Source organism: Acidimicrobiia bacterium, assembly GCA_029210695.1.
Classification (GTDB): Bacteria; Actinomycetota; Acidimicrobiia; order Spongiisociales; family JAHEDJ01; genus JAHEDJ01.
Genome location: JARGFH010000006.1, coordinates 57,408 through 106,668, shown reverse-complemented (window position 1 = coordinate 106,668; position 49,261 = coordinate 57,408). Strand labels below are relative to the sequence as shown.

37 protein-coding genes and 1 tRNA gene (1 of these 38 running past the window's edge) are annotated in these 49,261 nt (G+C 64.0%); 18 read left to right on the top strand and 20 right to left on the bottom strand.

Annotation, left to right across the window (positions count from 1 at the left end):
• Positions 1-23: 23 nt before the first annotated feature.
• Positions 24-89 (bottom strand) — tRNA-Leu (locus P1T08_03495).
• A 606-nt stretch (positions 90-695) separates the two neighbouring features.
• Between P1T08_03495 and P1T08_03490 the strand changes: the two genes are divergently transcribed.
• On the top strand, positions 696-1,757 hold the full coding sequence (locus P1T08_03490; protein MDF1595156.1) for a MazG nucleotide pyrophosphohydrolase domain-containing protein: 1,062 nt from the start codon (positions 696-698) through the stop codon (positions 1,755-1,757).
• 48 nt (positions 1,758-1,805) lie between these two features.
• On the opposite strand, the gene P1T08_03485 is transcribed toward P1T08_03490, so the two are convergent.
• From P1T08_03485 to P1T08_03475, 3 genes are read right to left on the bottom strand one after another with little or no spacing between them, the layout of a single operon-like run.
• Positions 1,806-2,816, bottom strand: coding sequence for a putative DNA base hypermodification protein (locus P1T08_03485; protein MDF1595155.1), 1,011 nt, complete (start codon positions 2,814-2,816; stop codon positions 1,806-1,808).
• 49 nt (positions 2,817-2,865) lie between these two features.
• Positions 2,866-3,717 carry a hypothetical protein gene (locus tag P1T08_03480; protein MDF1595154.1) on the bottom strand — a complete coding sequence of 284 codons (852 nt, stop codon included), beginning with the start codon at positions 3,715-3,717 and terminating at the stop codon, positions 2,866-2,868.
• Positions 3,717-4,937, bottom strand: coding sequence for a toll/interleukin-1 receptor domain-containing protein (locus P1T08_03475; protein MDF1595153.1), 1,221 nt, complete (start codon positions 4,935-4,937; stop codon positions 3,717-3,719). The genes P1T08_03480 and P1T08_03475 overlap by 1 nt, the downstream gene beginning before the upstream one ends.
• A 71-nt stretch (positions 4,938-5,008) precedes the next feature.
• Here P1T08_03475 and P1T08_03470 point away from each other — a divergent pair, with 71 nt between their 5' ends.
• The 3 genes from P1T08_03470 to P1T08_03460 are packed head-to-tail and all read left to right on the top strand — an operon-like array spanning position 5,009 to position 6,681.
• Entirely contained in the window at positions 5,009-5,476 is a 468-nt protein-coding gene (locus P1T08_03470; protein ID MDF1595152.1) for a TIR domain-containing protein, read from the top strand.
• A gap of 3 nt (positions 5,477-5,479) precedes the next feature.
• Positions 5,480-6,088, top strand: coding sequence for a hypothetical protein (locus tag P1T08_03465; GenBank protein ID MDF1595151.1), 609 nt, complete (start codon positions 5,480-5,482; stop codon positions 6,086-6,088).
• A 50-nt stretch (positions 6,089-6,138) separates the two neighbouring features.
• Positions 6,139-6,681: a TIR domain-containing protein gene (locus tag P1T08_03460; protein MDF1595150.1), complete on the top strand. Its 543-nt coding sequence runs from the start codon at positions 6,139-6,141 to the stop codon at positions 6,679-6,681.
• Positions 6,682-6,828: 147 nt separating this feature from the next.
• Here P1T08_03460 and P1T08_03455 read toward each other — a convergent pair whose 3' ends face one another.
• From P1T08_03455 to P1T08_03445, 3 genes are all read right to left on the bottom strand, one after another.
• A complete protein-coding gene (locus P1T08_03455; GenBank protein MDF1595149.1) occupies positions 6,829-7,620 on the bottom strand; it encodes a hypothetical protein in 792 nt (263 codons plus the stop codon).
• Entirely contained in the window at positions 7,617-8,672 is a 1,056-nt protein-coding gene (locus P1T08_03450) for a toll/interleukin-1 receptor domain-containing protein (protein MDF1595148.1), read from the bottom strand. Before P1T08_03450 ends, P1T08_03455 begins: the two co-directional genes overlap by 4 nt.
• A 250-nt stretch (positions 8,673-8,922) precedes the next feature.
• Entirely contained in the window at positions 8,923-9,225 is a 303-nt protein-coding gene (locus P1T08_03445; protein MDF1595147.1) for a hypothetical protein, read from the bottom strand.
• Between the two features lie 466 nt (positions 9,226-9,691).
• On the opposite strand from P1T08_03445, the gene P1T08_03440 reads away from it, so the two are divergent.
• The 11 genes from P1T08_03440 to P1T08_03390 all read left to right on the top strand — a co-directional run bounded on the left by P1T08_03440 (position 9,692) and on the right by P1T08_03390 (position 20,067).
• Positions 9,692-10,351, top strand: a complete 660-nt coding sequence (locus P1T08_03440; GenBank protein ID MDF1595146.1) for a hypothetical protein — start codon at positions 9,692-9,694, stop codon at positions 10,349-10,351.
• A gap of 83 nt (positions 10,352-10,434) precedes the next feature.
• Entirely contained in the window at positions 10,435-10,782 is a 348-nt protein-coding gene (locus tag P1T08_03435) for a hypothetical protein (GenBank protein MDF1595145.1), read from the top strand.
• A complete protein-coding gene (locus tag P1T08_03430) occupies positions 10,779-11,708 on the top strand; it encodes a conjugal transfer protein (GenBank protein MDF1595144.1) in 930 nt (309 codons plus the stop codon). The genes P1T08_03435 and P1T08_03430 overlap by 4 nt, the downstream gene beginning before the upstream one ends.
• 13 nt (positions 11,709-11,721) lie before the next feature.
• A complete protein-coding gene (locus tag P1T08_03425; protein MDF1595143.1) occupies positions 11,722-11,985 on the top strand; it encodes a hypothetical protein in 264 nt (87 codons plus the stop codon).
• Positions 11,986-11,994: 9 nt separating this feature from the next.
• On the top strand, positions 11,995-12,417 hold the full coding sequence (locus P1T08_03420) for a hypothetical protein (protein MDF1595142.1): 423 nt from the start codon (positions 11,995-11,997) through the stop codon (positions 12,415-12,417).
• Entirely contained in the window at positions 12,410-14,917 is a 2,508-nt protein-coding gene (locus P1T08_03415) for an ATP-binding protein (GenBank protein ID MDF1595141.1), read from the top strand. Before P1T08_03420 ends, P1T08_03415 begins: the two co-directional genes overlap by 8 nt.
• Positions 14,914-16,410 carry a type IV secretion system protein gene (locus P1T08_03410; protein MDF1595140.1) on the top strand — a complete coding sequence of 499 codons (1,497 nt, stop codon included), beginning with the start codon at positions 14,914-14,916 and terminating at the stop codon, positions 16,408-16,410. Before P1T08_03415 ends, P1T08_03410 begins: the two co-directional genes overlap by 4 nt.
• Positions 16,407-17,609, top strand: a complete 1,203-nt coding sequence (locus P1T08_03405) for a peptidoglycan DD-metalloendopeptidase family protein (GenBank protein ID MDF1595139.1) — start codon at positions 16,407-16,409, stop codon at positions 17,607-17,609. Before P1T08_03410 ends, P1T08_03405 begins: the two co-directional genes overlap by 4 nt.
• Before the next feature lie 12 nt (positions 17,610-17,621).
• Positions 17,622-17,936 carry a hypothetical protein gene (locus P1T08_03400; protein ID MDF1595138.1) on the top strand — a complete coding sequence of 105 codons (315 nt, stop codon included), beginning with the start codon at positions 17,622-17,624 and terminating at the stop codon, positions 17,934-17,936.
• Positions 17,933-18,397: a hypothetical protein gene (locus tag P1T08_03395; protein MDF1595137.1), complete on the top strand. Its 465-nt coding sequence runs from the start codon at positions 17,933-17,935 to the stop codon at positions 18,395-18,397. The genes P1T08_03400 and P1T08_03395 overlap by 4 nt, the downstream gene beginning before the upstream one ends.
• On the top strand, positions 18,394-20,067 hold the full coding sequence (locus P1T08_03390) for a type IV secretory system conjugative DNA transfer family protein (GenBank protein MDF1595136.1): 1,674 nt from the start codon (positions 18,394-18,396) through the stop codon (positions 20,065-20,067). The genes P1T08_03395 and P1T08_03390 overlap by 4 nt, the downstream gene beginning before the upstream one ends.
• A gap of 71 nt (positions 20,068-20,138) precedes the next feature.
• On the opposite strand, the gene P1T08_03385 is transcribed toward P1T08_03390, so the two are convergent.
• From P1T08_03385 to mobF, 9 genes are all read right to left on the bottom strand, one after another.
• Positions 20,139-22,493 carry a hypothetical protein gene (locus tag P1T08_03385; protein ID MDF1595135.1) on the bottom strand — a complete coding sequence of 785 codons (2,355 nt, stop codon included), beginning with the start codon at positions 22,491-22,493 and terminating at the stop codon, positions 20,139-20,141.
• Positions 22,494-22,751: 258 nt separating this feature from the next.
• Entirely contained in the window at positions 22,752-25,202 is a 2,451-nt protein-coding gene (gene brxL, locus P1T08_03380; protein ID MDF1595134.1) for a BREX system Lon protease-like protein BrxL, read from the bottom strand.
• Complete coding sequence (gene pglZ / locus P1T08_03375) at positions 25,199-27,514, bottom strand: BREX-1 system phosphatase PglZ type B (protein ID MDF1595133.1); 2,316 nt, start codon at positions 27,512-27,514, stop codon at positions 25,199-25,201. Before pglZ ends, brxL begins: the two co-directional genes overlap by 4 nt.
• An 8-nt stretch (positions 27,515-27,522) precedes the next feature.
• Positions 27,523-30,720 carry an SAM-dependent DNA methyltransferase gene (locus P1T08_03370; GenBank protein MDF1595132.1) on the bottom strand — a complete coding sequence of 1,066 codons (3,198 nt, stop codon included), beginning with the start codon at positions 30,718-30,720 and terminating at the stop codon, positions 27,523-27,525.
• Complete coding sequence (gene brxC, locus P1T08_03365; GenBank protein MDF1595131.1) at positions 30,720-34,184, bottom strand: BREX system P-loop protein BrxC; 3,465 nt, start codon at positions 34,182-34,184, stop codon at positions 30,720-30,722. The genes P1T08_03370 and brxC overlap by 1 nt, the downstream gene beginning before the upstream one ends.
• Complete coding sequence (locus P1T08_03360) at positions 34,181-34,741, bottom strand: DUF1788 domain-containing protein (protein ID MDF1595130.1); 561 nt, start codon at positions 34,739-34,741, stop codon at positions 34,181-34,183. Before P1T08_03360 ends, brxC begins: the two co-directional genes overlap by 4 nt.
• Positions 34,738-35,532: a hypothetical protein gene (locus P1T08_03355; GenBank protein MDF1595129.1), complete on the bottom strand. Its 795-nt coding sequence runs from the start codon at positions 35,530-35,532 to the stop codon at positions 34,738-34,740. The genes P1T08_03360 and P1T08_03355 overlap by 4 nt, the downstream gene beginning before the upstream one ends.
• Positions 35,505-35,714: a hypothetical protein gene (locus tag P1T08_03350; GenBank protein ID MDF1595128.1), complete on the bottom strand. Its 210-nt coding sequence runs from the start codon at positions 35,712-35,714 to the stop codon at positions 35,505-35,507. The genes P1T08_03355 and P1T08_03350 overlap by 28 nt, the downstream gene beginning before the upstream one ends.
• Before the next feature lie 126 nt (positions 35,715-35,840).
• A complete protein-coding gene (gene mobF, locus P1T08_03345; GenBank protein MDF1595127.1) occupies positions 35,841-38,960 on the bottom strand; it encodes a MobF family relaxase in 3,120 nt (1,039 codons plus the stop codon).
• Between the two features lie 461 nt (positions 38,961-39,421).
• On the opposite strand from mobF, the gene P1T08_03340 reads away from it, so the two are divergent.
• Positions 39,422-41,371 (top strand): ArdC-like ssDNA-binding domain-containing protein, encoded by a 1,950-nt coding sequence (locus P1T08_03340; GenBank protein ID MDF1595126.1) that lies wholly within the window; start codon positions 39,422-39,424, stop codon positions 41,369-41,371.
• A 105-nt stretch (positions 41,372-41,476) separates the two neighbouring features.
• Here P1T08_03340 and P1T08_03335 read toward each other — a convergent pair whose 3' ends face one another.
• The gene (locus P1T08_03335; protein ID MDF1595125.1) at positions 41,477-42,562 is read right to left on the bottom strand and encodes a hypothetical protein; all 1,086 of its coding nucleotides are present in this window, start codon (positions 42,560-42,562) and stop codon (positions 41,477-41,479) included.
• Between the two features lie 117 nt (positions 42,563-42,679).
• Between P1T08_03335 and P1T08_03330 the strand changes: the two genes are divergently transcribed.
• Positions 42,680-43,951, top strand: a complete 1,272-nt coding sequence (locus tag P1T08_03330; GenBank protein ID MDF1595124.1) for a hypothetical protein — start codon at positions 42,680-42,682, stop codon at positions 43,949-43,951.
• Positions 43,952-44,208: 257 nt separating this feature from the next.
• Positions 44,209-45,234: a DUF4238 domain-containing protein gene (locus P1T08_03325; protein ID MDF1595123.1), complete on the top strand. Its 1,026-nt coding sequence runs from the start codon at positions 44,209-44,211 to the stop codon at positions 45,232-45,234.
• Between the two features lie 119 nt (positions 45,235-45,353).
• On the opposite strand, the gene P1T08_03320 is transcribed toward P1T08_03325, so the two are convergent.
• The 3 genes in view from P1T08_03320 to P1T08_03310 are tightly spaced (at most 56 nt apart) and all read right to left on the bottom strand, a layout consistent with a single transcriptional unit that may run on beyond the window.
• Complete coding sequence (locus P1T08_03320) at positions 45,354-45,602, bottom strand: hypothetical protein (GenBank protein ID MDF1595122.1); 249 nt, start codon at positions 45,600-45,602, stop codon at positions 45,354-45,356.
• Positions 45,603-45,658: 56 nt separating this feature from the next.
• Entirely contained in the window at positions 45,659-49,027 is a 3,369-nt protein-coding gene (locus P1T08_03315; GenBank protein MDF1595121.1) for a LysM peptidoglycan-binding domain-containing protein, read from the bottom strand.
• Positions 49,024-49,261, bottom strand: the 3' portion of a protein-coding gene (locus P1T08_03310; protein MDF1595120.1) for a pilus assembly protein TadG-related protein. Its footprint extends 152 nt past the window's final position; only the last 238 of its 390 coding nucleotides appear in the window; its start codon lies beyond the right edge, outside the window; it ends in the stop codon at positions 49,024-49,026. Before P1T08_03310 ends, P1T08_03315 begins: the two co-directional genes overlap by 4 nt.

The following is a 49,261-nucleotide window of genomic DNA, read 5'->3' as shown; positions in this document are numbered from 1 at the left end:
GCTCTGACCAGGGCCTTTGCTAGTAGCGGGGGTAGGATTTGAACCTACGACCTTCGGGTTATGAGCCCGATTGTGGGAGTTACCCTGACCGAGGAAATCGCCCGAAACGCCTGTCCTGACTGGGTTTTTGCCTCTCAACGTTTCGCGTCGTTTCCCCTTCCATCCCACCCTCTCGCGGTATGGACGCGGTATGGAGCAGACGACGTGAAGATGTGCAGCGAGCGGTCACGTCAACGGAACTTGCTTCTCTTCGGACTGTTCACGGCGACCGTCGACCCACGTGAGTCGATACCGCGAATCCTCTGGCCCTGGTGACGCCAGCGAGAAGCCGACAGCGACATGCACGGACTCGCCCGGCTGCAACGAGTCCGCCTCGTGGTGGTCCTGGCCCTCTGCGCGATCCACTTCAACACGGCCACCGACGTCGACACCCCGACTACTTCTCACAGACCTTCGAGCGGTTCATGGCCAAGATGGACCTACCCCGAATCAGGCTCCACGACCTGACACACACGCACGCCATTCTCCTGCTCAAAGAGGGCGTCCCTCCCAAGGTGGTGAGCGGGCGCCTTGGTCGCTCAGCGGCGCCTTCACCATGCGGATCTACCAACATGTCCTTCCCGGCTGCGGGCCAACGCGGCCGCTACATTCGGTGACCTCGTGTTCTCGGAGAGGTGACCGCATGCTGAGCTACAGTGAGCCATCGTCTCGTGCGTCGGGCTCAGTCGGTCGTGCACCGCGTCAAGCCGAAACGGATGAAGCACGATCCGACCTGCCAACATGGGATGCCCGGCAAGCATGCCCAGGCACCAGCGACATTCATCGCTGCGGTGTTCGGGAATGGGAAAGTTGAGATGGATTTTCAGGACTACGTCGAACGAGCGTCCGCTACCGACAACCTCGGGACCGACGAGGAGGCCATCCGGATCGGCCTATTCGGGATCTCTGGCGAGGCGGGTTCGGTTGTGTCCGAGGCCAAGAAGTGGTTCCGCGACGGGGGCCCGCTACCCGGCCTGCAGGAGCGCGTGGGCGAGGAACTCGGAGACCTCCTGTGGTACATCGCCCTTGTTGCCCGACGGCTCGACATCGATCTGGCGGCGGTCGCCCAGCAGAATCTCACTAAGGCCGACGCGCTCTGGTCGGCTTCGATGCCACCCCTTCCCGAGTACGACGACCATCCTCACGAGCGTCAGAAGCTGCTCAGGCGGATGACAGTCCGGTTCGAGGAAGACCGGTCGGGCGATATCCCCCTCGTTCGTATGATCCCCGAGGGTGACCTCGCCGAGCGGGTCGCGCGCGAGCGTGAGCGCAAGGCCACGGTTCAACTAGGTGATGTGCTTGACGACAACGCCGCCGCTGGCGACGGCTACCGCTACCACGACATAATCCACCTCGCACATGCAACTGTCCTCGGATGGTCCCCAGTCCTGAGAGCACTCATGGGCGCAAAGCGGAAGGACGTGGGCGATCTCGACAGGGTTGAAGACGGTGCTCGCGCGATTGCCATCGAAGAGGGCCTTGCGGCGTTCGTGTTCAACTACCTCGAGCCGTTCGACTTCACGCCTGATGCCATTGGCTGGGATCTGTTCAAACATGTGCAACGAACGGTTCGCGGACTTGAAGTGGCGAGCCAGCCGGTTGTCGCGTGGCGGACCGCATACGCCCAAGCGTTCGCGATCTTCCCCCGGCTGCTAGAGGCTCGCGGCGGAGTCGTCGAGTGTGACCTAGACACTCGCGAACTCCGAATCGCCGACTGAGCTGGCGCAGAGGAGCGAAAGCTGAGCCACGGCGTCACCCGAACTCGGTCACCCAACACCCAGCCTCCCTGTGTCGACTGCCTCGTTGAGTCCCCACTTCGGCGGGAACCAAGCAGTGAGCGGCCCCGGCGCGGGGCGGTACCGCTGCTTGATCTTCTTCCCGGGCGCGTAGCGCGTGAGCTCCGGGAGGGCCACCCGCGTGTATTTGTCGACCTCGCAGAACAGGTTCTGAACATCAATGAGCTGAAGGTGCCTTCCCCACAAGCCGTCCCACACTAGGCCCCTAGCGGAGAACTCACTCTCTTGGCGCTCCCACGTCCATCGAAGGAGATCGTCATCCGACAATCCCCCAGAGTCTGAGAAACACTTGCGCAGCCCTCTGACGGCACCGGGCCCGGGTACGACAAATTCCGACTCGGAAAACGACAGGTGGTCCGAGTAGTTCAGATCAGTGACGAACTGGTAGGCGAGAAAGTTGCCAATTGATTCGTACCGACGGAGGACCAGATATGCGTCCGCCATGGATCGGGCCGACTGCACATCACCAGGCGCGCCGTCCAGCACCATCCGCCGAACGAGCTCCAGGTGGCGGACATACTTCGGTCCAGAAGCGGAGCGGGGCGGGGGCATAATGTACGCCGCCGAATAGACCGGCCTCTTTCCGGCGATTGACCCAACCGCTCTCGCTACGTGCCCGTCTCGGAGAGCCGCCCAGTCTGGCTCGCCGATCTCTTGTACGATGTGCTGCCAGGTGTCAATGCGGTTGAAGATCTTGAAGATCAGGGTTCGAACGAATGTGTCCAGCCAGTCCCACTCATCGCGGTATTGGACGTGGGTGATGAGGTGCTGGCTGACTCGGTCCGATGCCCTGTAGGCGTTGGTGAAACGGTTGGCCGCGATCACGGGGTTCTTGGTCAGCGGTTCACTGCATCCGGCCAGCCGGCGGTAGTACACCTGCTGTCGTTCCGCCGCGAATGACCAATAGCAGGCGAAACCCTTGGTCACTGTCGGCGGCCCAGCAGGCGACTGCCAATAGATCGATTTCCCGTCGAAGGCCATCGTCACACCGTAATGGCCGACGCGTCTGAGCCCAGTGATCCGGGCACCGCTAGCTCGATGCTCGAGAGAGACCTGCCACCACCAGCGATGCGATCTCGCCGGCGCGATGTGAAGCTGAGAGCCGCCGGAGTTCTTCTTGGTCAAGCCCAGCCGAGGTCGGGTCCCAATCAAGTGCTGTGGCTGTTTCGCCCAGCAGCTCAAGCGCATGGTCGATTCGCTCATCGGCGGGTTGCCGCGGGAAATCCCGAGGTGCCCATCGAAGGCCGTCGATCTGGAGCTCACGCGCAACTAGCGCGGCTGCGCCACCAAAGCCAGCTGAGACGAGGAGTCGCTGTCGAGCTTCGACGGCGACGACCGCCTCCTCGATGATCCCAGGCATCCTTCCAGCGAAGTCCGCGAGGCTTCCACCGAGGAGAACTCTCGCGTCCGTAATCGTGCCCATGAAGGTCCGCATTGCGCTGTACGCCTGTGCTGCGAGACCGTCCTCGAGAGGATCAGGCTCCACCGGCTTCGACCTGAGAATGTCCTCGACTTCGCTGCCATCTTCATCAAGGCAGACGACCCGACCCTTTGTTCCGAGTTCCCGATCGGTCGCATCGAGCTCATCGCGAGAGAGCTTTCGATGCTCGGGCGCTGCCAGGCACAGTGTTAGAACATCCCGGTCGCGACCGTAGCGGCGCACCTCGTGCATTAGATACTGCGTGAACCCCGAAGGCTTGATCCTGCCCCCATAGACAAGTGAGCCCCCAGCAATCAGTACAGCGCGAGCGATCTCCCCGACTGCGATCTCTGCATGGGCCGTGGACAGGCCGAGTCGCGGGAGATCGCCACTATCTGAGACGGAGATGCCGACCCGCATGCCGACCAGGGCGTCTCTCGAAATCAGCTCCGACGTCGACATCAGAGCTCTCCTCCTCCCCTGCTTGCATAGGTCCGCGGCGTGACGACGTCTATCGGAGCTTTGACTCCTGCTACCTGGAACAACTGATCGATGACGCCATTTTCGTCCGGTCCAAGGGGTGGGTCTGGGTGCATGATAAGTATTCGACCATCTGCCATTGCGCGCTCCTTGTTGGCGAGCAGCCAGGGGATAATCGTCGCGGGCTCTGGTGCGTGCAGCGGAGCCCAGTCGACTCCTCGTGAACTGAGTTCCGCCTCTTGAAGGCCCCAGACCGCTCGCCGCAGTGCTCCGTCAACCAGCAGGTTCAGTGCTTCTTCGATGCTGTGCGCGCTTGCGTCGTCGTCTCGGTGGTCGTAGCCCACTATCGGTACATGATCCATGAGGAAAGACCCACGTTCTTCGGATCGGCGGACCGCGTTGAGAGTCACGATTGGCATTCCCGCTTGCTTGGCGATAAGAAACTCGCGCTGGCACCACTCACGCCCGGCGTAAAGGTCGGTGCGTATCGCGAGCAGCGCGTTCGAAGCGGCGTTTGACCGGAGCTCGTGATCCCAGTCGGACCCGGCTTGAACGTCGGCAGCGTCGAAGTAGGCACGCAGATGCGTATTCGAGATCATGCTCCGGACCCGGGTCACGAGGTCATCGACGTAGTCGGGTTCCTCGTCTGGCGAATGCCGCTTGGTGTGACTGATGAACACCGTCAGCCGGTTCCCAAAGGGGTCGTTGACAAGTTGAGCAATTGCCTGCGAGAGCTCGCGACAGAGGGTGCCACGATCTTCGGCGCTCGCCCGATTGAGCTCCTGCAAGTCACCGAGTAGCTGTCCAATGGCCCCGTCAGCAGTCCCGTGCAGTCGGAGGGGGAAGACTCCGACCGGATTGCCAGGGGCATCGGCTGCCGCTCGCATGGTTTCGAGGTAGCGGCGCCAGTCTGAGGACTCGTCGTCGACCGCCCGGGCGAGGCGCGTGCCAATGATCGGAACGATGGCCGTCACCCGGGCGGACGGCAGGTCGTATGGCAGCGGCGTGTCGCAGGGCAGTGGTCTTGGGGCATCCGAGCCCGGTGCCCAAGGCGCGGAGCGCGCGTACACCTCGACAGCTCCCCCGATCAGTCCAGCGTACGGAGTCCCGTGAAAGTGCTCCAGCAGCCAACCGAGGATCGTCTCGCCCTCCGTGTCGCTTGGGTGCCAGACCAAATAGATCTCGAGAATCGGGGGGAGCATGCCACCATCGTACAAGTTCTGTCACACCCATTCCGTAGAGTTGCGGTTGAAGAGTCCCAGGAGGCCGCCTCATGAGCGAAGCCCACAACGTGTTCATCAGCCATCGCCATGAGGACGACGCGCGTGTTGCCGACTTCAAGGAGTTGCTGGACGGCAAGGGCGTACAGATCCGCGACGCCTCCATCACGAGCGACAACCCCAACGAGGCACGCGACCCCGACTATATCAAGACCCAGATCCTCGCACCTGGAATCCGATGGGCCGGCAAGGTCGTCGTGCTCATCACGCCGGACACGAAGAACCACGACTGGGTCGACTGGGAGGTCGAGTACGCCAACCAGCTCGACAAGCCGATAATCGGCGTCTGGGCGCCTGGGTCCGCCGGCTGCGAGGTTCCGGAACCCCTCGAGAGGTACGCGGACGCGATTGTTGGCTGGAACTCGGACAGCATTCTCGATGCCTTCGACGGCGCGCGGGCGTTCGAAGACTCGAGCGGTACGCCCCGGTCACCCCAGCCCGTCAACCGCGTCGGCTGCTAGCTGGTGGCCGATCTGTTCACCTACGTCGTGCGCTACGACATTGGCTTCGCACCCAATCCTTTCCATGGCGTGTGCACGCTCGCCACGTGTAAGCCCGGGATCCGGCGGGCCGCAAAGCCAGGTGACTGGGTCGCGGGTATCGGCTCAAGGCAAAAAGGCCAGAAGGGCCTCCTGGTGTTCGCTATGCGGGTCGACGAGGCGGTCTCGTACGACGAATACTGGAGCGACCCCAGGTTCGAGCGAAAGAAGCCGAATCGTGTTGGCAGCCTGAAGCAGCGGTACGGCGACAACATCTACCACCGCACGCCCGACGGAAAATCCTGGACTCAGGAAGACGGTCGGCACAGCCTTGAAGATGGCACCCCCAACATGGATCACGTCAGGCGGGACACGAGCGCTCCGCGCGTCCTGATCTCCGAGAATTTCGTGTACTACGGGGATCGAGCCATCGACATCCCAGCTGAGTTCCGCGATTGGGACGGCGACAACGTCTCTAGCAGCGTGCGCGGCTACCGGCGCAACTTCCCGGACGACCTACGCGAAGCCTTCACGACATGGCTTAGGTCAAAGGCCGGCGAGGGAATCGCTGGTGAACCGCTCGACTGGCGATAGCTCACGTGATCTAAGGTGAAACCAGGTCACTCTGATTGAAAGAAGGCCCGATGGTTGAGCGAAGTGTCTTCCTCACCTATCACCATGGCGACCAGGCCGAGGTGGAGACCTTCATCGACTCCTTCGAGGAGAACTTCAACGAGCTACGCGCGATCGGAGTATCCGACGAGGACGACTTCATCGACAGCAACGACACGGACTACGTATTGCGGCGAATCCGCGAGAACTACATCACTGGGACCTCCACGACGATCGCCCTCATCGGCCAGTGCACCTGGGCAAGGAGATACGTCGACTGGGAGGTCGCTGCAACCCTGCGGGACAACCCCAAGGACCCCCGCGGCGGACTTCTAGCGGTACAGCTCCCGAGCATCGACGGTCGAAGCGACATCGACCTCCCACCTCGTCTTGCGATGAACCGCGACTACAAGAGCCAAAGTGGCCGGGAAGAAGGCTACGCCTCCTACCACCGCCACCCATCGTCGGGGGCGACGCTCGCTCAGTGGGTGGAGGACGCGATCTGGCGTCGTGACCACCGCGATCCTGTGAGCGGTTCGACGTCCGATCTCAGGAAGAACAACAGTCCGTGTTGACCCTTACGCCTTTCGGATAGAGCGTGGTTCGCAACACAACCCGCACCCGTGTCAGCCCGGCGGAGCTGGCAGTTCCTGATTGTCTCCCATCCAGCGAGACTTCTGCTGGCTAGCCCCTCCGAACTCAGCGCGACGCCCAACAGCGGCTCAAAGGGCGTCCCGTTGCCCGAGGTAGGCGACGAAGCGCTGCATGATGAAGGCGAGAGGGACGCGCCCCCCAGGGATGTCGGTCGAGTCGCTGATCCAGTCACGCCCTGGGCGCTGCCGCTCGTCGGCGTCGAGCATGGCGAACCGTTCGAGGATCGCGCTTACCTTCGTGGAGGTATCGTCCATGGCGTACCGCTCGGTTAGGTCGACTGCCTGTTCAATCGGGAAGGGTTGCTGTGCGGTCGGCGGCATTACAACGAAGATCGGGCCCTCGAATTCCATAGCCTGGGCCACAACAGGTTCGCTCGCCCCAAAGGCCACAGTTGCCCACGGCAGCGCATGGCGGACGGCGTCACGAATGCTGCCCGGTGACCATTCCCTACCGCTTTCCGCGGCGCGTCGTCTCGGGACGAAGCTCCTCTGCTCGCCGGACCAGACAAAGAAGGTCGCCGCGCCGATCGACTCAAAGAGGTCGAATACCTGCATCTCCGCCCCGGCTTCGAGCCAGCGGTCGGCATAGACAGTGAGCATTCCCGCGCCCGTTCTGGGTCGCTCGCCGGTTTCCACGTACCTGGAGGGCATGTATTCGGCTGCAATCAGTCCCGCCAAAGCCACGAGCGAGGGTTCAGCTCCTACTGCCAAGCGGCCGCCGCCCGCGAAGACGGCCCGGACAAGGCTGATGATGGCTTCCTCAAGGAATTCTGAATCGTCGTCGGGTGAAGCCGCCAGGAACACACTCGCGCCATGTAGCTTGCCTTCCTCGGGGTCCCAGGGTCGCCAGTAGACGGTCACAGCTTGCTCCCGGCCGCGATCAGATCAGCGAGTTCACTCAAGCCCGTGACATCGAAGTGGCTCACGTCGGCCTTCTCCGCGAGCCAGCCGAGCTTGCTTCGGCGCCCGCCACCGAGTCCAGCGACAGGACTGACAACGGCGGGATCACGTCCCGAACCGGCGACACGGCGCTCCGTCCGGTAGAACTGCTCGAGCTGGGCAGGTCTCGGCGAAAGGCTGATCGCATATGATCGAGATATCGAGGTCACATCAAGCCCTTCGGCGGATAGGTGAATATCCGCCGGTACAACCCCCGACGAGATCAACGACCACAGGGCGGAGAGGCGTAGAAGCCGCTCCCGGCGGTTGATGGCGGCCGCGTGCGCGGTGCGTACACGATCGACAACCTGGGCCCTGCCCTGCTTGGTCAGATGGAGATCCCGATGAACAAACGAACCCCGCACCTCGCCTTTGCTCAACGTCAACCGCTGACGGCTCGGAACCGGCGCATAGCCAGCGTCGGGAGCGTGCAATGCCAACAGCCCAAGCAGGTGCTTTGCGCTGAAGCCAACCTCCATGCGTACCCAGGGCGACGTGGCGATGAGCGGTGACTCGACAACAACCACCATTGCCTTATCCGCCAGTTCCTCAAACAGGCGAACCTCGAAGTCCACGCCTGGGTCAAGGCGGAAGCGATCCAGGAAGACATCGAACCCAGCGTGCGCGAGCGCATCGAAGACGCTGTCGGCGAGGGACGAACCATCCTCCGTCTTGTAGCTGATGAACACCCTGTTCTCGGTGGGTGCTATGCCGGCGGCCCCAAGTACATCGAGGACTGACTCGCCGATATTGGCGTCGAAGCGTGAAGCATTCAGGTGTTGAATCGAAGGCGGGAGCACGGCGTATGGATCGAGGCCGGATTTGAGGACGGGCAGTACCGCGTACCGGCCCGGCCTTCCCAGCCAGTCTGTAAGCTCCAGCACAGCGCTGACATCCGGGGTGGTAGCCCCGACCCAGACCAACAGTCGAAGGCAGTCCCACTCGCCCTCGGCCCCGCAATGAAGCTCACGCATGACCCCGCCGCAGGGAACACGCGGTTGAGCGGCGACAGGTTGCAAGGTGAGAAACTCGGTGCGCAGCGCGGCTGCGAGATCGCCAGCGAGGGTGTCGGCTGTTGAGGACCCTTCCGATACCACCACGATCCACGCGGGTCGCACCAAGCGAGTTCCGGCGAAGCCCTCACATGTCGAATTGCCCCCCACTCTCGTGTGCATGATGACTTCGAACGAATCGAGAGCGGACACGGTCCCTAGCACGAGACGCTCACCCGAGCGTACACGCCAGCACCGGGCGAAATGGCTGGCATTGGACATCGACAACGTGGCTGTGCTCCTCGTTGTGTCGACGTTGAATGCCAAGATCAGTCTTTCTGGCTCGCTGCCCCCGGGTTGTTCGACGCCGGATGTCGCAGAGTGCTCTCAACTGTGTGGCCTGCATGGACAAGACGAAGAACGAATCCGGAGGCCGGCGACGATGTTGAGCAGGGTCGAACAGGACCTCGTCCCACGCTGAGAGCCACTGACGCACTCGAAGCGCGGCGATCTCGGGGCGTCGTTGGGGTGGCATCTGGCAACTCTACCGCCCGATGCCTTGCGGCGTTGCCAATCGTTTGTGCTACACGCAGCGTGCGGACCGCCATCGGACGTGCGACCACGGACGCGTCCGGAACCCGAAGGCTATTCGGCCGGATTCGTCGCTTGGACTGCGTCTGCTGATCGGAACAGCATCCGAACAGCGGGCGCTCTCTTATGCCGACGCTCCTGACGTTCGACGAGCTGGGAGGATCCGCTCAGGTCGGACAGGTCATCAGGCCGCCCATTTCTTGATCAGATCCTGAATGACCAGTTTCGGAACGTAACACTCGTATGAGAGGGCTGCTGACACTCGGCTGACAGGGTCCGCGCGGACGCTCCACCTCGTGAGCGCACGAGAGGAGCAGGCGGTGGGTCCAAGACCCCCGACGAGGGCGGCTGACAGCGAGTTGGTTCGCCGGCTTGATGCTGAGTGGCGTGTGCTTGCACCTTCGCGACTGTTGAGGGATCGTCTTCGGGCCTGGGAAGCCCAGGACCATCGGCTTTCGTTCGATGACGGCGACCAGCTCGTGGCCGCCGCGCAGCGGCGTGACGTGGCGAGCTGGGCGGAGCGAGATCAGGTCCTTACCGCCCTGCTCGAACGAGCCTCTGACGACGCCCTGGCCAAACGGATCGCGCTTCAGGTGGTGCTTCCGGGGTTGAAGAGCTTGGTGAACGGCATCCGTGGCTGGGACGTTGAGGAGCGCGCCGCCCGCATAGTGGCCGCGGCGTTGGACGTGATCTCTTGGTGTGCCACTGAGCCAGCTGGTACGCCACCGAGCTTCCGGATCTACACGAACACGAGACGCCGGGTTCTGCGGTCGGCGGTCCGCGCCCGAACGGAGCCGGTCACATTCGTCGACGACTACTCCGGCCTCGATACCGGCGCGGACACCACAGAGGGCATGGCCGAAGCCCAGCGGTTTGACCAACTGGTCGAGTGGGTGCAACAGCGCGGAGCTGTTCGCGAGGACGCGGCCCGCCTGGTCGTGATGACCCGAGCTGCCGGTTTCTCCATGGACGAACTGGCAGCCGCCGAGAACGTCAGTCCGCAGACGCTCCGCCAACGCCGTCTCCGGACAGAGCGTCGGGTGCGCCAAAGCCTGACCCTCGCCCGATGACCCACATGGCACCCAGTAGCGCGTCGCGTTGCGCTCCCCTGCCTGCCCCTTACGTCAACAACCGGCCAACACGACCGACCCAGATGACCGAATCAACGGAGGAGACCATGGAAGCCTTTTCGCCACCGCAACCCAACCACGGGCGACTCGACCCCGAAATCGCGCACGAGGGGGACGTTCGCACCCTGACCGATGCTGAGCTAGAGGCCCAGATCAGGGTCGGATGGGACACCTGGTGTGATCTGCTTGACGACCTTCTGAACACTGGTGGGATGTTGCCGTCCCGCCGACTGGCGGGTCGGGTGGTGGGGTTCTTCGAGGATTCGTATTGGTGCGCCGAGGATGCCCGGGTCGAGGCTCTGCGTCGGGAAGCCATCTCACGGCGCCCGCAGCGGCGCGGTGGGGCGGACCGGTCGAGGGGGATCCGATGACGCCCGCGGCGAGCGAAGGAGTGTTCGGTGGCGAAGGCGGCTCGCGTCGAAGCTGGAACCCGACTCTGACCATTCGGGTCGTGCACATCGTCTTGTGGCTGCTGGTGATCTCCGGCCCTGTGGCGGCTCTCCTGGTGGCGAACCAAGTGTCGTCGATCGGTGACCGCCTTGATGCTCTCGGCGTAGCGGCCGGCGTAGAAGTGCCGCCCGACACGTCTGGGGTGGAGGGTTTCGCCGAGTTGTTCATCGCCGCCTACCTCGCCGCCGGTGAGGACTCGGCTGAGGACCCCAACTCATTCCTCGACGGCGACTCACCGAAACGCGTCGAGACCGGATCGTGGTCGGTCACGAGAACGACGAGCCTGGGAGCGGTGGAGGTCGCTCCCGGCTACTTCGCGGTGACGGTGGCTGCCGAAGTGGTTGCCGCCGATGCCGACTCCGAGGGACAGCCAGTGTGGGTTCCGGTCGGGACCCGCTTCTACTCGGTTGGCGTCGCCGAAACCGACTCAGGATGGGCGATCGTCGGTCTCCCCTCACTCATCCCGGCGCCCGCCGGGGCGCCTGTCCCGGAGTTGTTGATTGATCGCCGCGGCGGGCTCGACGCGAACCCTGGTCTGGAGGAGATGCTGGTTCGTTTCCTGGCGGCCTATGTGGCCGGTGATGGGGAGCTTGCCCGGTACACGTCCCCGTCCTCGCCCATCGTCGCGGTCCGACCACCACCGTTCATCGGCGTGGAGATCCTCGAAGCGGGGCTGGTCGAAACGTCGGACGGTGTCACCGAGGTGGCCGTCTTGGTCCGGGCGACGGACGGTGCCGGTCGGGCCCAGGTTCTCGAATACACCCTGGTGGTCGAACAGCGGGATGGCCGCTGGGAGGTCTCCCACCTGCTGGCGGTACCACCACTCGCATCGTCGGAAACCAACTGAGAGGAAGAAAGCAATGATTGATACAGCAGAGACTCTGGTCGGGAACCTGACCAGCCTTGCGATCGGGGCGGCGGTGCTGATCGCCATCGGGATGATCTTGTGGTCGTGGCTGGTGAAGCGGACCGTTTCGGCGGTGATCGGGGTGATCATCCTGGCCGCCATCGTCCTGTTCGCCATCAACGCCACCGACTGGCTGCAGAACAAGGTCGCCGAGGATGTCGGTGCCCTGGCACCGGCCGCCCAAACGGTGGTCGTGACCTTCGACGGATCGGTGTAGGTGCCGGCGATGGACGTCGACGTCTACTCCTCGTACACCCAGGCGCTGCGTCATCCGGTGATCATCGGCCATGTCGCCGGGTGGCGGCTCCCGTGGGCGATGTCGGCTTCGCAGTTGGGTGCAGTGGCGGGAATGAGCGGGCTGTTGTTGGTGGCCCGACCAGTGTGGGCGCACCTGGGAGCGGTCGGGAACCTGGTGGTATTCACGGTGCTGGTTGCCGGGGCGGGGTGGGCGGTGAGGCATTGGAGGATCGAGGGCCGCTCCCCGTTCCTGGTGGCCGCCGGCGTCGCCACCGTGCTCCTGTCCCCAGCATCCCGACATGGGTTGCGCAACGGCGCGCCCGTCCTCCGACCACGACCGACCCGCGGCAATCAGGTCGGTGTCGTGATCGGACCCGTCCCAGCGAGCCGCGGGAGGCGGGCTGATGGGTAACCCGATTCCGGTCCGCGGCATCACCGGTCATCTGGTGTGGGGTGCCGACGGGGCCGTCTGGGCGTGTTTCGAGACCGAGCCATTCCCGTATCCACACCGTTCGGTTCGCGACGCCCAACAGACCCACGCCCGTACCACCGCCGCCCTGCTGGCCCTGCCCACTCATTCGCTGATCCTGTCGATCGCCAACAGCCTCTCCCGTGACGAACTCGAACGCCGGATCGGCGGCAGTGATGACCTGGGGCGAGCACCCGGCTGGGCAGCCACGGCGCGCCGGACGGCGAGTCGGCTCGCTTCGGAGTCGGTGTACGAACGCCGCTGGTTCCTCGCCGTCGGACTCCCCGACACCGGAGCCGGCCGGCGGATGACGGATCGGGTCCGGGCGGCGGCGTCACAGGTCGGGTCCACGTTTGGTGCAGCTCCCCAGCCGGCCGGGCGAGGTCGAGTGGCAGTGGCGGCGGCCCAAGCGGCGTCTCTGGCGGACCAGTTGTCCCAGCATCTGCGTCTCCGGCCCCTCGACCCAGCAGAGGTACGCTGGGTCTACCAACGAGCGGTGTTGCGCGGGCTGGTCGACCCGCCCCTCCCCAATGACCACATCGTGGATCGGGTGTCGGTGGTGAGGTTGGACCGTGACGCCGTCTACCACGAGGGCGGCCGACGCACCGACCCCGAACGACCATCTCATTGGCGGTACCTGTCCGTCGAACACCCAGACTACGGAACCGGCCATCAAGCGTTCTCGTGTCTGGCCGAGACCCCTGCGGCATGGACCTTCCCGTACGGGTCCGGGGAGTGGCTGTGGCATCTCGACGATCAACTCCCCTACCCGGTCGACTGGGCGGTGCGGATCGAACGGGTCGACAACCAGACCGCACGGCGGCGAGCGTTGCGAGCCAAACGGAACCTGGTCGGCCAACTTGTCGAACCGGGCGGCGACCCGGCGGGGCCGGCCACCACCCTCGCAGCGGCCACCGACGCCGTCGATGAGCATCGGGCCCGCCTCGAATCGAATCCGGCGCTCCCCGCACTCCGGGCCACCACCATCGTCGCCGTCGCCCACCGGAACCTCGGCGAGGTGGAACGGAGGGTGGCGATCCTGGAGTCGGCGTTTCGGGCGGCCGAGTTCAACTTCTACCGACCCACCGGCGCCCAACTGGCCTGTTTCACCGCCATGCTCCCCGGAGCACCAGTCTCACCGGTGGTACGGGAGTACGCCCAGGACCTCCTGCCCGACGGGTTGGCGTCGGCGATGCCGTTCGCCGGCTCCGGTGTCGGCGACCCCGGTGGCATGCTCCTCGGGTTCTCCCTCGACGGGCTCAACGCCCGCCCGGTGTTCTGTGATCCTTCCTATGGGCCACGGGATCTCAACCGGTCGGGTTCGCTCGCCGCGATCGGCGAACTCGGCTCGGGAAAGAGTTACCTGGCCAAAACGTTGGCTCTCAACACGGTGGCGATGGGCGGCCAGGTGGTTGTGGTCGACCGCACCGAACAGGGTGAGTACAGCCAGCTCGCCGGGGTGATTCCGGGTACCGGCCAGGTGGTGGAGATCTCAGCGGACGCCACCGTGAGTCTCGACCCGTTCGTAGTGTTCGACACCGACGAGCTGCGACTCCGCTACGGGGTCGGGTTCATCACCCTGCTCACCGCCACCCCACCCGGGTCGACCGCCGGCACCCTGTGCTACCGGGCGGCACAACACACCCTGGAACAAGCCGCCGAAACCGGGGACCCGGCCCGTCTTCGTGACGTGATCGACCACCTCGAAACATCCGGGGGTGCGGGTGGTGAGGTGGCGGACAAGCTTCGGGCCCTTTCGGAGATCTCCTATGGGCGGCTGGTGTTCGGCGACCCGGGCCCGGCCGTCGACCTCAACGGCGACTACGTGTGCTTCCACCTCCCCGGCCTCCGCCTCCCCCGCCGAGACGCAGCGCGGGATGAGCAGTTGGCAGAGGAGCTGTTGGGTCAGGCGATCCTCTACCTGGTAGCCGCGTTCTCCCGCCGGGTGCTGTTCCGGCACCCCGACCGGTTCGCCGCCCTGCTCCTCGACGAGGCCCACGCTCTCACTGCGAGTGCGCAGGGTCACGGGTTGGTGATGGACCTGATCCGTGACGGCCGCAAACACTTCGCAGCGGTATGGGCGTTCAGCCAGCTTCCCTCAGACCTCACCGGCGGGGCCGACACCGACGACATCGACACGCTGCTGGGCTACCGGGTCGTGTTTCGCCAGTCCCCCGGAACCGCCGCCGACGCCCTCGGTTTCCTCGGCTCGGACGGCCGTGACGACAACGTCGAAACGGTCACCTCCCTCCGGACCGGTGAATGCTTGATGCGTGACCCGGCGGGACGGTTCGGACTGGTCCGGATCGCCGCACCCGACGACCTCGACGTTACCAACGCCTTGTCCACCACCCCCGGCGCCAGCCGGGTGACGGTCGGACCCTGGCCGTCCCTCGACCACCACCAGAATTCGGCGCCGGTCGCCGGCGGGGAAGCGCCGTGACCCGTGGCCAGGACACCGCCAGGCGCGGTCGCCGGTCACAGGTATTGGACGGGTGGGGATGGGTTTTCATGTGGCTGGTCGCAGTCGTCGTCGTCGCCGGAATCGTGTCGGCACCCCCCGCACACGCCCAAACCGGACCGGCCCCGGGCGTCGAGTTGGGTGAGGAGCTGTACCCGCCCACCGACTACCCCACCAGCGAGACGAATGGGATTGTTGGGATCGGCCGCTACGACATCGGCTGTTCCAACGCCGGGTTCGTAGGCGACGTCGCCTGCGTGACGATCGGGACCGCCACCGACCTGGTCTTCTCGATCGCCAAGCTACTGGTGGCAGTGGCGATCTGGCTGTTGGAGACCGCGGCCGGGTTCGTCATCGAAGCAGCGTTGACCGACGCCGCCACCACCGTCGCCGACCTCCTCGACGGTCGGGTGCTCGGGCCGATGCGACTGTCACACCTCGGCCTGGTCGTCTCCGCGCTGTACATGGGCTTCCAGTTCCTGCGGGGGAGGGTCGGTGCGGGTGCGGGAGAGTTCGCGGTGACGCTCATCGTGTTCGCCGTTCTCGTCTCGATCTCTACCGGGTCGGGGTTCGGCGGCGCAGTCACTGCAACGATGCAGGTTGCCGGTGGGATCTCAGCTGAGATCGTCTCCCTCGCCGCCGACACCGACCAAGGAGGCGACATCTCCGACCGGGTTGGTGCGGCGTTGATGGCCGGGTTCGTCCGGGACCCCTACGACACCATCAACTGGGGCCAGCCCCTCCCCCCAGGTTCATGTGCCGACGCTCGTAACCAGGCGTTGGCGTCTGGACCTCACAGCTTCGACGACACCCCCCGCCAACTCATGGAGGCCGCCGGTTGCGAAACCAACGCCTCATTCAACGCCGAAGCGTCGGTGAGCCGGCTGGTCGGGTCGCTGCTCTACCTGGTGGTCGCCGCCGCCGCCCTCGCCCTGTTCGTCATCACCGCCTTCACCCTGGTCGTCGCCAAAGGCCTCGCCCTGTTCCTCATCGCCCTCCTCCCCATCGCGCTGTACGCCGGGCTGTTCCCCGGCGCAGGACGGTCACTTCTCTGGCATTGGGTGGCCGCCCTGGTGCGGGTGGTCGCCCTCGTAATCGTGATGGGCGTCTTCTTGGCGCTGCTGGTCACCGGCCTCAACGGGCTGTTGAGTGTGGCCGGCGGTATGTGGACCAGGTTCCTGCTGGTGATCTTCTTCATGGCCGTCATGGCCGTTGGACGACGCCAGCTGCTCGACATCTCCGCCCGGTTCGCCGACTCCACCCTGGCCCGCCTCGAAGGCAACCGCATCGGCGGCTCACACGGCGCCACCTGGATCCGTCCCTACCAATCCGGCGGTCTCACCGGCCTCGGCGTCACCCACACCGTCAGAGAAGCCGCCGCCGAAGTCCCCAACCTGCCCCACAAGAAGCCCCAGCCGCCACCAGGGCTCGCCGCCGCCGCATGGCAACAGGCCAGTAGGAGGACCCCGGCATGAGCTTCCAACTCGTCGCCAAGGCCGCCACCCACCTCGCCAAGAAGAAACTGGCCGACAAACTCGCTGAACACAACCGCGGGTCTGGCCTGTGGCGGGTCATCATCGTCGTTGGGATCGTCACCGCCCCGCTCGGCTTGGTCATCCTCATCGTGATGCTGGGGGTCGCGGCTGTGGTCGCCGGCTCACCGGCGGCCGCCGCTGGTGGGGCTCTCGGCATCCCACCGGTGGTGTTCTCCGCCTACATCGCCGCCGAAACCAACGCCGCCTCGGTCGCAGAGGGTTGTGTGGTTGACTGGCCGGTCGTCGCCGGGATCTGGAAGGTCGAATCCAACCACGCCACGCACGGTGGACGCACCGTCGACCCCTCCGGGCAGGTGACCCCTCCCCTCTATGGGATCACCCTCGACGGCTCCCACCCCGGTACCGCCGTCATACCCGACACCGACGATGGCCTACTCGACGGCGACCCGACCTGGGACCGGGCCGTCGGACCAGCCCAGTTCCTCCCCGGCTCATGGCGAGCCTACGGACAGGACGGCAACGGTGACGGCGTCGCCGACCCACACAACGTGTTCGACGCCTCCCTCGGCACCGTTGCTCACCTCTGTCTCACCCGCCCCGGCGACTACACCAACCCGACCGACCTCGAAGCCGCATTACGCCGCTACAACAATTCAGCCGAATACGTCGCCACCGTGACCGGGTGGGTCGACTACTACCGGACCTTCCGGTTCACCCAAGGTGCCATCACCGCCGACGGCGTCTACGTCTTCCCCCTCCCGGTCGACTCGGTCACCGTCGAGATGATCCGCCGCAGCCACCACGACTACCCCGCCTCCGACCTTGGTGTCCCCGAATCCACCCCGGTCTACGCCGCCCACCCCGGCACCGTCACAGGCGTCTACCGGCCGTGCGCCACCTGCAAATGCGGCTGGGGAGTCACCGTCACCGGTCTCGACAACCACCGCTACACCTACTGCCACGGCACCGGGGTCGCCGTCCAACCCGGAACCGAAGTGACCGCAGGCCAACTGATCATGACGTCGGGCAACACCGGCAACTCGGCCAGCCCCCACCTCCACTTCCAGATCCGCAACCCGAACGGCGCCCTGCTCTGCCCCCAGGAACCTCTCGAGGCCTGGTGGACCGGCATCGGACTCAGCCCCGTCACCGCCGCCACCAGCGGCTGCACCCACTAAAGGAGCCACACCATGCCAAGTCATCCCGCCCCAACCGACATCCTCACCAGGGAACGGATCGGGAACGCCCTCACCGCCCTCACCGACCCAGACCGAGGGATCACCGACCCATCCCTCCACCTAGAGGCGGACGAAAGGGACCGGATCACACAAGCACTCCAGTCCTCGTCACATCCCCTTTCTGGCTTCGCCGCGACCGTCATCAACCAATGGGACCAACTCGCAGCCGACGACCGCGTCGCAGGCCTCCTCCTCACCGCCGAAATCGTCAACAGCCCACGGCATCGGTCACTCGACACCCCGACCGGACGAGGACTCGAACGATGAACTCCAACGACACCTGCCGAAGCTGCGACACGTCGGCTCGCCTCACACCTCAGGGTCTCTGCGAGCCGTGTCGGAACGAGTTGCGGTTCATAGTCCGACCCGCCGCCCACCGCGAGACCTACCGGCGCCGTGTCGCCGCCGAAGCCGGCATCCGCGAGGAGATGGAACGTCTCGGCGTGGTCATCATCAGCAGCGTCCCCGACGACAACAGCCTGTGGATCTGTGACCTGTGTAACAGCCAGATCCCCGTCGACGACGAATACACGCTCATCCCGCTGCTCGGCAGCCACGCCCTCTGCACACCCTGTGTCACCACGATCCCCTACTGGCCCGACGCCTGGACCCAACCCACCCCGCGTGCCTGCCGATGCGGCGCCTGTCAAATCCCGCTCCTCCGCGCCCTCGACACCGACCACCGCCGGCCACACCGAGAGACCCGGCAAGGTGGCATCGGCCGATGACCCACCCGGCATCTGCCAACCCCGACGGCGAAAAGGTTCTGACCATCGTCACCGCCGCCGTGGTAGCGGCGTGCGCGGTGGTGTGGGCCGCCGGCCAGGTCGCTGCCCGTCTCTGGAGCGGCACGTGGCTGCCCGTTCCTCTCTCCGAGGGCCCTCTCATCGTTTGGAGACTCCTCACCAATCCGGCCAGACCCAACGAATCCTGGCCACCCGCCGTCACCCACCTGCTTCCGGCGCCGCTCCCCTATTACGCCGCTCTCACCGTTCTCGTCGCCGTCCTGGCCGCCGTCGGCGCGGTCGGCTACCGCTGGCACGACCGGCATCGAAACTCGTCAGATGGAGATTCCGCCCGATGGGCCAAACCCGGCGACCTCAAACCTCTCCTCGTCCGCAGACCCCAACCCGGACGCCTCACCCTCGGCACCGTCCAGCGAAGACTCGTCGCCACCGAAGCCCAACACTCCGTCGCCGTGATCGGACCAGCCGGCACCGGAAAGACCACCGGTTTCGCCATCCCCGCCCTCCTCGAATGGGACGGACCCGTCATCGCCACCTCCGTCAAAGGCGACCTCCTCGAACACACCATCAACCAGCGTCGCTCCGTCGGCGAAACCTGGGTATTCGACCCGGTCGGATCGACAGACGAACCCTCCGCCGGCTGGTCACCGCTCCACTCAGCCCACGACTGGCAGGGAGCCCTACGCATGGCCGCCTGGCTCGCCTCCACCGCCCGAGCCGGAGAACGAGGCGGACTCCAAGACTCCGACTTCTGGTACGCCGTCGCCCAGAAACTCCTCGCACCCCTCCTCTACGCCGCCGCCACCAGCAGCGCCGGCATGGCCGACGTCATCCGCTGGGTCGACCTCCAAGACGAACAAGAACCCCTCCAAGCCCTCCACCAGGCGAAAGAGATCGACGCCCTCCAAGCATTCGCCGCGTCGATCAACCGGGAAGAACGCACCCGGTCCTCCGCCTACACCACAGCCGAAACCGTCCTCGCCGCCTTCTCAGACCCCGGAGTCCTCGCCACCACGATCCGCCAACCAATCATCGACCCCGACCGGCTCCTCGACGGCGGCAACCACACCCTCTACATCTGTGGGCCCCTCCACGAACAAGCCCGCCTCCGGCCACTGTTCACCGCCCTCATCGAACAGATAGTCGCCCGGGTCTACGACCGCGCCAACCGGGCCAGCAGCCGACTCACCAAACCCCTCCTGCTGGTCATCGACGAGGCCGCCAACATCGCCCCCCTCCCCGACCTCGCCCAACTCGCCTCCACCGCCCGCGGGGTGGGGATCCAACTCGTCACCGTCTGGCAAGACTTCGCCCAGATCCAGGCCCGCTACGGCACCTTCGCCCAAACCGTCATCAACAACCACCGGGCCAAGGTCGTCCTCGCCGGCATCTCCGACACCCCAACCCTCGACTACATCAGCCGACTCATCGGCGACGAAACCACCCTCGAGAACTCCCGCACCCGCAACGCAGACGGACGAGAGAGCGTCACCGAATCCACCCGGCATCGACCCCTCGCCACCACCGCCGACCTCCGCCGCTCTAACACCGGCACCGGTGTCCTCGTCTACGGGAACTTTCACCCAGCTCGTCTCCACCTCCGGCCCTGGTACGGAAGCCGGAGAGGGCGATGGAGCTGGGTGCCACGTTGACTTCGAGTAGACGTCTCATCAGCTGCAAGCAACCAGCGCAGGTCAGCATGCATAATCCGCACGATCCTCCATCACGCGGGTAGAGGTCGTCCGTAGCGCGTGGCTCGGCGATCGAACGCCTCGATTCCGCCTTCCAGGTGCTCCAGAGCGAGGTCCCGAATGCGGCGATCGAATAGGGATCCGCTGTACGGGCTTCCGTCATCGGCTCCCTCCAAGGCCGTCACGCTTTCCATGTCGCTGGCAACTACAAGGTTGGCGTCGTGACTGACGACGATGAATTGTCTGATTGCACGCTGCTCGCGCAGAGTTGGTACAAGGCTGTCATAGACGGCGCGGGTCGGGACTGCGTCCTCCGGTTGGTCCGTGACAACCGGAAGCTCGGATGCCGCGAACGAGATCTCCTTGATGGCCAGGGCGCGCAGCCCTTCCGTCAGCTCATTGAACGACGCTGTGTCGGCGCCGCTGCCACCCTTCTTTCGGAGATCAAGGCCGTCTCCGGGCCACGTCGTCGCAAGCCTCGCCAGATCCTGGTGGCGCTCACGCTCCATCGCTTGGCTAACCAGTCTCTCCTGGTCCGATGCGTCGTCGGTGTCCGTCAATCGACCTTGTGCGAGCCGTACTGCTTGTTCAAGTAGCGCTGGCCGGTCAAGCTCCTCCCGTATCTTCTTCCGGGTCTCAGGCCGCATGTACGTCCCGATCTTCAGATCATTGATAATCTCATCAAGACGGCCCGCGGCGCCCTCGCCGTCGATCAGGGCGAAGAAGGTGCGCATCGAGGCATTGACCCGGGTGCAAGCCTCCTTGCGAACCCGGGTTAGCGCGGATCGCAGCTCCGCGGCACGCTGGATGAGATTGCGAAGGTTCACAAGATCAGCGTCCAGAGCCTCTTCGAGTTCGCGACGCTGTTCATCCAGCTCCTCCATTTCGTGTAGACGATCTCGGAGTCGCTTCAGCTCGATCTCCACTTCCGATCCTTCACTGAAGCCGGCCTCGGCAAGCTTCGCCACCACGTCCCGACTCATGGCCTCGAAGTCAGCTGATCTCTCATCCAGTGAACTCAGCATCAACTCGGCGTGGCGGGCTATCAGCTCGCGAGCCTCCCGTTCATAGGCCTCAATGGCAGCGGTGAGCCGATCGCCGGGGACCAGCGGAGCCAGCGTTTCGTGGCCAGCAACGCCGTCAGGCACTCGGGGTACGTCCGGACTTGGTGGCTCGGCTTCATCACGCCACATTTCGAGGCGCTCCCGTGTGCTGGCGCGCCACCGACCAACCCGGGAGGTCGCCGTGGCAGTCTGTGCGACTTCCTCTGTGCCGGCCAAGTTCTGCAGCCGGTTACGCGTTGCTGCCAGCCCATCCTCAGTGTTGCCGATGAGCCCGGCCAGACGACGGATCTCTTTGGCATCAGCGACGAGCCTCACGAACAGATCGACAACCTCACCTTGTACCTCCGATAGGCTGATCTTCATAGAGGCAGCATCGGGGCAGTGCACGTCGAGCAGTCGAATGCTCGGCCGTGGCTCGTGCGCACGTCGGGTCAATTCAGTCTGGCTGAACACAATCGGCTGAAATGGGGGGTCGGGGCTTTCGGCACCTCCCACCGTTCGCGTGATAGTGGTCGGTCCGTCGGCTGTGCGTAGCCGTACGGATATGATCGTCCCGGCCGGTAGGCACTTCGCCATTCGGTTCTTCGTGATGGCCTCGACCTCGTCTAGGTCACAGGCGATACCGAACGCGAACTTCAGCGCGTCGATGAGCAGCGACTTCCCAGAGTTTGGTGGGCCGATGACGGCGTTGGTTCGTTCGCAGAAGGCGAACACATGCCCTTCGTGCATGCCGCCGTCAAACTCGACCGCCTCGATAACCCATGTTGGCGGTGGATCGGGCTGTTCGTACCTGACGGAAGCCTCAGGCAGAGCCAGAGCGTGATGGAACGCCGCCGCCGACAGCTCAGGAAGGTAAAGCCACTGCCCAACATCTCTGCGGTTTTCCGGATCATGAGCGTCTGAACCGCGCAGGAGGGTCATGTGCGGTCCCTGTTTCACGCCAGTGCGGACCCACTCGGCGAATACCTCGTCACGGGCCACCTCTAGAGCATCTAGCTGACCGGCGTACCGAAGTTGCCGTTCGATACTCAACGAATTCGGAGAGCCGAGCAGCTGACCGTCCATATCGACGTGGGCTCCGATGACCACGATGGCCGAGGCGAAGGGCTGCCCAGTGCTGCAATTCTCAGAGAGCGCCTCAAACAGCCGAAGCAGATCGACCTGCTCTCCGGGCCTCGCGCCTACTCGGGTGAGAAGCTCCTCGACGATCGCCAGGCCCCCATCACCGGGCCCAAGAGCGATGATGTGCCCTCTGTCAGTAGTGAGTTCGACACCGGGAACTACGTGGACGACGTCGCCGGCGGCAGCCACGACGTCAGCCACGCGATCGCACGTGTCGTGGTCAGTGACTGCGATGACGTCGATGCCCACATCAGCACAGGACGCGACGAAGTGATCTGGGTCCCACTCTGTGTCGCAGGTTTCATTTGGGAATGTATGGTTGTGCAGATCAACGCGGCGCCACATGCTGACTTCCTGGGATCGACGTTGCCGCGTACATGTCCGTGATTATGACCGCTGCCAATTTGTCACCCGAGCGTCTCCCTCCCATGGGTAGGCGTCCGGTTCGATAGATGAGATTCACCCGGTAGCTCGACTTTCCTCGAGCGCGCCCTTCATCTCCTGAGCGGTGATGAATCGATCACTGCGAGCTGGTGCGCACGCCTTGACGAGGAACTTCGCCAGGTCGGCGCTGAGATCAGGGCGGACCGACCGTGGATCTCGAACTGCTTCGCCAACCATGGGCTTGCCACCGGGGTACGGGTGCTCTCCGTTGCAGAGCAGCTCGTACAAGACGACTCCGACGGCGAACAAATCCGTCGTCACGTCCCACCGGGTGTAGTCGGCATCCGGGGCCTGATACGGGGGTGTCCCCGACAGGGTCTTCACGGGGTCACCGACTCGGGATGCGATGTTGAAGTCGAGCAGCTTGGCTCCTTGGCGGGTGAGGATGATGTTCAGGGGCTTGATGTCTCGGTGGACGAGGCCGTGCTCTTGCAGCTCCTGCATCTCGTAGTACTCGTCCTGAGACAGCTCACCGCCCCGGCGCTTCTCCTCAAGCTCTGAGAGACGGACGGCGTCGGGGTGAATGGCCACCAGCGCATCGAGCACGTCGAGTGCCACGTCGATCGCCTCTCGATCCCGAAGGTGTCGGTCGCCCGACGTGTACTCCTCCAGTGACTCGCCGTCGATGAACTCCGAAACGAGGTACCAGTCCCCGTCCGCGGTCTTGTCGGCCCAGAAGACCGTAACGACATTGGGGTGATGGACCATGCGCAAAGCGCCGATCTCACGACGGACCGCCTCATAGCCGGCGGCGCTCTCGAACAGTTTCAAGGCCCGCTGTTCGCCTTCCACGAGATCAACGACCTTGTAGACCCTGGAGAAGCCACCCTCGCCGAGCACCTCAAGAACCTCGAAACGTCCGTCGATCTCGTCACCGGGTGCGTAGTGCCTTGCCGCGCTGCCAGTTGTGACTTCGTCTGGCTCGGGGATCGGCAGCGACGGCGTTCTCTCAGGCCCGCCAGCCTTCTCCTCGGATTCCATTCGAAGTCGGTGACGGACGCTCTCCTCGCAGTAAACAACTTTCTCGGGACCGTCACCGATGCGGTAGCTCAGGTCGACCTTCCCAAACTCAGCGGCGCCGATGAATGCCTGCTGCTCCTTGACGCGGCGACGAAGCTCCAGCGCAAGCTCGGCAGCCCAGGCAAGCGCCTCGTCCGATACGTCCATCTCCGGGTCAGGCCAAAGGAGTTTCAGCAATCCATTGACCGTGTTATCGGCCGCCTTGCGGTCTCGCCCGCTCAGCTGGCTGCCCCACGACAGCCGACCCTGGGTGACGTCCAGCCGCGAGGTGCGACGAACCTGACTCCAGCACTCGGCGAGGAAGTCGCTGACGAAGCCGAAGTGGTCGGTGAAGTAGGACGGGTGGAGCTTGGGCACGTCCCATCCCGGCAGGTAAGAGTGGATCCGGTCGTGAAACGCCGTGTCGTCCCGCATCTCCTTGGGCATTGGACCGAACAGGTGCCCTTGTCGCAACTCCTCGACCACGTCGACGTCGAAGTTGCCAACCATGACAATGCCGCCGTCAGCGCGGATGCTCTCCTTGCCGCGGCTGAACTCGCCCGCCTCCATGTAGCCCTTCAGGATGTTGACCCCCTCCTTGGTATCGAACGACACGCCGGCCACCTCGTCGAAACAGACCACGTCGTACTGAGCAACGAGGCCCCTGCGGCCCGTCGTGTTGTTCACGAACATGTTGGCGACGGTCGCTTTGCCCCCAGAAACTAGGTGGGAATATGGCGAGATCTGCTGGAAAAGATGGGACTTGCCGGTCCCACGTGGGCCCAGCTCGACAGCGTTGTAGTTGGGAACGACGAACGGAACCATGCGTGCCAAGAGCACGTCCTGTTCCCGCGGCGTGAACCGATCGGGCTCGAAGCCGACGCTACGTAGCAACAGGTGCCGCCACTGCTCGAGCGTGAACCGCTTTCGGCCGGCGACGAACGTGTCCAAGGCGTCCCTGGTGGACATCTGGATCGGCCGAACCGCCTCGACCCGGAACGGCTGACCTCCCGACTCCCGGCCCAGAGCGGCGATGTACTCGAGTGTGACTTCGGCATAGAAGCCGCCGGTGAGCATGCGGTCGTGCTCGTTGACCAGCTCGTCGGAGATGTGGATGCCGCTGAGCTGGAGGCTGGGCATCTCTGCCTTGTAGGCATCTGCTTTGGCGTCGAGCTTCGCTCGGAGAAGATCGATGATCTTGACCCGGCCCTTTTCCCGTGCCCGCGACTTGAAGAGCTCCTCCTCCCCGGCGCGGACGGTCCGCTCCTTCATGGAACGCTCGACGATCGCTAACCCCTCGGCAATCTCGTCGGGGTCGGTCGTGGCGCAGTATCGACCCAGCAGGAATTCGCCAACGTATGTCGGCACCGGGTACTGGCCGCGGAACTGCTGGGCAAGATCCTTGCGGACCAGGTAACCCTCGAACACCTGAGCGGCGAGTTGGTCGAGCTGGTCGAGGTCGCTCACCGGTTTCTCCCCACTATCAGCTGGCGCTGGACCAGGATCTGACCATCGGGACCGACCAGTACCAGGTGTGCTGGCTCGCCCTCGTGTTCTTCGTCGGGGACGATCAGCGAAACCTTGCCCTCGCGGAATGTCTCTTTGGCCTCTTCGGCGATGGAGGTCTTTGGATCGGCAGGAAGTGCCCGAAGATCCGCGATCACACCTGAGCCGGCACCGGTCAGCTCGATTCGGCACAGCAGACCCAGCCACTTGACTGACGTGATCTCCGGTCCATCGGTGGCCATCGGGGACACACCGACGGTCACGGTGAGCCGAGGAACGATGCACTCTTGGGGGCTGACGCCGCCGTGCTCGTACTCCTTGCCGGCCTCGAAGCATGTGACGCCAGGCGCGATGGCGATCCGGACGTCCTGATCCCAGAACCATGGCACCGTCGGCGTCTCGACGACCGACCCCGCCTTGAGGCGGGCGCATCGACCCTTCTTGACCTCGGTCGTGGCCGGAGGGAGATCGACCTTTTCCAGCCCGCCGGGAAGGAGTATCCACCCGTGATCGGTCACCACCTCGACTCTCTGCCAGCCTGCTTCTAGCAACTCGCGGACCCGCCCCACGATCCGATCCACCTCCTGATCGAGGTAGTCGACGAGACGACTGCCGACATCGTGGCCTCGATGGTCGATCTCACCGGCCTCAGCCCATGCCGTACCGGTTGGGTCACCGACATCAGTCGAGTCGAGCACTTGGACCCCGTTGTCCTTCATCAGTGAGCGCAGCACCTGGACTGACGCCCTCGTACCGGTGACCGAATTCGCCGGATGCAAGTCGGGGCCCGCCGTCAGGGCACCCCGAGGGATTGGAGCAAGGACCGGCTTGGCGGTCTGCGTGACGGTGGGCAACGCCGCGAGGCTTATGCCGGCATCGACGTCAAGGCCCACGGCGGCCAACCGCTCCCTCACCCGGTGAGCGATGTCCAAGCGAAGGCCGTCGATGAACACTGTGACGGTCCCTGGGGCAGGACTGGCGGGCGCGCCGGTCTCGTAGGTACCGGAGTTGGCCATAGGGCCGATGATCGACTGGAGCGTCTTGGCTCCCTCATCGATCCACGGCCGATAAAGGGCGTCCATTGTCACTGCGACCGCCTCCCGGTCTGGCCCGGACTCGACCGCCTTCAAGGCCCGCAGGGCAGCGTCGTCCGCCCTCCATCCCCGGTCTACATAGTCCCGGATGAGTTCGGTCAGACCATCCGTCGCCAGGGGCTGCATAGCTAGGTCTGCTAGGGCAGCAAGCTGCTCCAGGGCAAAAGCAAGGGGGGCGTGGTCTAGGTCGGCCCAGATGGTGCTGCGCCGCCATGCATGAGAGGCTTCAAGCTTCACTATCTCTGTGCGCGCAGCCTCCGGTGTGAGGCTGTCGAATCCCTTCAAACGTTGGCGCAGGTCCTTCTCGGCTGCTTCGTTGTCCTGCGGCCAGCTTTCGGAGTGTCCTTGTTCCCCAAGGGTGAGCTGCTCTTGGGGCCTGGCCTTGCGGAGTTGCTCGGGGATCCCCGGATACCGCTCCGGCGTCTCGGCGAAGCGCTTCCATACCTCGCCCCACTTTTCCTCCCGATCTCCGAGCTTGCGCGCGGCGCTGATCTCGCCATCGAGCGTCGGGTCGAACCCGAAGTCGGCTTTGCACTGCTGCAGGAACGCGCTCCATTGCGCTTCGTCGAATCGTGACCTGAAGTCGATCGGGTCATCGAGCCAACCGAGCAGGCTGCGCACCGGATCGGGATTGACCAGATCGTGGAAAAAGTCGGCATCGAGTACCAGCCGCTCCAGCCGATCGATCCGCTCGTCCATCAGCCGATCAAGGGCGAGCTGGAGCGCGCTCACCGCATCTGCGCTATCAGTGATGCGAAGCCCGAGGCCATATTCGGCATGCGACAGCAAGGCCCAGGCCGTCCAATCGCGGCCGTTCGGGTGTGAGAACCACTGGCTCCGGTACTGAAGCTCGGCGATGGGCGCAAGGTCCGAGGGACACGATTCGACGGCACGGAGCGAGTTCCGACCGACCCCAGGGAGGTAGACCACCGGGATTCCGTCCGGAAGGTGGGTCTCGACCGTGCCAGCAACCACACACCGAATCCAATACGCGGGTCCCCGATTCGCGTCGGGGTCGAATGGGCCGAGCGTCAGCACCGGTCGCTCCTTGGCGATTCGAGGGATCACCTGCTGCCAATGGCGACCCTCATCCGGCCATAGCAGCGCCACCGGGGGCGCAAACGCGTTGGCGTTGTACTCGAGAGCCTCTCCGAGACGGCCAGCCAGACGATCGCGCACCGTCTCGCTCATTGCTTGCCGGCTTTCTGGCGTGCGGTTCGTTTGTCGGTAAGGGTGAGCTGGACGTCGTTGTGGCGCTCCGACCCGTCCGGGTTCTTGCCTCGGTCCTTACGCCAGTGGATGTTGAACTTGGAGCGCAGCACCCCGGCCTCGACGAAGGGACGGATGTTGAGCCGCACCCCGTCGTTGAGATCAGGTTCCCACCCGATTGGCTGCTCATGCAGTTCCTTCCACCGGACATAGACATCGAACGGTGCAACTCCCTCCAGGATCTGCTCCAACTTGGCCTGCAGCTCCAGCGCAGCCACCAACCGGGCCTCCGCCCCTGCCACCTCATCACGCACCTCAGCCTTCTGCCGCTCCACCCAATCTGTGCCCAGATACGTGTAGGTCAGCTTTTCAAGGTTCTTACGATCCAGCCGGTGGTAGTTCACGAACGCCGAGAACCCGTCACGCTGTCCATCCCAGATGTGCCAGACAAACGGGCGGTTCCCGAATAGGGCGCAGTGCTGTTTGAAGAAGTCATCCCGCAGCCAACCCGGCAAGCTCGTCTTCTTCGAGCCTGACGCCTCCAGGAGTCGCTTAACCATGGCCGGCGACCAGGCCTCCCCGTAGGCCGTCGCCAACAGACGGTGCACCCGATCGGCCGCAGGGGGTTCACCTGCCACCGACGGCAAGCACACAATCGCATCCGAGTCGGCGAACCCTTCGAGATCGTCCGACTGTGGCTGTTCTGGCCAGCGATACCCCACCAACCTCGCTACCGCCACCTGCAAGGAGGCCGTCGACAACTCCGGACGGCCCTCGAATAGCCACTGCGTCGGATCGTCCGACCACGGCTCCGGTAGAGGACCAGCGCCCTCGGCGACCGTGCGCCAGTGGTCGATGTCGAATGGCACTTTGACGAGAGTTGCGTTTGCGACGCTCAGCTTCGTGTTGATCGCTCGAACAGCCGCCGAATAGCTATCCGAGCTGCAGAACGCCCAAACCGCGCGGAGGTCGGCTTCGTTGCGAGGCACGACCAAACCGACGGCGTCTGAGAAGAAGTCACCATCGAACAGAGTCGCCGGGAGCTGGCCTAGCCGCGCGAGCGCGACCCCGCGCCGACCGCGTGCCTGGAGCCCTTGGACCCGCGCTTGCGGGCTAGTCGCCAGGTGCCCGTGGCCTTGCTCCCAGCGCATGTACTCCGAACGCCCTCCATACGCCCGTGTGACGTTCACCGTCGTCTGAATACGATCCCAGCTGAGGTCGTTCGTTAGCGACCCGATCTCCCAGAAGAACCGTCGGAATCGTTCGTTGTCGCCAGTGATGAAACCTTGGATGCTGTCGGCGTACTCGCTCAAGAGCGGGCCAGTGCCGAGCAGTTCGAAAGCCACAACGCAATCCGGGTTCGATCTCTGCGTGCCTTGGTCGATCAACAACGGCGCCCCCGCGCGGAGTGCTTCCGCCTTCCTAGCTGCTGGCCGCTCGGAACGAGCGTCCAAGAGCGCCATTGCATGACCGGGATCGGGCGGTCCAGCGTTGGCAATCAGAAGACTTGCCTGAACCACCTCGCCACTTATCTCCTCAAACGCACCCGGCCCGAGGCGGACACACATTGCCCACGTCAGCTCGTCCAGAAGGCGACATCGGATCTTCGAGTAGCTGCCCAAGAACAACCAGTTCTGCGGCAGCACTACTGCGCGGGTAGATCCGACCGCCCCCATCCGAGACATGCGATCAACGAAGCATGTTGCGATGTCAAACGCCGCGTCGGAGTAGTACCGGTCGCAGTAGTCCCGTAGATGCCGCTCCATGAACTGACGCCCGAGGTATGGGACATTGGTCGCGACGAGGGAGTAGCGACGGCTGAGGTAGTCGGCGGCCCGGGCGATGCTGGCAGCGTCAGCGCCGAGCACAGCGATTGCGGGGTCGTTACTCTCCCTTGATGCGGCCTTCTCGAGTAGGGGAGCGACCGCGTCCCACTCCACATCCTCGAACGACTGTTGCAATTGGGTGGGGTCGCTGATCTCAGTTGCCCGCTTGGGCTCGATCAGACTGCCGAAGGTGTCGGCCTCGCGGAACAGGATGTGTAGACGGATAAGGGCGCTCTCAAGGCGCTCATCACCCTCCGCCAGAGCCTTCCACTCGTCTACCGGGGCTTTCACCGGGATACCTGAACAGGCGATGTTCGGCACCGGCAGCTCACGCCACCCGTCCCCTGCCTTCCACGCCTGCAGGGCCACCGCCATCATGGCGATCTGGACGCACCGGGGATCCAACTCCAGGCCGAACAGGTTGTCCCGCAACACCGCATCCTGCGCGTCGGTCGGACTGAGCCCCTCTTCCTCGGCCCGCATCCGCCACAACATCGAAAATGCCTCTACCAGGAAGTGACCCGACCCACAGCACGGGTCCATCAGGGTCACCTCAGCGGCTCGATCGGGCCACCCGTCAAACGATCCCGCTGTTGGTTGACCCTCATCATCGAGTCTGAGGTAGTCGAAGCCCTTAACCAGCGGGCTGTCGGGATGCCGCGCCGACCACCACGCCCCCAGTGAGTTCTCCAAGAGGAATCGGACCATGTAGTTCTCGGTGAACAGCTGCGTAACCGGTCCCAGATCCGCTCCGCCGATCTTCCGCTCCGATGCGTTGACCTCGTCCTTCTTGTCCTTCTGCCAGAACTGATACACCCACCCCAGGGAATCGCCAGCCTGGAACACCTCTGGCGGGATCCCCGCCAGGATCTCCTCGAGGGCATGCCGTCCTTCTGGCGCCAGCCGCAATCGGACACAGGGATCATCCACCCGGAAGATTCCAGGCAGGATCTCCGAGGCAAACCGGGCCGCCACCGACCAGCCATCCGGCTCACCCAACTCCGGAGCCAAATCCTCACACTCTGCCAACGTCACCGCCGCCCGGAACTGAGGGTGGAGCAACAGCCGATTCTCGGCGAGGAACCGGGCGAACAGGAGCCGGTGCCACTGCTCATATGCACACTCGGCGATCAGCAGCTCTCGATCATCCCCCAGTTGACGCCACTTGGTCCGCAACCCGACCCGCAATGACGCCTGCTCGGAGTTGAGATGCTCGGGTCGCCGATCCGCGAACACGCCCAACCCATCGATCGCAGCCCGTGATGCACTCTCAGCAGCACGGCGACCAGCCAGGATCGCCGTTTCGAGTTGCTTCCGCAACGATGGCGAGAGCGGTGTCGTCTTCGCCATTAGATGATCACCGTCTTGTCCGCATCGAGATGGGGCTGCACCTTGGCGCGTAGCTCGTCGACGTACGCGTCAAGATCGTCTGGGGACTTGATGGTCGCTGACGGAAGCTCGATGGAAACGCTTTCGGGCTCGAGCTTCGTCGCGGCGCGGTGGCGGGCTTGATCCCGCCGACTCGGGACAAGGCTGATCCGATCCTGCCAGGAGCTCAAGGGAGTGGCATCGAGTGTGTCGAGGAGTTGAGCATCGGTGGCGACGTCTGGCGCGGCTGCGGGATTCAGCTTGGACTCGGCGATGATCGACTCGCGATCGCCTGGGCTGAGATCGTTCCACCCTTCCCACGTCTCGAGATCGGCGATGGCGTCTCGCTGCGCAGCAGCGAGCTCTTCGGCGCGACCTAAGACGTCCGAGCGGAGGGCGTCGGCCAGCTCATCCAGGATTGGTGAGAGCGGGTTGGGCTCATCGAGAAGCTGACGGCCATCACGAATCGCCGAGACCGCAGACTGGACTGCTCCCTCGACTGGAAGCCCGGCGGCGTGACGGACCAGACGCTGTAAGTCAAGCCATTCCGCCTCCCGCTTTTCCCGTTTCTGGTCGGCGGCGCGCCATTGTTCGAGTTCCTGACTGAGTCGTTCGTGGTCGTCGGCCACGGCGCGGAACCGCTGGTTGCCTCCCAGGGCTAGCAGGGCGTCAATATGATCGACATCGGGTGACTCGGGGAGCGGTGGCGCACCCCCAGAGCGCCCCGCGAAGTCTTTGAGCCGCTGGAGGAGGGCCGGGATCTGCGCGCCTTCCTGGCTGGGTTCATATGCGACTCCGGCTGCGGTGAGCAAGCTTCTTATTGCGAGCTGTTGCCCCATCGTCGGCGGTTCGTCTTCCTTGTACAAGGTGACCTTGCCAATCTGCGTTGGAGGCAACTCCTTGGGTCCGGCGAGGTCCTTTCCGTCCTGGCCGGCTCGGATGTGGCCCGCGGCAAGAAGCGTGAGGATCGCCCCGTTCACGGCATCCCGGGGCCAGCCGTACGGGGATCCGGCGAACCGTTTGTGCAGGTCAGCGCCTTTGGTACCGCCCGGGCTGACAGAAGCCAGCACCTCCTTGCACACTGGGTGCGTGGTCGGCTCGCCGTGGTGGCCGATAGCGGCGAGGGCGTCTGGGGCGCCGTCTCGCGCCTTGGACACCACCTTCCCCCAGTTGGCGTTGTCGCTGGCGCCGAACTTCGGAAAGAGCCGAATCAGTGACCGGTTGGCGGCGGTCTCGACGGCGCTGCGGAGCGTCGACGTGGTGACCTCGGCGCCGCCACCCTGGAATACTCGGGCGCGGGCAGCGACATCCTGGAAGAGCGATTTGAGCCGCTCGTCGTCGGTAGCGAGACGGGTCTTCATCGCCCGCTGTGCCTCCTTGCCCTCATCGGTTTGCGGTGTGGGCCTTCGTAGCGTGTCCTCGGCCGCGGCGTAGCTGGCGAGGGCGTCCTTGATCTGGTCGGCTTCGTGCTTGGGGAGGAGGACGAAAACGACGGGACTCTCGTCCCCAGCTTCAGCGGCCGACTTCTTGACGGCTGACTCCGTCACCGACCACTCGTCGCGAATCCACACTGGGACGTCCCCGTCGACTGTCGACGGCTCGTCTTGACCCCAGTATGTCTGAACCTTCCTGGGCGTCTTACTGGCTCCCTGTGCGAGTTTCAGTCCACTGAGCGCACCGTCCACAGCAGCGACGATCCGTTCGCTGCGGAGCTGATTCATGCGGCTTGCGTCGTCGCGGATGGCGGCGAGACGGCTGCTGTACTCCTTCTCCCACTCGGCCCCTTCTTCCGTCTGGAGCCGGTACTCGTCCTCGATGCGCATCAGGCGCCCGTCCTTTACGAGGACGTCAAGCATCTCGGGCACCTTCTTACGCAGCTTCGCTCCGTCATCGGCGAGGTCTTCCACGAGGAGGTCTGCCAGGAACGGGGCAGTGGCACGCAGCCCCTCCGCACCAATGGTCTTCGGGCGAATCTGGGAAATCAGGAAGGCCAGGGCGCAGATCCGGGCTTTCAACTCGCCGTCGGCGCCCTCGGTGCGCATGGTGGCGATCAGTTCGTCGATCTCTTTGAGAAGGACCCCGCTCTGCAGCATGCCCGGGGCCTGCTCGTCGTAGAGGAAGTCAGCGCCGACCACGTGACCAATCGGTTCTCCGGCCACCCGGGCCGCGGCCTCGTGCATGATCCGAAGCTGAGTTCGTAGGACGCCAGCCTTGCCGGCGCGGTCGATCGCTCGGAGCGCCAGTTCCCAGAATCTGCGGCGCGTGGGGAGGAGCGGGTAGTCCGGCACGAGGTCGGGCTTGTCGGCCGCTTTCGGGGCAAGCTGGGTTCCTGCAAGGTGCTTGTCGATCTCGCCGCTCACCGACTCGAGGGTGGACTTGAGCTCCGGGACGAACTCCGGGCGCTTGCGGAGCACGACTTCGCGAATCACCGATTCAACGTCCTGGTCGGACAGCGGAACCATCACCGTGAACCGCTCCGTGAGCTTCTGGAGGGTTGGGGTGGCCGTCAGCGCACTCTGGCCGGTGGCAACGATGAGGACTTGGTTCTCGAAGCGGGACGAGCAGTCCTCGGCAATCAGCTGAACGGTGATCGCTTTCTCGTTGTCATCACCGATGTATTGCTGCATCTCATCGAGGACGATCAAGGTGAGCGGGACCTTCCCGTCTGTGGTCGACTGGAAGGCAAGGACCCGTTCCATGACGTCGAGCATCTCGTCACGGTCGATGTCTCGGGTGGTAGGCGGAAACTGCGTCTTGAGAAGGTCGCGAACGTCCTTCACGGTGTCGCCGAGACTCGGATCTGCTTCGAGGAGTGCCTTCGCAATCACAGGTGAGACGTAGAGATCGTGGATCTCTTTGTCGAGTGTCCGGCCGGCTTGGGTGACTGCTTCGGTGAGGTGGTCGAGATAACCGATCTCCTTGGCCCAGATCATGAAGCGGGCCAGCGGGTACTGCTCTGGCAGCCCGGCTGCCTCGAACAGCACCGATAAGAAGGCGATGCGCACCTCGTCGCTTTTCCCTGATGCCAGCGTGCCGGCAGCAGACCAGAGGCCCCCGTTGCGCTTGCCCTCGGTTGACAGCTCGACCAGGTGGTCACTGATCTCCTCCGGGAGCGATACGAGCTCGCGTGCGCGGTCGCCGCCTGGCAACTCCACGTCGCGCCACAAGTGCTCGAGAACCCTGACGAGGTGCGACTTGCCGCTCCCGTAGAACCCGCTGATCCAGACGGCTGGCTGCTCTGATTGGGTCAGGTTCTTGAGGAAGCTGTCGAGTATCCGCTCAAGACCGAGGGCGTACTGACCATCGCACACGAAGCTCCGGAGTTCCCAGTGCAAGACGTCCCATTGCTGGTCGGTCTCGGGACGGACGACCTTGGCCACTCCGTCGTTGGGGATCTTCGTGGCGGTAGGGTCCCGGTGGAAGAGTTCCCTGTTCGTGATGGTCATCCGTTTCTCCCGTTTGGTGTGATCGGCGTCGCCAGGTAGTTCCATCCATCTCGGGCGTCGAGGAGGCGATAGCTGTTGCCCTCGTGCTCACCCGGAAAGAAGATCAACAATCGGCCGGCGACCGCATCATTGACCGCGTTGAGCAGAGCGGACACCTTGACCGCGTCACCCAAACCGAACAGCGTGCCCGCACCGAGAACTGCCACAACTCCCTTCGGATCTGGTTGCTCAGCAAGACGCGCTCGCACATGCTCCACAAGATGGTCGAAGAAGGCAGGGAGTGCCGTCTCCAAGAGTTCGGGATCCTCGAAGTAGGCGTCTCGGTACTCGTGGTCGGCCATCCACTGCTCGAAGGAGATGGTGATGTCGATCAGCGCCCAGGCTCGGTTGTGTTCGGTGGTCGCCGCCTTGAACGCGGGCAGATGGAGTCGTAGTCGGCGCTCGTGCTCAGGTGGGTACACGGTCATCCACACCCGTTGCGGAGGAGCCAGGTTCTCCTGCCATGGGAGAGCCACGAACTTCCGGTAGGCCTCGACGAGTTGGTCGACGTAACTCACAGCGACGAAGCCTCGTCATCAAAGGGACGCAATAGCACGGTGAAGCCGACGTCAACGATGCCACCCGCGTTCTTGAACTCGATCAGACCTCGCTGCGACGCGGTAACCGCAAGGTCGGTAAGGCGTGATGCCGGCTGGTCGAGAACCCTTGTCCAAAGAGTGTCGAACAATGCCTGGCCTCTGTGACCTTCTATGTGTCCGAGTAGTAGGCCATAGGCAAGGTCGGCCGGTGTAGCCGTCGCCCGACTTCGGACCTTCTCCGTCCGTGTCTCTTTGTCCAAGTGGCCAGCCTGATACCAGGAAGATGCAACGTTCCCAGCAGCAGTGCGAAGGGTCTTGTCGCCATACACGCCAGGGAAGGCCTCCTCAATGGTCGAGCGAAAGTCCGTAGGGCCAACGGGCACACCCGGTTCTGAATTCAGGATGACCCCGGCCGTTGAGCGCAGGACAGCGTCCCTAGCGAGGGCACACAACATGGCGAGGAGAGGCTGACCGACCGGGTCGTCCGGCCACAAATCGCGAAGCCCTCGAAACAGCAAGACGTCGGGGTCTAGACCGTAGAAGCGACGGAGCTGCCGAAAAGCCCACTCGCGAGCGCGCATGGTCTCCTTCCCAAGGACGTTCTCTTCCATGACGGCAGATCGATACCCGCTGGGTGGCGCGTCGGCCGGAACAACCCTGAGCAAGTGCTGCAGGCTGGCAACCATGATCGTCTGGCTGGTACTGGGGCCACCACTCACCGACCCATCGACGATCTCGTGAGTCACGACTTCTTCAACCGCTGCTTGCACCACTCCACAATGTCCTGTCGTCTCCATAGCCGAACTCGGCTCTTACTCAGATCGACAACCGGCCTCGGGAAGTCCGGGTATCGCTTGAGATATGTCGTGACGCTGGTTGTGTGAGAGAGACCGATGATCTCGGCCACCTCGGCCGAACCGATCAGGTCGCTCGTGTTTACATCGGGCGCCACGACGCCAGTCTAGGGAAGTCGACTCCAACATGGCGCAGCGCTCCTCGCCTGGATCGTCGGAGCACTCATACGCCTAGTGACGTGGCTCAGGCGGCGAGATCCGATCGAGGTTGATGTCAGGCCGATTCAACAGAGCGACCTGCCTCCATCTGACTCCAGGTTTCTGCCCTCGAGGTTGAGACGACTTACGCCACGCTCGACGTTCGTATTGGCGACCGCCCAGGCGACGCGCTCGGCTATCGAATCACCCTCAGGCTGTGGACCGAGAAGCCCAGAAGCCTGGTCTGCCACGGCGTGCTCAGCGCGGTAGCTGACTGCGTGGTCGACGATCAGATCCCAGGTGACGCGACGATCGGGTTCCGTGGGCCGCTCTCCGATTGCATTGACGATCCATTGAGGGGGCTCGTATGCAATGGCTGCAAGGTGGTCACGATGACGAGCACGGGCCTCTCTGTGCGTTGCCAGATACTCAACAAGCGGTTCAGCGCTGTCACCGATGTCGTCCGCGAGCCACGGCCCTCTCGATACCCGTAGATGCCACTCCGGGTCGGCCAACCGCTGGTTCAACTGCTCGTCGGTGAGTATGCGGGGCCCACGTCCGGTGTCGATCGCCGCTGGCTCTGCGGCGCTGCGGCCGAGGGCGGCGATGAGGGATGGGAGTCGGTCGGGGGGCTGGCGCGCTAGATGCAAGCACTCTCCGTCGTCAAGTTCCGGGTTGGTCAGGTAGATCGTGTTGGCTTCGCGGCCTCGGCTCAGGGTGACGTAGATCCATTCCCGGTCGACGCCGTCGCCCGCGACCGTGTGGGCGCGGCGTGCGGTTGCGCCTTGGGCCTTGTGTCCGGTCAGGGCGTAGCCCCAGTCGAGGTGGCCGTCGTCGAGGTACCAATGCGGAACGGTCACGGTGTTGTCGTTGCGGTCGAGCCGGAGTGTGACGGTTCGCCATTCGGTGTCGACTGCCGTGACGGTGCCCAGGTCGCCGTTGAGCACCCCGAGCCTGGTCCGATTCTTGAGACACACGGCTCTGTCTCCGGCCTGGAGGATGCGATCGCCAGTGCTCACCGTCGGTCCGTGGAGCAATCCGGATTCAGCAATGCGGGCGCGAGCCTGCCGGTTGAGCTGGTTGACGGTGGTGTTGCGGTGCCCGATGAGCAGCACCTGGGCTGGGTCGCCGATCTCTTGGAGGTCGCGGTACCAGGCGTCGACCGCCTGGGTGATGGTGTCGTCGTTGCTGGCGGCGACGTTGATCTTCCCGCGCCGGTTGTACATGGCTACCGCCCGTGAGATCGACCCGTGACGAAGCTCGACGAGGGCAGAGCGTTCCCACTCCTGGTCCTGTCGAACGTTCTCGGTCAATTCGACCGCGGGAAGGCGAGCTGTGAGCCCGGCGAAGAGCCCGCCGGCGTCGATCTCGGCGAGCTGATGGTGGTCTCCTATCAAGATCAGCTTGCCGGATGCTTCTTCGACCAGATCAGACATATCGGCGAGCTGGCGGCTGCCGACCATGCCTGCCTCGTCGACGACGACGATGGCGCCAGTAGGGAGGCCACCGGCTGCCTTGGTCTCCCACAGGAAGCGGGTAAGTGTGGTCGAGGGAATGCCGGTGGCGGTCTCGAATCCGGCTGCGGCCCGAGCGGCCAACGCCGTTCCAACCACCGGGGTTTCGGTCTCGGTGGCGAGTTCCCCGATGATGGCCATGACGGTGGTCTTGCCGGTTCCGGCTGCCCCCACGCCGATGTCGATGGCGTTTCCGGACCCGGTGAACTGATGGACCATCGCCCGTTGGCCGCCTGTTAGGTCCGGGTGCGCGGCGAGGGCGGCTTCCACCTTCTCCTCACGGGCTGTCCACCGGTCGGCTGCGATACCGTTCTGGGCGCGGTCGATGATCCGCTGTTCGATGGTGAGAAGTTCGGTGGTTGTGTAGCGGCGTTCGTTGACCAGGCCGGGGAAGACGTCGCCGTCGCGGCGCCGCATGGTTGGTGGTTTCGTCGAGTTGACGAGCTCTAGCAGCCGGGCGAGTTCGGCGGGGTCGAGTTCGATCGGCAGGTCGCTAAGTGCGTCACTGGTGGGGTGGATGGGGAGGATCGGGACCACGTCCGAGCGACGTAGGAAGGTGTCGGCGAGGGCTTCGACGTCACTTCTTCGTCCGCCTTCGGGGAGGGCTTCTGCTGCTGCTTTGATGGCGTCACCTCGTCCGAAGGTCGATGCCTGGGCGGTGAGCCCTCCGGCGGAGGCCATCCGGTCGTGGATGGGGTCGGGGTCAGGCACCGTGACCTCCCGGCTGCGATCCAACACGGCGGCCACCGTCTCGGGGGTGATTCCTATCCCGGCGCCCCGCTCCAGCCACACCGGCATTAGGTTGTCGATGGGGTGGTCCTGTTTGGGACTCCGTGTCGCCAGCGTGGCGACCTCGTTGGCGGCTGCGGTGTCGGCGTATCCGTGGGAGTTACGCCACTCCTCGATCGCCTGGCGTCTTTGCGAGAAGACCATGATCTGTTCCCGGGAGAAGCCCTCGATGTCCGCCACACCGTTGCGGACCGGCTGCCAGCGGACCCCGAGTCGGTCGGTGAGGCGGTGACGCAGTTCGGCTTCGTGGAGGTAGCCAGCGGCCAGCTTGTGCCGGTACAACAGGCGCCCGTCGATGGCCCGCCACGCCCCGTCGACGCCCTTCACCCGGTTCCCAACGACGACGTGAGTATGGAGTTGGGGATCGTCTGCTCGGCTCGTGAATTCGGTGAACCATGCCGAGACGTAGCCTGTGGTGCGGATCGGCCAGGTCTCGATCCGATGACGCTGTCTCCCATCGTCATCGAGGATCGGCTTCCCCTCGCGGTCCACGACCGGAGTTCGGGATGCGCCGCGGGTCGACGACGCCACCGACTCGAGGTAGGCGACGGCCTCTGCGGTGGACTCCTCGAACGCCTCGACGACGTGGCGGCGGACCTCGTCGTCGCCGAACGCCCACAGCAGCGACACCGACTTGTCAGCGGAGAACGTCAGATCCCAGGCCGCCACCCCGTCCTTGCGGAGCTGACGGCCAAGCTTTTCCCCCGTCATCGGGTGTTGTCCGTCGAAGAGGCGCACCAGGCCCTCCGTTGACACGGTGCCCTTCAGCCCCTGTTCGAGGGCGCCGCTGCCGTGCCAACGACCCGTGGCGGTTCCACCTCGAAGGTAGTAGTCCTCCCTGGGTGTGATCTCGCTCAGTTTCTGGAGGTAGTAGTCCTTGTGGGCCTTGGCGATGCTCAGCATCCGGACCCTCTCGAATGGTCGGCCAGGAGTCTCCAGGCAACTTGTTGCACGTGCGTGTGGCGCTGAGGGGGGTTGGATGCGAGACGGGTGACAGGGCTGGTCGCGGTCGCTGTCGTGTTGCTGTGGTCGCGATGCTCGGTTGTCATCGCGTTCCTTCGTTCGATCTGGCTCATGTGGCCGATCGTGGAGGAGGACCCTGTCATCCCGTGACCATTCGAGCGGTTCGGGAATGAAATCTCATGGGTGCTGAGACGGTGCTGCCCAACCGCCGGCCGCACGGTCAGTCGATTCCCGACCGGGACGCCAACCCCATGCGTTTCTGCTCGGAGGCCTGAAAACGCTGGTATACGGCGGAGTCGAATCGATGAGCGGCATCTGGACAGCCCGGCCGATCTGAGTTGGAGGGTCTCTGACAGGGCCGCTGACACTCCGCTGACAGGGTCTCACCGCACTATCGAGGGGTGGAATCCGCCGAACCGACGACCAATCGCAGCGACGCCGTGGACCATCTCCACGAACAGCTGCAGGCATCGCTCCAGGAGCTCGTCACCTCCGAGGACTGGCAAAAGGCTCTGGCCGTCGCCGCCCGATTCCACGACTACTCGTTCTCCAACACCCAGCTGATCTGGGCACAGTCGTTGGCTCGCGGGTTCACCCCGAGCCGGGTCGCCGGCTATCGGGCGTGGCAGGAACTCGGCCGGCATGTGAGGCGCGGCGAAAAGGGGCTGCAGATCCTCGCCCCCGTCGTGCGCAAGGTCACCCCCGAAAACGGTGAAGACGAGGAACGACGGGTTGTTGGGTTCCGGGTCGTCCACGTCTTCGACCTCGCCCAGACCGAGGGCGAAGCACTCCCAGAGGTGCCGGTGGCGTTGGTGGAAGGAGATCTCCCCTCCCACTGGGAACAGGTGAGCGGGCTGATCACCGGGGCCGGATTCGACCTCCAAGTCGCCGATCTCGAACGACTCGGCGAAGCCAACGGCATCACCGACTGGCAACAGCGAGACGTGGTGGTGCGTGCCAGCCTTCCCGGAGCGCAGCGATTCAAAACAGCGGTACATGAGCTTGCCCACGTGCGGCTCCACGAACCAACCTCGGACGGCAGACCGTCATGTCGCGGGATCGTCGAGGTGGAAGCCGAATCCGTGGCCTACATGGTGTGCGCCGCCCTCGGAATCGACAGCGCCGGCTACAGCCTCCCCTACGTCGCCTCCTGGTCAGGCGGTGACGTGACCAAGGTGGCCGCCACAGCCAACCGGGTGATCGGCTGCGCCCGCCAGGTTCTCACCCAGCTCGAACAGGAACGCCAGCTCGAGCGCGAACCCGCCAGGGACGGATCGCTGGTCGAGGTCCGGGATCTCGAGACCGCCCGGCCAGCGCAAGACCGGCAACCACCCCGCAGGAAGGACCTCGAAGAGATCCTGATAGCTGCCACAGTGTTCTACCGAAAGCAACTTCAGGAGCCGACTGGTGCGTCAGCCGTCGATTTCCTTCGCAGCCGGGGCATTGATGAGGAAGCGGTGGAGCGATGGCAGCTGGGATTCGGCCCTGACTCGTGGCAGTCGCTGACGACCGCCCTCCGCCGACATGGCTTCAAGGACGATCTGCTCGTCGAGGCCGGTGTTGTGCGACGATCCCGCCAGGGACGGCTCTACGACCTGATGCGCAATCGAGTGATCTTCCCAATCCTCGACCAGCAAGGCAATCCACGAGGCCTAGCCGGTCGGCTTGTTGCGGGCGACGGACCGAAGTACATGAACACCCCCGAGACCGACCTCTACAAGAAGTCGAGACTGCTCTACGGTCTTCACCTCGCCGCACCGGCCATAACCGAGCAGCGGCATGCCGTAATCGTCGAGGGATACACCGACGCGATCGCAGCCCACCAAGTTGGCATCAACCACGCTGTGGCAACTGGTGGCACGGCGGTCACCCAACATCACCTCTCCACGCTTCAAGGTATCGCCTCCACAATCACTCTCGCATTCGACGGCGATGGCGCCGGCGCGCAGGTGGCGGAGCGGGTCGCTGACATGCCAACGGTGACAACCGACGGAGCCCACGTGAGAATCGCCAGCCTGCCCACTGGCTCCGATCCTGCCAGCCTCGTCGAGGCTGGCAAGGCGGGTGTCCTGTCGACGGCGATCGCTGACGCCCTCCCACTGATTCATCACCTACTGGAACGGATCGTGAGTCGATACAGCCTGGACGAGCCAGAGGCCGTCGCAAGGGCCCTGCACGAGGCTGGCACGCTTGTTGTTCGCCTGACCGACTCGAATGACAGAACCGACGCCATTGCCCACCTCGCCCGGCTCGTCCAGCGAGAGGAGAGCCTTGTCGAGCTCGCTCTCGCCGACGAAGTACATGTCGGCAGGCAGATGCGGAAGCGAAGCCAATATCGCAGCCTCAGCTGAAGAGGTGGAACCAGGGCCCGAGAGGGAAGTGCGGGTCATCGGCTGGGTGGCGAAACCGTTTCTCCTCAGGGCTAGCCCGTAAACGTCATGGTTCCAGGTTGGGAGTTACAAGACCGCCCCTCCGTCGATCCACGGTGGCGTTTCCAACTCGGCCGGTTCGGCGAGTTTGATGGCTTCTTGCGCCTGCTCAAGGATTCCATCGATCATCGTCAGTGCCTTGGCTGCGTGGACACTCCGGACGGCGCCCGCTATTCGACCGTGCAACAACGCATGCCGTGAAGTGGGAGCCCGGTCGATTGGTTCCAGCATTGTGCGGTTGACTGATCGACTCATGTAGTCGTGGGCCACAACCAGTGATTCCCACGACTGGGTCAGGCGTTCTGTCAGGGTCTGGTTTACAAGGTCACCCTTGCGGTAGAACGTTCCTTGCCCTCCAAGCCAGGTGCGGAGATCACGCCAAAGCCCTTCCGCAATGGTGATCCAAGCTTCGGCGGCCACCGCGAATAGTCCGGCATTCGTTGCAGTGGCAGCTTCCCCAGCCAGGAACGCCCACTGCCATATGGCTCGAACCGGGAGAGCGGCGACCTCCCCAACAACCCTCTCAAGCTCCGAGCTGTCGAGGACAAGCGGAGCCAGCCACTCGTCTACGTCGTCGGGGTCTGATCCAACTTCGATGAACTTGGCGGCAACTCGGTAGAAGCGGACGGGCACTCCACGGTCGAGGACTCTCGAGAAGGTCCAACCAAGTGGAGCCAATCGCTCCATGAACTCTCGATGACGGCTTGCCAGAAGTTCCAGATTCTTCTTGGTGTCCGAATAGTCAGGCGGCTCTTCGCCCAGCATCTCCGAAGTAAGAGTGATGTTCTCGAGAAGACGGCTCATCGACGCTATACCTTCAGCAACGGTCGGTGCCATCTGATACATGTTTTCGAAGAGCTCGGCTGGAGATTCCTGAGCACCGATCAATCCCTGGATGAGCTGTCGCGTGAATGCTTCGGGGTCATTCGCAACGAACCGGACTCGGATCGACCCCAACCCGATTGCCCAGGCTGCTCCCTTGTCGAGGTTCTTGACAGAGCCAACTATCGGTTTCGGTCCGTGAGTCTTGTCATCGAGCTCAACGGATACCTTGCCGGACTGAAGCGTCACTTTGGCTGGCAGGCCATTGGCGGTTCCTTCAAAACTCATCATGCTCTCAGGGTATTGCCTGTTACCCAGGATCGGAGGCGACTCACCTTCTAGGCTCGACACCCGGCCTTGAGGAAGGCGGGGCTGCTCAGCCGAACACTAGTTCGATACAATCCAGGAATGGATAGCACCACGAGCGACTCATCGGGCACGTCCCCATACCGCTCCGCACACGATCTGCCGTCGTTTGTTGAGATGCGACAGCAGCTCAAGGCGTTCAAGGCCCTGACATTCTTCGTGATGCGCGAGAAGCGCAGCGAGATTGCCGAGCTGGAAACGCGCATGAACGAGATGGCCGATCGCGTCGATGCGTTCTACGAACGCCTAGGGGCGCGCCACTGGGTCTTCACCGACTGGATGAACCTCAGGGAAGTCGACGCCATCCTCGATGAGACTTCCACGCCGGATGAGGCAGAGCATCGACTCATTGAGTTGTACAGGGACGCCGAAGCGACAAAGTGGCATCTGCTGAGACTCCGTGGTGTTCCCGGACTGAGTGAGCGCCACCATTTGCTGGTGAGGGCTCGGGAGGACTACGACGCCGGGCGCTTCGATGCATGCACCTTGCTTCTCATCTCAGTGATGGACGGCTTCGTCAACGACTTCGAGGCAAGCGAGCGGCAGGGCCTCGCAGCTCGCGATGCCGACGAGATGGTCGCCTGGGACAGCGTGACCGGCCATCACTTGGGACTCACCAATGCATTGAAACCGTTCTTGAAGACCATCAAGAAGCGAATCGATGAGGAGGTGTTCGAGGTTCACCGCCACGGCATCGTCCACGGCTCCGTCGTGAACTTCAACAACATCGTTGTGGCGACGAAGGCTTGGAACCTCCTCTTCGCTGTCGTCGACTGGAGCATCGCAACCACGAAGAAGGCCACAGAAGACACTAAGCCACCGCCACCTACGTTGCGGGAGACGTTCGGCCGGCTCGCAGAGCACGGCCGCAAGAAGAAGGCGCGAGAACTGTTCGAGCCCTGGACCATAAGCCGTGAGAGGGAAGCTTTCGACAGTGATGAGGTGGTCGCTCTATCGAAGCTGTTCTTCGAGGCATGGCAGAAGAAGCAGTGGGGAAAGCTCGTGCCGCTCATGCCTCCTCAGCTCATTGGCCATAAGTCGGCTGGCCAGGCTGCCGAGTACGCGAAGTCATGGTTTGACATGCACGAAGTCACCGATGTAGTGCTCGAGCGAGTCGAGTACACGCAGTCATGCGTGGCCGAGGCCAGAGGTAAGGCGACCATCGACGGCACCACGGGGAATCTCCGGCTTCGGTGGGTCCGCTATGACAACGAGGGGAATCTGGCGCTCAACGACGAGGGTGGAAGTTGGCATCTTGCCGTCGTCGCACCTCATACTTATCTTGTTGACGAGGGTGACGAGCGGCAGAAATAGCTTCGGTCGTTGAGTGGTGCGGCGTTCGGTGCACGTCCATCGCCAGAGGAGCGCCGCTAGTACGCCACCGTGGTGGGAAGAGCTGGGCACGACCCATACGGGCAGCCAAGCAAGAAGTGCCGATCCCGGGGACAGGGAGGTTCAGATATGGGCGGAACCCTCCGAGATTTGGTGATATGCGCTATCAGGCTGGCGGTTACCCCCCGTGATCATGGCCGTTCAAGCCTCACGGGTCGTAGGCGGAATCTGTCGACACCATGAGTGAACCGAAGCTCCATCACTTTGTGCCCCAGTCATATCTGAAGCGGTTCGCAAACGAGCGGAACCAGGTGGCGGTGAGGTCGCGAGACGGGAGCACTTTTTTATCCAACACTCGCAACGTGATGGCTGTGATCGGGCTCTACAAGGTGCCGCAACAGCCCCTAACCGCGGAACAAACCCTCGGTGCATTGGAAGAGGATGCCAAAGAGGTATTAGACCGTATCGATGAGGAGCGGACCCTCCCGCCGAGCGGATCGGGCGAACGGGATACCCTCGCTCTGTACATGGGAGTTCAGCTAGCGCGCGATCCCGATCACGTCTTGAGCTTCGAATTCACTCACGACGTCATAGAAGCGATCGGTGATCCTCCAATAGACCCTGAGTCGATGAGAGATTACCTGGAGCGAAATGTGCTCGGATTTGAACCCCACGAGACAGAAGTCCAGGGTGCCTGTGACTTCGTCAACGCCTCTGCAATGCAACCTGACTTCCCCACCCGAGAGGACACAGCGCAGCTACGCATCGACCTGATGTTCAATCTCGGCCTCCAGGTTGCCGAGCATCTCAAACAGCGAGCCTGGTCACTTGAGGCAGCACGGCACGGCGAACTCATCACATCTGACCGACCAGTCACAATCTGGGCATTGCCCTCACCAGAGGACACCTATCGGGGAGTGGGGATCTACGACGCGGACGAGATATGGCTTCCTCTCGATAGGACGCGTCTCATAAGTCTCCGGCTCATAGGTCCGGAGCGTGTTCGCACGATGGGCCCTCGTCGCCTCAAGAACGTCAACGAGCACATCGCAAGACACTGCACAAGCCTCATTGCGTTCCATCCAGAGAACGTCGAAGGCAAGCACCTACCGCTCGCTCGGAGGCGACCGATCATCAGGTTCAACACTGGGCCGCTCTATAGCGGCACCGAAAGAACCGACGGTGAAGTGCTGCACGTTTGGAAGCCGATTCGCGACATACCGGATGAGTGGAGTTCCCCCCGGCCACAGGCCCCTGACTTGTAGGCGCACAACGCGCGCCACCTAACCGGGGGCGATCCCCCGAGCCATATCGTCGCGGCTCATCCACCCGCCTCCGTGGCGCCTGAGAATCACAACCATTGCCTCATGCAATGTGAGCTGGCTCATGGTTTCGGCAGATCCTGGAGTCGACGTCTCAGATCGCGCAGGAGGTCGCAGCTGGTCATGATCTGGTCGTGTGCTCGCTGGACCAGAGCCTCAACTGCTTCGACGTCGTCCTGGTCCGCCAGCTTGCTGATCTCGTCAGAAAGCGCTTGTGCTTCGCCGGCCACGCGAGTGGCGAGGTTGTCGTGCCAGTTCCCGAGTTGCATCTGGATCCGGTGGATTTGAGTTTCGAGTGTGGGCTCACTCACGGCTGCCGTCCGGGTCTGTCCGGTAGCTCGACCATGATCCGAAATGGGTGCGCAAGTCAGCCAGCATGACGTCTGCGGCTGCGATTGTGCTGTTCGTAGAGGGCGATGGTCGCCGGGTCGAGGAAGCTCGCTCCGTCGGGTCCGTCGTCGGCGTCGGTCACTGCGAGTAGTTCGGTGTAGGTGGCTTCGAAGGCGACTTGGTTACCTTCGGCGATAGCTGCTCGCATGAGGTTGCGGTAGCACTCTTCGCAGGCTCCTGTGGCGATCAGACCCTTGCGGGCAGCCCAGGTCGCTTGGTCGGGGTCATCGGCCTGGAGGGCGTGTTGGGCGAGGCGGTGGGCAGCGTTGTCGATGGCGACGATGGCGTGGGTGATGATCCCGTCGGTATGGGCCCAGTTGTAGGCGTTGCCGGCTCCGCTGAACGGTGTTCCTTCCACCAGGTCGAGGGCGGCGTAGAGGTGCTGGGTCTGGTTGGTTCTTTCATTCTGGTCGGCTTGGCGAATGTGGCCCGTGAAGCGTTCGATGTCGCTTCGCAGATGGGAACTGAGCCGGTAGATCCCGTCGCTCACGTACCCCACGTAGGGTTCACCGTCGGGGCCAATGCCGAGGGTGGTGCGGGTCCGTGAGGTGTGGCGGTTGAGACGTTGATACTCCGGAGCCTGTTCGGGCCAGAGGGCTTCCATCAGGGTGTCGGCTTCGACGCCGCCTCGGTGGAAGGTGAGGTAGGCGACGAGTTCGGTGCATTTGCGAAGCGGGAAGCGGCCGTCGATCCCGTCTACATGGAGGGTGCCTAGCACCTTCATCTCCGGCACTGGGATCGGAGTGCCGTCGACCGCAATATCATGGTCCTCATCGAACAACGCCGGTTCCGTTGCCACCTCGGCCCGTCCTCCCAGATCTTCGTCCGTGACAATGTGTTGGAGCGGGTCGGTGGCGAGTTCGGCGGGGAGACCTTCGAGGTCCTTGCCGGCGGTGACCAGGTCGCCGAGGGTGGCCTGCTCGACCGGTGTGAGGTTGCGGCGGGCGAAGGTGAAGCCGAGTGGGTCGATCCGTACGGTGTCGTTCTTGATGTGGAGTCGCCACCGGTCTCCGGTGGGGTAGCCGACAACCGCTGCCACTCCTCGACCGGAGTGGGCAAGGGTGAGAAGTTGGCGTGCCTCCTCCGGGGGATCTGTGGCCGGGTCAAGGATGATGATCGGGTTCCAGGTGTCCCCGGCACCCGGGGAAAGCCGACCGGCCAGCGGTGCTTGGGATTCGAGTCGAGTGACCGCTGTCGCCTTGGCTTCCAGAGCTGGGAGCACCTCGGTGAGGTGGTCGACGACGGTCACGCGTTCAAGGTCGGCGATTTCGTCTCCGAAGCCGATGCAGATGATCTGAAGGTCGTCGGCGAGCGGTGTGGCGGCGAGTTCGGTGGCCATCGTGTAACAGGTGGCGGCCACATCGGTGGGTTCTCCAGTGACTTGGGTCGCTCCGAGGTACTCAAGGTCCAAGAGGAGCTGGGCGTGGTCTCCGTGCCCGGCAGTAACGAGGGCCGGGTAGGGGGCGGGAACTCCCCGGGATCCGGTGCGGAGCCGATCGATGTCGGTGACGGTGGGGATGGTCCAGCTACGACCACCGTCGTCGGCGGCCCATCCAGCTGGCGGATCCTTGTGTGGTGCCCACAGCAGCACCCGGAGGGTGTCGGCGGTGAGGTGGACACCCACGACCTGAGGCGGCGGGATGTGGGATTCGGTCACGTCACGGGCCATGGAGCGCAGGGCGAGGTCGATGAACTCGGTGGCGGTGGGCGCGGCGGCGCTGCGGATCGTCGATTCGACCTTGGCCGTGTCAGGTGGTGGGGCGGTGGGGACGGTGCCAGGTCGGCGGTGCCGGAGTTGGGCGTTACGCAAGCGCCGGAGGAGGGTGGCGAGACCGGCCGCGAGGATCCCGAGGCCGGCCAGGCGGCTGGCCATGGGAAACAGCTCCCCCGCAATGCTCCCGTCGTCGACGCTGTCAGGTTCATCTGTGTCGTCTGCTGGGTCTGCAGACGCCGGCGCCTCGTATGTGGTTCCGGTCGCATCGGTGGGGATCGGCTCGTCTGTCTTCGGGGGGAGCGGGGTGGTGGCGGGTGGCAGGTCAGAGGTGGGGTTATCCGGTGTGGTGCCGGTCTCCTCCCGGGCTGTTGGTGGCGTCTCCGGCGGGGAGGCCGTATCGAGTTCGGTGTCAGGTTCGGTCTGCGCTTGTTGGTACTCGGGTATGGCCGGTAGCTGGAATACCTGGCCGGGATAGATGAGGTTGGGGTCGTGTGGTGGCGACAGCCGGTCCCGGTTGAGATCGACCATCCGACGCCAATAGCTGGTCGTCTCGGCGGAGCTGGGGGTTCGATCCCAGGCGTTGGTAAGGGCCTGTTGAGCGATACTCCAGAAGCTGTCTCCCTCTTCGACGACGACCCCATCGGCGGACGAGGGGATGTGATCGGGGATCGGCGCGACGGCCTGTGTCTTGGGGTCGGCCGGGATTGGGGGCAGCTCGAATTGTTGGTCGGGGTAGATGAGATCGGGGTCGTACGGCGGCGCCAGCCGATCGCGGTTGGCGTCGATGAGAGTCCGCCAATACTCGGCCGTCTCCGCGTTCGATGGTGGTCGTCCCCAGGCGCCGGCGAGGGTTGTCTCGGCGATGGTCCAGAAGTTGTCCCCCGCCACCACGGTCACCTCGTCCGCTGTTGGCGGGGGAGGCTCAGTGGCCGCTGTGGTGGCATCCGCTGGGAGGATGAGTTCCCACCCCGTGTGAAGCCGTTCGGTTGTCTCGGTGAAGCGGTGGCCGTCACGCATGTCCCGTCCAGCGTTCAAGGTCCGGACCTCGGCCCAGCGGCGCCCGTCGCCGAGGGTCGACTCGGCTATGTGCCAGAGGGTGTCGTGTCGCGTCACCAGGTACCGCGGCAATTCGGTTTCGGTCTGCTGCTGGGAGTCGGCCTTCGCCCACCGGGGCGTCGCTGGTTCTTGGCCGATGCGGACCACCGGGTAGCTCGACGCCACGGACATTTCGATGGGGAGGGGTGCTGCTGTGGCTGGTACCGCGTGGAGCGGACCGAGGGTGGCGGTGGCGAGGGTGATGGCGGCGACAAGTTGAGCGACGGCCGGTTGTAGCCCCGGAATGAAGGGCAAGCGGCGGGCGGCTCTGCCTCGCGCAGCAGCGACGACTTCAGCTGTCAGTGCGATGAGGAGTTGCGCCCAGACGATCCAGACGATCGCCGCCAGAACGCTGATGAGGAGTTGGGGGTCGATGCCGCTCCTGAAACCGAGCTGGATCTGGTCGAGTGTGGGAAGGCTGTCAGGCAGCGGCCACCCCACGTAGGCAATCAGACCGGCCGGAACCCCAATCACGAATCCAAGAACGACGATGAGGGCTACGAGGCCACGGATCATGCTGTTCAGGTGTCGCATCATGGCTCCTCGGTGATTGCTGTGGCAGTTTCGGTGGCGGAGACGGTCATCTGCCCGGTGGGCAAGAGGACGGGGTCCACGGTGAGACTGACGGTGACGGTGACGCTGTCACCAATCACGGCCACCTCAGCGGCGGCATACCCCAGGGCCGTCAGGTACTGGTCCACCCGGTCGACAGCGCCGGCGGGAACAACCATAAGGTCACCGGTGGTGCGGAGGGCGTCGAGGTCGACGGCT

Excerpts from the sequence above, each read along its gene's own strand:
- P1T08_03485 (MDF1595155.1), bottom strand. The coding sequence starts at position 2,816 with ATGGCCTTCGACGGGAAATCGATCTATTGGCAGTCGCCTGCTGGGCCG.
- P1T08_03480 (MDF1595154.1), bottom strand. The coding sequence starts at position 3,717 with ATGTCGACGTCGGAGCTGATTTCGAGAGACGCCCTGGTCGGCATGCGG.
- P1T08_03475 (MDF1595153.1), bottom strand. The coding sequence starts at position 4,937 with ATGCTCCCCCCGATTCTCGAGATCTATTTGGTCTGGCACCCAAGCGAC.
- P1T08_03470 (MDF1595152.1), top strand. The coding sequence starts at position 5,009 with ATGAGCGAAGCCCACAACGTGTTCATCAGCCATCGCCATGAGGACGAC.
- P1T08_03460 (MDF1595150.1), top strand. The coding sequence starts at position 6,139 with ATGGTTGAGCGAAGTGTCTTCCTCACCTATCACCATGGCGACCAGGCC.
- P1T08_03450 (MDF1595148.1), bottom strand. The coding sequence starts at position 8,672 with ATGCGTGAGCTTCATTGCGGGGCCGAGGGCGAGTGGGACTGCCTTCGA.
- P1T08_03445 (MDF1595147.1), bottom strand. The coding sequence starts at position 9,225 with ATGCCACCCCAACGACGCCCCGAGATCGCCGCGCTTCGAGTGCGTCAG.
- P1T08_03435 (MDF1595145.1), top strand. The coding sequence starts at position 10,435 with ATGACCGAATCAACGGAGGAGACCATGGAAGCCTTTTCGCCACCGCAA.
- P1T08_03430 (MDF1595144.1), top strand. The coding sequence starts at position 10,779 with ATGACGCCCGCGGCGAGCGAAGGAGTGTTCGGTGGCGAAGGCGGCTCG.
- P1T08_03425 (MDF1595143.1), top strand. The coding sequence starts at position 11,722 with ATGATTGATACAGCAGAGACTCTGGTCGGGAACCTGACCAGCCTTGCG.
- P1T08_03420 (MDF1595142.1), top strand. The coding sequence starts at position 11,995 with ATGGACGTCGACGTCTACTCCTCGTACACCCAGGCGCTGCGTCATCCG.
- P1T08_03415 (MDF1595141.1), top strand. The coding sequence starts at position 12,410 with ATGGGTAACCCGATTCCGGTCCGCGGCATCACCGGTCATCTGGTGTGG.
- P1T08_03405 (MDF1595139.1), top strand. The coding sequence starts at position 16,407 with ATGAGCTTCCAACTCGTCGCCAAGGCCGCCACCCACCTCGCCAAGAAG.
- P1T08_03400 (MDF1595138.1), top strand. The coding sequence starts at position 17,622 with ATGCCAAGTCATCCCGCCCCAACCGACATCCTCACCAGGGAACGGATC.
- P1T08_03395 (MDF1595137.1), top strand. The coding sequence starts at position 17,933 with ATGAACTCCAACGACACCTGCCGAAGCTGCGACACGTCGGCTCGCCTC.
- P1T08_03390 (MDF1595136.1), top strand. The coding sequence starts at position 18,394 with ATGACCCACCCGGCATCTGCCAACCCCGACGGCGAAAAGGTTCTGACC.
- P1T08_03370 (MDF1595132.1), bottom strand. The coding sequence starts at position 30,720 with ATGGCGAAGACGACACCGCTCTCGCCATCGTTGCGGAAGCAACTCGAA.
- brxC (MDF1595131.1), bottom strand. The coding sequence starts at position 34,184 with ATGACCATCACGAACAGGGAACTCTTCCACCGGGACCCTACCGCCACG.
- mobF (MDF1595127.1), bottom strand. The coding sequence starts at position 38,960 with ATGCTGAGCATCGCCAAGGCCCACAAGGACTACTACCTCCAGAAACTG.
- P1T08_03335 (MDF1595125.1), bottom strand. The coding sequence starts at position 42,562 with ATGATGAGTTTTGAAGGAACCGCCAATGGCCTGCCAGCCAAAGTGACG.
- P1T08_03330 (MDF1595124.1), top strand. The coding sequence starts at position 42,680 with ATGGATAGCACCACGAGCGACTCATCGGGCACGTCCCCATACCGCTCC.
- P1T08_03325 (MDF1595123.1), top strand. The coding sequence starts at position 44,209 with ATGAGTGAACCGAAGCTCCATCACTTTGTGCCCCAGTCATATCTGAAG.
- P1T08_03315 (MDF1595121.1), bottom strand. The coding sequence starts at position 49,027 with ATGATGCGACACCTGAACAGCATGATCCGTGGCCTCGTAGCCCTCATC.